50 protein-coding genes (2 of these 50 cut by a window edge) are annotated in these 57671 nt (G+C 40.1%); 23 read left to right on the top strand and 27 right to left on the bottom strand.

What is annotated here, in order from left to right; all coding sequences use genetic code 11:
* The 4 genes from AC5RDS_RS15620 to gcvT form a co-directional block, all read right to left on the bottom strand.
* Positions 1 to 643: the 5' portion of a DUF1015 domain-containing protein gene (locus AC5RDS_RS15620; RefSeq protein WP_013612005.1), read on the bottom strand. Its footprint begins 608 nt before the window's first position; only the first 643 of its 1251 coding nucleotides appear in the window; the start codon lies at positions 641 to 643; its stop codon lies beyond the left edge, outside the window.
* Between the two features lie 7 nt (positions 644 to 650).
* Positions 651 to 1571 (bottom strand): 3-phosphoglycerate dehydrogenase, encoded by a 921-nt coding sequence (locus AC5RDS_RS15615; protein WP_013612006.1) that lies wholly within the window; start codon positions 1569 to 1571, stop codon positions 651 to 653.
* Positions 1572 to 1661: 90 nt separating this feature from the next.
* Positions 1662 to 2741 (bottom strand): 3-phosphoserine/phosphohydroxythreonine transaminase, encoded by a 1080-nt coding sequence (gene serC, locus AC5RDS_RS15610; protein ID WP_013612007.1) that lies wholly within the window; start codon positions 2739 to 2741, stop codon positions 1662 to 1664.
* Positions 2742 to 2998: 257 nt separating this feature from the next.
* Positions 2999 to 4099, bottom strand: a complete 1101-nt coding sequence (gene gcvT, locus AC5RDS_RS15605; RefSeq protein WP_013612008.1) for a glycine cleavage system aminomethyltransferase GcvT — start codon at positions 4097 to 4099, stop codon at positions 2999 to 3001.
* A gap of 330 nt (positions 4100 to 4429) precedes the next feature.
* On the opposite strand from gcvT, the gene AC5RDS_RS15600 reads away from it, so the two are divergent.
* The 5 genes from AC5RDS_RS15600 (at position 4430) to AC5RDS_RS15580 (ending at position 8328) form a co-directional block, all read left to right on the top strand.
* Complete coding sequence (locus tag AC5RDS_RS15600) at positions 4430 to 4768, top strand: STAS domain-containing protein (RefSeq protein ID WP_013612010.1); 339 nt, start codon at positions 4430 to 4432, stop codon at positions 4766 to 4768.
* A 225-nt stretch (positions 4769 to 4993) separates the two neighbouring features.
* Positions 4994 to 5677 carry a response regulator transcription factor gene (locus AC5RDS_RS15595; RefSeq protein ID WP_013612011.1) on the top strand — a complete coding sequence of 228 codons (684 nt, stop codon included), beginning with the start codon at positions 4994 to 4996 and terminating at the stop codon, positions 5675 to 5677.
* On the top strand, positions 5674 to 6960 hold the full coding sequence (locus tag AC5RDS_RS15590) for a sensor histidine kinase (protein WP_022159442.1): 1287 nt from the start codon (positions 5674 to 5676) through the stop codon (positions 6958 to 6960). Before AC5RDS_RS15595 ends, AC5RDS_RS15590 begins: the two co-directional genes overlap by 4 nt.
* An 80-nt stretch (positions 6961 to 7040) precedes the next feature.
* Positions 7041 to 7478, top strand: coding sequence for a PepSY-like domain-containing protein (locus AC5RDS_RS15585; protein ID WP_494222403.1), 438 nt, complete (start codon positions 7041 to 7043; stop codon positions 7476 to 7478).
* 16 nt (positions 7479 to 7494) lie between these two features.
* Entirely contained in the window at positions 7495 to 8328 is an 834-nt protein-coding gene (locus AC5RDS_RS15580) for a PepSY-like domain-containing protein (RefSeq protein ID WP_118122113.1), read from the top strand.
* A gap of 137 nt (positions 8329 to 8465) precedes the next feature.
* Here the strand turns inward: AC5RDS_RS15580 and AC5RDS_RS15575 are convergent, their stop codons facing one another.
* Genes AC5RDS_RS15575 through aroQ form a run of 3 tightly spaced genes read right to left on the bottom strand, consistent with a single transcriptional unit; the run spans position 8466 to position 11154 of the window.
* Positions 8466 to 9248 carry a Cof-type HAD-IIB family hydrolase gene (locus tag AC5RDS_RS15575; RefSeq protein ID WP_013612015.1) on the bottom strand — a complete coding sequence of 261 codons (783 nt, stop codon included), beginning with the start codon at positions 9246 to 9248 and terminating at the stop codon, positions 8466 to 8468.
* Between the two features lie 25 nt (positions 9249 to 9273).
* Positions 9274 to 10671 carry a pyruvate kinase gene (gene pyk / locus AC5RDS_RS15570; protein WP_013612016.1) on the bottom strand — a complete coding sequence of 466 codons (1398 nt, stop codon included), beginning with the start codon at positions 10669 to 10671 and terminating at the stop codon, positions 9274 to 9276.
* Positions 10672 to 10731: 60 nt separating this feature from the next.
* Positions 10732 to 11154: a type II 3-dehydroquinate dehydratase gene (aroQ, locus tag AC5RDS_RS15565; protein WP_046403185.1), complete on the bottom strand. Its 423-nt coding sequence runs from the start codon at positions 11152 to 11154 to the stop codon at positions 10732 to 10734.
* A gap of 305 nt (positions 11155 to 11459) precedes the next feature.
* On the opposite strand from aroQ, the gene xerD reads away from it, so the two are divergent.
* Both xerD and AC5RDS_RS15555 read left to right on the top strand, forming a co-directional pair.
* On the top strand, positions 11460 to 12383 hold the full coding sequence (gene xerD, locus AC5RDS_RS15560) for a site-specific tyrosine recombinase XerD (protein WP_022159438.1): 924 nt from the start codon (positions 11460 to 11462) through the stop codon (positions 12381 to 12383).
* A gap of 61 nt (positions 12384 to 12444) precedes the next feature.
* Positions 12445 to 12939: a hypothetical protein gene (locus tag AC5RDS_RS15555; protein ID WP_013612019.1), complete on the top strand. Its 495-nt coding sequence runs from the start codon at positions 12445 to 12447 to the stop codon at positions 12937 to 12939.
* On the opposite strand, the gene miaA is transcribed toward AC5RDS_RS15555, so the two are convergent.
* Complete coding sequence (miaA, locus tag AC5RDS_RS15550; protein WP_195457833.1) at positions 12923 to 13843, bottom strand: tRNA (adenosine(37)-N6)-dimethylallyltransferase MiaA; 921 nt, start codon at positions 13841 to 13843, stop codon at positions 12923 to 12925. The genes AC5RDS_RS15555 and miaA overlap by 17 nt on opposite strands.
* Positions 13844 to 14080: 237 nt before the next feature.
* Between miaA and AC5RDS_RS15545 the strand changes: the two genes are divergently transcribed.
* The 8 genes from AC5RDS_RS15545 (at position 14081) to AC5RDS_RS15510 (ending at position 24501) form a co-directional block, all read left to right on the top strand.
* Positions 14081 to 14461, top strand: a complete 381-nt coding sequence (locus AC5RDS_RS15545) for a hypothetical protein (RefSeq protein ID WP_140398549.1) — start codon at positions 14081 to 14083, stop codon at positions 14459 to 14461.
* Positions 14448 to 14984: a GNAT family N-acetyltransferase gene (locus AC5RDS_RS15540; RefSeq protein WP_013612022.1), complete on the top strand. Its 537-nt coding sequence runs from the start codon at positions 14448 to 14450 to the stop codon at positions 14982 to 14984. Before AC5RDS_RS15545 ends, AC5RDS_RS15540 begins: the two co-directional genes overlap by 14 nt.
* 100 nt (positions 14985 to 15084) lie before the next feature.
* Positions 15085 to 15486 (top strand): DUF4890 domain-containing protein, encoded by a 402-nt coding sequence (locus tag AC5RDS_RS15535; RefSeq protein ID WP_118104216.1) that lies wholly within the window; start codon positions 15085 to 15087, stop codon positions 15484 to 15486.
* A 1487-nt stretch (positions 15487 to 16973) separates the two neighbouring features.
* Entirely contained in the window at positions 16974 to 18080 is a 1107-nt protein-coding gene (locus tag AC5RDS_RS15530) for an AAA family ATPase (RefSeq protein ID WP_195203783.1), read from the top strand.
* 2 nt (positions 18081 to 18082) lie between these two features.
* Complete coding sequence (locus AC5RDS_RS15525; RefSeq protein WP_195360218.1) at positions 18083 to 20428, top strand: S8 family peptidase; 2346 nt, start codon at positions 18083 to 18085, stop codon at positions 20426 to 20428.
* 859 nt (positions 20429 to 21287) lie between these two features.
* The gene (locus tag AC5RDS_RS15520) at positions 21288 to 21875 is read left to right on the top strand and encodes a metallophosphoesterase (protein WP_195360217.1); all 588 of its coding nucleotides are present in this window, start codon (positions 21288 to 21290) and stop codon (positions 21873 to 21875) included.
* Positions 21876 to 21922: 47 nt separating this feature from the next.
* Complete coding sequence (locus AC5RDS_RS15515) at positions 21923 to 23236, top strand: hypothetical protein (RefSeq protein WP_195360216.1); 1314 nt, start codon at positions 21923 to 21925, stop codon at positions 23234 to 23236.
* 335 nt (positions 23237 to 23571) lie between these two features.
* Positions 23572 to 24501: a GNAT family N-acetyltransferase gene (locus AC5RDS_RS15510; protein WP_195360215.1), complete on the top strand. Its 930-nt coding sequence runs from the start codon at positions 23572 to 23574 to the stop codon at positions 24499 to 24501.
* Between the two features lie 934 nt (positions 24502 to 25435).
* On the opposite strand, the gene AC5RDS_RS15505 is transcribed toward AC5RDS_RS15510, so the two are convergent.
* On the bottom strand, positions 25436 to 26767 hold the full coding sequence (locus AC5RDS_RS15505) for a hypothetical protein (RefSeq protein WP_195360214.1): 1332 nt from the start codon (positions 26765 to 26767) through the stop codon (positions 25436 to 25438).
* On the bottom strand, positions 26757 to 27794 hold the full coding sequence (locus AC5RDS_RS15500) for a hypothetical protein (protein ID WP_195360213.1): 1038 nt from the start codon (positions 27792 to 27794) through the stop codon (positions 26757 to 26759). The genes AC5RDS_RS15505 and AC5RDS_RS15500 overlap by 11 nt, the downstream gene beginning before the upstream one ends.
* 671 nt (positions 27795 to 28465) lie before the next feature.
* Here AC5RDS_RS15500 and AC5RDS_RS15495 point away from each other — a divergent pair.
* From AC5RDS_RS15495 to AC5RDS_RS15485, 3 genes are all read left to right on the top strand, one after another.
* Positions 28466 to 29590 (top strand): AAA family ATPase, encoded by a 1125-nt coding sequence (locus tag AC5RDS_RS15495; RefSeq protein WP_195360212.1) that lies wholly within the window; start codon positions 28466 to 28468, stop codon positions 29588 to 29590.
* A 39-nt stretch (positions 29591 to 29629) separates the two neighbouring features.
* A complete protein-coding gene (locus tag AC5RDS_RS15490) occupies positions 29630 to 32938 on the top strand; it encodes a UvrD-helicase domain-containing protein (protein WP_195360211.1) in 3309 nt (1102 codons plus the stop codon).
* A gap of 120 nt (positions 32939 to 33058) precedes the next feature.
* Entirely contained in the window at positions 33059 to 35140 is a 2082-nt protein-coding gene (locus tag AC5RDS_RS15485; RefSeq protein WP_195360210.1) for a DUF262 domain-containing protein, read from the top strand.
* Between the two features lie 453 nt (positions 35141 to 35593).
* Here AC5RDS_RS15485 and AC5RDS_RS15480 read toward each other — a convergent pair whose 3' ends face one another.
* The 13 genes from AC5RDS_RS15480 to AC5RDS_RS15420 form a co-directional block, all read right to left on the bottom strand.
* Positions 35594 to 37405 (bottom strand): hypothetical protein, encoded by a 1812-nt coding sequence (locus AC5RDS_RS15480; protein WP_195360119.1) that lies wholly within the window; start codon positions 37403 to 37405, stop codon positions 35594 to 35596.
* A 1-nt stretch (position 37406) separates the two neighbouring features.
* Positions 37407 to 37997, bottom strand: coding sequence for a hypothetical protein (locus AC5RDS_RS15475; RefSeq protein ID WP_195360120.1), 591 nt, complete (start codon positions 37995 to 37997; stop codon positions 37407 to 37409).
* A gap of 1 nt (position 37998) precedes the next feature.
* Positions 37999 to 39396 (bottom strand): restriction endonuclease subunit S, encoded by a 1398-nt coding sequence (locus AC5RDS_RS15470; protein WP_195360121.1) that lies wholly within the window; start codon positions 39394 to 39396, stop codon positions 37999 to 38001.
* Positions 39397 to 39409: 13 nt separating this feature from the next.
* Positions 39410 to 41413, bottom strand: coding sequence for a type I restriction-modification system subunit M (locus AC5RDS_RS15465; protein WP_195360122.1), 2004 nt, complete (start codon positions 41411 to 41413; stop codon positions 39410 to 39412).
* A 13-nt stretch (positions 41414 to 41426) separates the two neighbouring features.
* Complete coding sequence (locus tag AC5RDS_RS15460) at positions 41427 to 41630, bottom strand: helix-turn-helix domain-containing protein (protein ID WP_195360123.1); 204 nt, start codon at positions 41628 to 41630, stop codon at positions 41427 to 41429.
* A gap of 282 nt (positions 41631 to 41912) precedes the next feature.
* Positions 41913 to 43121: a relaxase family protein gene (locus tag AC5RDS_RS15455; RefSeq protein ID WP_195360124.1), complete on the bottom strand. Its 1209-nt coding sequence runs from the start codon at positions 43119 to 43121 to the stop codon at positions 41913 to 41915.
* Positions 43118 to 43537: a plasmid mobilization protein gene (locus tag AC5RDS_RS15450; protein ID WP_195360125.1), complete on the bottom strand. Its 420-nt coding sequence runs from the start codon at positions 43535 to 43537 to the stop codon at positions 43118 to 43120. Before AC5RDS_RS15450 ends, AC5RDS_RS15455 begins: the two co-directional genes overlap by 4 nt.
* 316 nt (positions 43538 to 43853) lie before the next feature.
* A complete protein-coding gene (locus AC5RDS_RS15445) occupies positions 43854 to 44924 on the bottom strand; it encodes an AAA family ATPase (protein ID WP_195360126.1) in 1071 nt (356 codons plus the stop codon).
* A gap of 3 nt (positions 44925 to 44927) precedes the next feature.
* Complete coding sequence (locus AC5RDS_RS15440; RefSeq protein ID WP_195360127.1) at positions 44928 to 45302, bottom strand: helix-turn-helix domain-containing protein; 375 nt, start codon at positions 45300 to 45302, stop codon at positions 44928 to 44930.
* Between the two features lie 87 nt (positions 45303 to 45389).
* Positions 45390 to 46238, bottom strand: a complete 849-nt coding sequence (locus AC5RDS_RS15435) for a hypothetical protein (protein ID WP_195360128.1) — start codon at positions 46236 to 46238, stop codon at positions 45390 to 45392.
* Positions 46239 to 46406: 168 nt separating this feature from the next.
* Positions 46407 to 47522: a tyrosine-type recombinase/integrase gene (locus AC5RDS_RS15430; protein WP_195360129.1), complete on the bottom strand. Its 1116-nt coding sequence runs from the start codon at positions 47520 to 47522 to the stop codon at positions 46407 to 46409.
* 116 nt (positions 47523 to 47638) lie between these two features.
* The gene (locus AC5RDS_RS15425; RefSeq protein WP_494222402.1) at positions 47639 to 48517 is read right to left on the bottom strand and encodes a helix-turn-helix domain-containing protein; all 879 of its coding nucleotides are present in this window, start codon (positions 48515 to 48517) and stop codon (positions 47639 to 47641) included.
* A 562-nt stretch (positions 48518 to 49079) separates the two neighbouring features.
* Positions 49080 to 49262 (bottom strand): hypothetical protein, encoded by a 183-nt coding sequence (locus tag AC5RDS_RS15420; RefSeq protein ID WP_233526493.1) that lies wholly within the window; start codon positions 49260 to 49262, stop codon positions 49080 to 49082.
* 150 nt (positions 49263 to 49412) lie between these two features.
* Between AC5RDS_RS15420 and AC5RDS_RS15415 the strand changes: the two genes are divergently transcribed.
* The 5 genes from AC5RDS_RS15415 (at position 49413) to AC5RDS_RS15395 (ending at position 54843) form a co-directional block, all read left to right on the top strand.
* A complete protein-coding gene (locus tag AC5RDS_RS15415; RefSeq protein WP_122103768.1) occupies positions 49413 to 50039 on the top strand; it encodes a type IV toxin-antitoxin system AbiEi family antitoxin domain-containing protein in 627 nt (208 codons plus the stop codon).
* A complete protein-coding gene (locus tag AC5RDS_RS15410; RefSeq protein ID WP_270667113.1) occupies positions 50036 to 50863 on the top strand; it encodes a nucleotidyl transferase AbiEii/AbiGii toxin family protein in 828 nt (275 codons plus the stop codon). The genes AC5RDS_RS15415 and AC5RDS_RS15410 overlap by 4 nt, the downstream gene beginning before the upstream one ends.
* Positions 50864 to 51083: 220 nt before the next feature.
* Entirely contained in the window at positions 51084 to 51401 is a 318-nt protein-coding gene (locus AC5RDS_RS15405; protein ID WP_122103766.1) for a helix-turn-helix domain-containing protein, read from the top strand.
* Positions 51394 to 52482, top strand: coding sequence for a type II toxin-antitoxin system HipA family toxin (locus AC5RDS_RS15400; RefSeq protein WP_122103765.1), 1089 nt, complete (start codon positions 51394 to 51396; stop codon positions 52480 to 52482). The genes AC5RDS_RS15405 and AC5RDS_RS15400 overlap by 8 nt, the downstream gene beginning before the upstream one ends.
* 69 nt (positions 52483 to 52551) lie before the next feature.
* The gene (locus AC5RDS_RS15395; RefSeq protein WP_122103764.1) at positions 52552 to 54843 is read left to right on the top strand and encodes a protein kinase domain-containing protein; all 2292 of its coding nucleotides are present in this window, start codon (positions 52552 to 52554) and stop codon (positions 54841 to 54843) included.
* Positions 54844 to 55321: 478 nt separating this feature from the next.
* Here the strand turns inward: AC5RDS_RS15395 and AC5RDS_RS15390 are convergent, their stop codons facing one another.
* The 4 genes from AC5RDS_RS15390 to AC5RDS_RS15375 all read right to left on the bottom strand — a co-directional run.
* Positions 55322 to 56092: an agmatine deiminase family protein gene (locus AC5RDS_RS15390; protein ID WP_494222401.1), complete on the bottom strand. Its 771-nt coding sequence runs from the start codon at positions 56090 to 56092 to the stop codon at positions 55322 to 55324.
* A gap of 114 nt (positions 56093 to 56206) precedes the next feature.
* Positions 56207 to 56596 carry a hypothetical protein gene (locus AC5RDS_RS15385; RefSeq protein WP_122103762.1) on the bottom strand — a complete coding sequence of 130 codons (390 nt, stop codon included), beginning with the start codon at positions 56594 to 56596 and terminating at the stop codon, positions 56207 to 56209.
* A gap of 172 nt (positions 56597 to 56768) precedes the next feature.
* Positions 56769 to 57320: a hypothetical protein gene (locus tag AC5RDS_RS15380; protein WP_122103761.1), complete on the bottom strand. Its 552-nt coding sequence runs from the start codon at positions 57318 to 57320 to the stop codon at positions 56769 to 56771.
* Between the two features lie 5 nt (positions 57321 to 57325).
* Positions 57326 to 57671, bottom strand: the 3' portion of a protein-coding gene (locus AC5RDS_RS15375) for a hypothetical protein (RefSeq protein WP_122103760.1). It continues 287 nt past the right edge of the window; only the last 346 of its 633 coding nucleotides appear in the window; its start codon lies off the right edge, out of view; the stop codon is at positions 57326 to 57328.

Below are 57671 nucleotides of genomic sequence, written 5' to 3'. Positions count from 1 at the left end.
GGTGTCCGTCGGCCACATAGGTGTTCGGCACTTTCGTTGCGAACAACTCTTCCAACCGTTTATTGGTTTCCGGACAGTTGATCGCCCAAAAATGGTGTCCGAACCCGTCTTCTGCCACAAAATCGTAGTCTGCTTTCTGATTCTTCACAATATCTTCAACGATAGCGTCAATTTCAGGCACGGCACGATAGGCAAAAAATACCGGTTCCAGGTTAGCATTCACATAACGGGTCAGCACCATCCGGTCCTCTTCTTTATCGGGACGGGTGAGTTCATGTTTTTTAATCACCCCGTTCATATAATCCTCACAGGCAGCACAACCGACAATACCGTATTGGGTACGGCCTTCCATGGTCTGAGCATAAATATAAAATTTCGCTTCCGGATCCTGTACCAACCATCCCTTGTCCTGAAACATTTTGAAATTTTCGACACTCTTATTGTAAACTTCTTCCGAGTGGATATCCGTTCCGGCAGGGCAATCGATTTCGGCCCGGGTAACATGCAGCAATGATTTCGGTTTTCCTGCAGCCATCTGTGCAGCTTCTTCCGAATTCATCACGTCATACGGGAGGCAAGCCAATTCCTCGCATACTTCCTGGTTAGGAGTACGTAAGCCTTTGAATGGTTTTACTATAGCCATAAAAATATTATTTATTTACTTTAAATTTAGCATCTCCATGTTCCAGGAAAGCCACAATTTGACGGGCAGCAGCCAAGCCTGCATTTACATTCGCTTCTTCAGTCTGAGCACCCATTTTCTTCGGAGTAAAGAAATAACGGCCTTCGAACTGGGCATATTCAGCGGCATTGTCCGGAGCGATATCGGAAATATATTTGAAATCGGGACGATCGGCCATCAATTTCACCAATTCTTCTTCATTGATCACTTCCTTACGGGCAGTGTTGATCAATACAGCTCCTTTCGGCATGCGATTCAACAATTCATAATTGATCGATTTCTTTGTCTTCTCGGTAGCCGGGATATGCAGAGATACATAATCACACATCGCATACATTTCTTCGGCAGAATGCAACGGAGTAGCCCCCGCAGCCTTGATTTGTTCATCGGTCATGAACGGGTCGAAAGCATACACTTCCATTCCGAAGCCTTTGGCAATACGTCCCACGTTTTGTCCCACGTTTCCGTAAGCATGTACACCGATTTTCTTTCCTTTCAGTTCATGCCCGGATTTACCGTTATAGAAATTACGAGCCAGATAAACAGCCATACCGAATACCAATTCAGCCACAGCATTCGAGTTCTGTCCCGGAGTATTCATAGCCACTACGCCATGATCGGTACAAGCCTGCAGGTCGATATTATCATAACCGGCTCCGGCACGTACAATTACTTTCAGTTTTTTAGCAGCATCGATCACTTCTTTTGTCGCTTTATCCGAACGGATGATCATAGCATCTACGTCGGCAACAGCAGCGATCAATTCTTCCGGAGAAGTATATTTTTCCAATAAAGCCAATTCATAACCCTGAGCTTCCACGATTTCGCGGATACCTTTTACTGCCACCGGAGCAAAAGGTTTATCGGTTGCAATCAGAACCTTTGTCATAACTACCAAAATTTACGATTAAGATTTACAATTTACGAGAGGCCTCAGCACGGTCGTAAATCGTAAATCTTTCATCTGAATTAATATTATTTATTTTTTATGTGCTTTTTCAAATTCCTGCATGGCAGCAATCAAAGCATTTACATCTTCCATCGTACAAGCATTGTAGGTAGAAGCACGGAAACCACCCACCAAACGGTGACCTTTCACGCCTACGATGTTTTTAGATTTACAGAAATCCAAAAATTCTTTCTCCAGTTCTTCATATCCTTCGGCTAACAAGAACGGAATATTCATACGAGAACGTGAACCTTCTTCAACAACAGCACGGAATACCGTATTGCGGTCGAATTCGCTGTACAATGCATTGCATCTTTCGATAGCACGTCTTTCCATAGCTTCAACACCGCCCATTTGTTTGATCCATTTCAGGGTCTGACCAACGGCAAAGATATTGATACAAGGAGGGGTATTGAACATAGATCCGTTATCGACATGAGTCTGATATTTCAGCATGGTCGGGATCTTGCGGTCAGCCACTACTTTATCCAGATAGTCGTTACGGATAATCACGAAAGTAGCACCGGCAGGTCCTAAGTTCTTCTGGCATCCGCCATAGATCATCATATATTTTTTTACGTCGATCGGACGACTACAAATATCGGACGACATATCGGCAATCAAGGGCACAGGGCTATCCAGATCTTCGAAAATCTCGGTACCACGGATCGTATTATTCGATGTAATATGCAGATAATCGACATCGGCAGGAATCTGGAATCCTTTCGGATAATAAGTAAAATTCCGGTCCTCAGAAGAAGCGATCACTTCAACTTCACCCCAAAGTTTAGCCTCAGCGATTGCTTTTTTAGACCAAACGCCGGTATTCACATAAGCCGCTTTTTTACCCAGGAAATTGTAAGGAATCATGCAGAACTGCATACTGGCACCACCACCCAAGAAAATAACAGAATAATTATCGGGGATATTCAACACTTCTTTGAACAGGGCGACAGTCTCATCATAAACAGCCTGAAAATCAGCTGAACGGTGAGATACTTCCAGAATAGACTGGCCACAATTCCCTAATTCCATCACAGCTTTTGCCGTATTTTCCAATGTCATATCCGGCAACTTACAAGGACCTGCGTTAAAAATATGTTTTCTCATTTTGTATAATAATTAAAGGTTTTAAATTTTAATTCAATTTTTCTTCAAACGTTACAAATATGCAAAATATACTGCGCAAAATATCATTTTATAAGAGAAATATTCGGATTTACTTATAATTTAAAATCACCTTAACAAATCGGTGCCGAATATACCTCAAAAAAGAAATCATTTAATCACTCTCTCTAAGAGAGACACTAATCCCAAAGTCAAAATAATGACTTTGGGATAGTTTTTCGGTATTTGAATTTCCGGTATCAGAAAAAAGGAGTTTTTACAATTTTTGCTTTCAACGCCTTATTTCTCACCCGGATAAATATTTCACTATCTAATTTATGGAAACCGCTTTTAACATATCCCGTACCGATAGATTTTCCGGTTAAAGGAGATACCGTTCCCGAACATACTACACCGATTTCATTTCCTTCGGCATCTTCGATAGGATATCCTTGCCGTGCAATTCCCCGGTCGATGATTTCAAAAGGTTTCATATAACGGGTCGGTTTATCTGCTTTCAATTTTTCATGGTATTCCCGCATGATAAAATCATTTCCGGGCACGAATTTAGTAATCCATCCCAAACCGGCTTCGATAGGCGAATGATCATCGTCGATTTCATGCCCATAGAGACAGAAACCGGCTTCCAGTCTCAAGGTATCGCGGGCACCCAATCCGATCGGTTGTATCCCGAATTCCGCTCCGGCTTCGAAAACGGCATTCCACAATTTCTCAGCATCTTTATTATAAGCATAAACTTCACAACCACCAGAACCGGTATAACCTGTCGTGGAGAAAATAACTTTATCGATCCCCGCAAACGGTATTTCTTTAAAAGTATAATACTCCATATCGACAACATTTTCCGAGGTCAGCTTCTGCATGGCTTTCAATGCCAAAGGCCCCTGGATAGCCAGCTGGCAAATATTGTCGGAAGCATTTTCCAGTTCGACGCCCGGTTTCATACCCAGTTCTGCGCCGTATTTTACCACCCAGTTCCAGTCTTTTTCGATATTAGCAGCATTAACTACCAGCAGGTATTTTTCAGCACTGAAACGATACACCAGCAAGTCGTCTACAATACCACCCTTATCATTGGGGAAACAACTATATTGTACTTTTCCGTCTATCAAAGCGGCCACATCATTTGTGGTTAATTTCTGAACCAATTCAAAAGCTTTCGGTCCTTTAATCCAAAATTCTCCCATATGGGAAACATCAAAAACTCCAAGTTTATTACGGACATTCAGATGCTCTTCTTTAATTCCTGTCGGATATTCGATGGGCATATTATATCCTGCAAACGGAGCCATACGTGCTCCCAAAGCTTCATGAAAATGGGTAAAAGGTGTTGTTTTCATTTTATTTTATTTATATCGTAAATTTAGTCGATTCACATTCATCCCGATCCGTCACCGCTTCCACACAAATCCACCTGTCATCTTCCCCGTCATAATTGCAAACGTTAGCATTTAAAAACATCACAAAGATATAATTTATATCTGTTCAGACTTCCTCTTTCGTCAAATTTTTATCCGGCCGGAATATGATTTTCTTATAAAAAAGATTTGGTTATTTATACTTTTTGTCCTATTTTCGACATTCTATAGGCAACCTAAGGAAACATAATTTATTTACATTCAAGAAAAACAACTAATCTAAACCAAAACGCATTATTAAAAATCAAAAAAATGATTACAAAATTAACTGAGCAGAAAGGATGCATCATTGCAGAATTTATCGATTTAAAGAGATTTACATTAGCAGTGACAGAAGAAGTTAAATCAGAATTAAAACCTATACTTTCGCAAGAAGGTAATAAAATGATTTTCGATTTTAAAAACATTGAATTTATAGACAGCAGTGGTATCGGCTGTATTATCTCATTAGTAAAAACAGCCAAAAGCAATCATTCTGAAATCAAATTGTGCAATATATCGTCAGAAGTCATGGACGTTCTGGAATTATTACACTTACCCATGATTCTCGATATCGAACCCGACTTGGCCAGTGCACTGACCAGTTTCTAAAAAAGCTCCCTACCCGGGGGCTTTTTTATCAGATTGAACTTTTTAACCCGAGAATTGCCTGTCAGGCAAATTTTCGATTGGCGAATCCAGAGTCCGACACCATAATAAACAGGGACTCCCGGTTCGCCAATTTATTTCTCCCCTCCAAAACGGAGCAGATTTCCAACCAGGCGATTTCAGTTGTATTTCAGAATTACTATATTTGTTTGTAGAAAAAATGAGTTTATGAAAGTTCTTGTTATAGAAGACGATCCGTCATTACGCGAAATTATTTGCCGTAGCCTCGAGAAAGAAAGGTATGTTACGGAGGAAGCTCCTGATTTTCAAACAGCGTTGGAAAAAACGGCCGATTATACTTACGATTGTATTCTGCTCGACATCATGTTACCGGACGGAAACGGGCTGGATCTGCTGGAAGAATTAAAAAAGGAAAATAAGAAAGAAAATATCATCATCATTTCGGCCAAAGATTCACTGGAGGACAAGGTCACCGGCCTGGATCTGGGTGCCGACGACTATTTACCCAAACCTTTCCATCTGGCCGAACTCATTGCCCGGGTCAAAAGTGTTATCCGTAGAAATCATCACGCCGGTGCCACTTATATCGAATACGGTAATATCCGGATCGACCCGGACCATTTCCAGGTATTTGTTGCAGGTACCCCCATCGAACTGAACCGAAAAGAATACGATATACTACTTTATTTTATCCAGCGTCCCGAAAGAGTAATCAATAAAATGACTCTGGCAGAATCGGTATGGGGAGATCACATCGATCAGGTGGATAATTTCGATTTTATTTATGCCCAGGTGAAAAACCTCCGCAAAAAACTGACCGAAGCGGGTGCAAACGCGGAGGTCAAAGCAGTCTATGGTTTTGGATATAAAATGTCACTTCAAGCCCTATGAAATTAATCTACCGCATCCTGATTCATCTGTCCCTGGCCCTACCGATCATTTTAGCGGCTTGGGGCATACTATTTTATATGGCTATTATAGATGAAGTCAACGATGAAGTAGACGATTCTCTGGAAGATTATTCAGAGGTACTGATCACCCGGGCCTTGGCAGGAGAACAATTACCTTCCCAATCTGACGGTAGTAATAATAGTTATTATCTGATTACAGTAACTGCAGATTATGCCGAGAAACAGAAACGGATCCGGTATTCCGACGAAATGGTCCACATCGAAGCCAAGGGAGAAACCGAGCCGGCACGGGTCCTAAGAACCATTTTCAAAGACAAAGACCGACAATATTACGAACTCACGGTCAGTACTCCGACGATCGAAAAGCAAGACTTACAGGAAGCTATTCTGAATTGGATGCTTCTCCTCTATTTTTCGCTTCTCCTGCTTATTCTTTTGGTGAATACCTGGGTTTACTACCGGAGTATGCGTCCCCTTTATGTGCTACTCAAATGGATGGACCAATATACGATCGGTAAAAGCCAGAGTCCTCCGGATTTGCAAACCAACATCACAGAGTTCCGGAAATTAAATGAAGCAGCCATTCAAACTCACCGACGTAACCAGGCGATCTATGAACAACAAAAACAATTCATCGGTAATGCTTCGCATGAATTGCAGACTCCTCTGGCAATCTGCCAAAACCGTCTGGAAATGATGGCAGAAAGCGAGTCACTTACAGAAGACCAACTGACCGAAATAGCCAAGATCCAACAGACCCTTACCTATATTATCCGACTGAATAAGTCTTTGCTTTTCCTCTCCAAAATAGAAAACGGCCAATTCCAGGAGAGTCAGGAAATTTGTCTGAACGATCTGATCAGCTCACAGCTCGAAGATTACCAGGAGATCTACGACTATAAAAACATCCAAGTCGAAGTGCATCAATCAGCCACTTTAACGGTGAATATGAACGAAACACTGGCAACCGCCCTAATCACAAACCTGCTCAAAAATGCTTTTATCCACAATAAATCACAAGGAAAAATCGACATCGAAATTCAGTCCGATCACCTTACCATTTGCAATACCGGTCACCCGGAAGCACTGGATGCCTCCCGTATATTCCATCGTTTCTATCAAGGCAAACATACCGGTGAAGGCTCCAGCGGCCTGGGCCTGTCTATTGCCGAATCGATCTGCAAATTATATCAGCTTCACATCCGATATTATTATACAGGAAAGCATTGTTTCCAGATCGATTTTCTCAATAAGTCGAAATAAAATTCATTTTTTTCCCGATTTCAAAATCTTTTCAGTTTTGGGTTCTACTTTTGAATTGTAAAACTTAAAATTTGAAAGCTATGAAACAAATCATTTTATTATTTGCCTGCCTGTTCGCTTTGCAGGGCTTAGCGAAAGCCGACGACGATAGAGCAATTACAGTCGATCAACTACCTCAAAAAGCTCAGGAATTTATCCAAAAGTATTTCCCTAAGAATGAAATTTCCCTGGCCAAAATGGAAAAAGACTTTTGGGAAAAGAAATATGAAGTTGTATTTGTCAACGGAGAAAAAGCTGAATTTCTGAAAGACGGCTCATTGGAAAAAGTCGACTGTAAATATTCTACAGTACCGACAGGAATCGTACCTCAAGCCATTAAAGACTACGTAAGCAAACACTACCCGGAAGCTAAAATTTTGAAAATTGAACGGGACAGTAAAACTTATGAAGTAAAATTGAACAATCAGCTTGAACTCGAATTCAACAAAGCATTTCAACTCATCGATATCGATAATTAATTAAAAATAAATAACTATGAACTTATACGCATTATTTTTCGGATTAGCCCTATTCGGCTTTTGCAGTTGCGACAACGACGATTCGGTAACCCCTGATCCTCAAGCCCGCCAAGCTTTTGAAAGTAAATATCCCAACGCCACACAAGTGGAATGGGAAAAGAAAAACAATTACCTGATAGCAGAATTCATCGACAATCAACTCGACGGGAAAGCCTGGTTCGATGCTACAGGCCGATGGTATATGACCGAAACCGAGTTGACCCACACCAGCCAACTGCCTGAGGACGTACAAAAAGCTTTGGCAAACAGTGAATATGCACAATGGTATATCGACGATATCGATCGTTTGGAGCGTAACGAAACCGAAACGATTTATGTCATCGAAGTGAAAAAAGACAAACAAGAATACGATCTCTATTATTCAGCCGACGGAATTTTGGTCAAAGTTCAGGCCGACCTAACCGATGACGATTACGAAAACTATCTTCCCGACGCCTCGGAATTACCGGCTTCGCTCCAGCAATTCATCAATGACAAATATCCGGCTTGCCGTATCATCGAAACTGAAACCGAACATAACCGTACAGAGGTAGATATCATACACGAAAACCGCAGCAAAGAAGTGATATTCGATGCCTCCGGCAATTGGCTGAATACCCATTACGATGTCCGCCAAAACGAAGTTGAAACCGCCGTAATGAATGCCTTGAAAACTTCGGCTTATGCCGATTATATCATCGACGATATTGAACGTTACGAAACGCCGGATCAAACCTATTACCTGTTCGAACTCGAAAAAGGAGCCAAAGAAATCGAAATAAAAATAGATCTGTCAGGGAAACTGCTTTAAACAGTGACAACGGGCAAAACGGACAAGGGTTTGAGATAGTTTCTGAAACCCTTGTAATCGTTTAAACCTATACCGCCGCAGCATAACAGATAAACTCCGGGGACGTATCGATGTGAAATCGGAATTCACCCACACTTTTAAAGTCCGCCGATATGAAAATGTTTCAAGGCATGTACAATACCTTCGTCGTCGACACCGGATGTAACGAAATCGGCGTGCCGCTGCACTTCTTCGGAAGCATTTCCCATAGCCACCCCTATTCCGGCATATTCCAACATAGGAATGTCATTTCCTCCATCCCCGAAAGCCATCGTCTCTTCGCGGGAAATTCCGAAATAAGCCAATATTTTTTCCATTCCGATACTCTTGTTTCCCCCAACCGGCACGACATCGGTAAACAACGGATTCCAGCGGGTAGCCTCACATTCCGGTAAGGCCTGCATAATCCGGTCTTCCTGTTGCTCTGAGAAAAACGCAATCAACTGAAAAACCCCTTCCCGGGTAGCCTCATGAATATCTTTCACTACCGGTTCCGGAAAATCCAGCATCCGGAATACCTCCCGGGTATGCTGATTATTATAGTTGATAAACATATCCTTCTCCCGGACAAAAATACAGGGGAAGGTCTCCTTCTCTTCCTGATACTTTATCAGATGTTCCAAGGCGATCTCCGGAATCATCCTCCGGTAAATGACCCGATCCCGTCCGATATAACAACAACTGCCATTCAGGGTCACATACCCGTCGAACTCCAGATCACCCAGATTATTAATTACTTGTAAATGCCGCCCGGTAGCTATAAATACTTTTATTCCCTGAGTCCTTAACTGCCGGATAGCTTGCCGGGTAGCTTCGGAAACCCGGTGAGTGTGAAAACTCACCAATGTTCCGTCTATATCAAAAAAAACTGCTTTTATCATCCTACACTCCTCTGCCTGTTCCCTGTTATTTTATATCACTGATTTTACAAACTTCAAGGAAAGATGCCCCGCGGACATGTCCGAAACTTCCTCCGATCACCAGGATCTGATCTTCAGGCTGGTAACCGTTCTGCAATAATACCTGTGGAATGTCCCGCATAAACTCATCCCTTGAATGGGGTTTTACGGAAAAATAAGGTCTCACCCCGAAAGAAAGAGCTAATTCGCGCATCACATGTTCGTCGTAACAACGGGCATATACAGGCAAACCGCCCCGAAAAGCCGACAGATAACGGGCTGTACGTCCGGAATTCGTATCTACCACAATCGCCTTGATGGGCAACATGGTAGTCATCCGGACGGCCACTCTGGCCAAAGCTGCTGTAATCTCATTATTAATACGAACTAAATTCCGGTTGGCATCGGGCGGTAAAATCGACTCATTGGCCTCAGCAACACGGCTCATCACTTTAACGGCTTCCAAAGGATAATCTCCATAAGCCGTCTCCCCACTCAGCATAATGGCATCCGTTCCACTGAAAACAGCATTGGCAATATCGCTCACCTCGGCCCGGGTCGGACGCGGATGGTCGATCATCGTGTGCAACATCTGGGTTGCGATGATCACCGGCTTTTTACTCTCGATACATTTATTGACGATATAGCGCTGAATCAGGGGTATCTTTTCAGCATCGATCTCGATAGCTAAATCCCCTCTGGCCACCATCACGCCATATACATGATCGAGAATCTCATCGATATGATTCACCCCTTCCTGATTTTCTATTTTTGCAATAATTTTGATGTTGCTATGCTGTTCATCCAAAATTTGCTGGATTTCCATCACATCCTGCTTATTTCTGACAAAAGAATGGGCGATGAAATCCAATTTATTATCCATAGCGAACTGAATAAATTTCCGGTCTTTATCACTTAACGACTCGAGATGCATGTTCACTCCCGGCACATTGATACTCTTCTTATCTTTTATCTCTCCCGGATTCGAAGCTTCCAATTCGAGACAGTTTTCTTTTTTATCCCGTACGATCAGCTCGACATCCCCGTCATCTACCAGAATTTTATCGCCGATCTGAACATCACGGACAAAATGTTCATAAGACACATGGATCAACTTTTCAGCCACCAAAGTCCGGTCACCCGTCATAAAAATAATTTCCCCCTTCCCGACACGGACAGGCACGACAATATCACAAGTTCTGACTTCGGGGCCTTTGGTATCGATCAACAAGGCGATCTGATCTGAGACAGCACGTACATTCCGTACCACTTTCATCGCTTCGTCGAGCGTCTGGTGAGCAGTATTCAACCGAACCACATTCATCCCGGCTTCATACAACTCTCTTAAAAAGCCTATTTCGCATCTTTTATCCGAAATGGTTGCGACAATCTTTGTTCTTTTCATTTAGTAATTTATTTATCCCGTTATATTTTTATATACGCAATCCGTCCTTTTCCGTATACATTATTTTTCATTAATCAAAGCCAATAAGGCTAATTCATAAGATTTCAGTCCGAACCCCATGATCACGCCCCGGCAAACAGCTGTCAGATAAGAAACATGCCGGAAAGCCTCCCGCCGGGCTGTATTGGAAATATGTACCTCGACCACCGGAGCTTTAACCGCAGCAATCGCATCGGCTAAAGCGATCGAAGTATGGGTATAGGCACCTGCATTCAAAATAATCCCGTCGTAACTGAAACCTACCTCGTGGATCTTATCGATCAGTTCCCCCTCTACATTGGATTGAAAACAGGAAATATCCACCGACGGATATTTATTTTTTAACTGACGAAAATAATCTGTAAATGTTTCTTTTCCATACACCTCCGGTTCCCGCACTCCCAGTAAATTCAAATTGGGGCCATTAAGTAATAATATCTGCATTTTCTCCGTATTTGTGATCTAAACTTATTCTACAAAATTACTCATTTTTCTAACTTTTACGTCGGTATTTCAAAATTTCTAATATCAAATTCCTACTTTTTTACTATATTTGTTCAAAATCTCAAATCCATAATAATCAACTTTTTACACAAATGTATTTGTTAATTATTTTACTTTACATAGTTAAATTCAGAAAAATATAAATCGAATAAAAAAAAAGATATACCTTTAGGCATTAATTAAAAATATACTGTGTGATAAGGTGGACTTTTGTTTAATTATTAATACATATAAATTTGACAACAATGACTTGGGAAGATGCTATTGAAAGTTACAAAACTTATCTGATTTTAGAAAAATCACTTTCATCGAATTCAGTAGAAGCTTACTTAAACGACATTAAGAAGCTGGCAAAGTATTGCGCTGACAAACATCACGTTACAACGCCTGATGCGATATCCTACGACCATCTGAAAGATTATTTGATGTTTATAAACGAAGTTGGAGTTACCAATCGTACACAAGCGAGATGTATTTCCAGTATTCGTTCATTTTATAAATTTTTAGTATTCGACGGACAGTTGGAAAACAATCCGACCAAATTACTCGAAGCTCCGAAAATCGGACGGAAATTACCGAACATCCTGACAACCGAAGAAATCGACGCCATGTTGAATTCTGTAGAGATGTACAAACCGGAAGCCCAGCGTAATAAAGCCATTATCGAAATGCTTTATTCCTGCGGATTACGCGTTTCAGAGCTGATCAGTATAAAATTATCCAACATCAATTTCCGTCAGGGAGTTGTGAAAATCGAAGGGAAAGGGAACAAAGAACGGATGATTCCACTGAGCAAAAATGCAAAACAGGAAATCAAACAATATATGAAAGTATACCGCGATTACCTGGAAATTGAAAAAGGATACGAAGATGTTTTATTCCTGAACAAACGGGGAACTGCTCTTTCGAGAGTAATGGTGTTCAATATTATCAAACACCTGGCTACCCGTGCCGGAATCAAGAAAAATGTGTCTCCTCATACTTTCCGTCATTCTTTTGCTTCTCATTTGGTGAGTGGAGGAGCAGACCTGAGAGCGGTACAAGATATGTTGGGACATGAATCCATCCTGACAACAGAAATTTATACCCATCTCGACGATCATTATCTGAAAGATACAATTAATAAATTTCACCCGCGTTCCAAAGGGAATGAGGAAGAAACGAAATAATAAATAAAAAAAGAGCGTGAACAACGCTCTTTTTTTTATCTTCGCGGCAAAATAAAATACGATGGAAAATAACGAGGAAATACTAAAGAAAATCAGCAGCGGAGATCCCGAAGCAATCGCAGAAGCTGTCGATACCGTAAAGGAAAACGGCGACCTGGTTATTGCCGGTAAATTACTGGACATCCTGTCCCAGCCTCTCGCACCGTCGACAATCACTATCATCGCCAATTTGCTGGCCGATATTAAAGATAATCAGTTCAAAGACCTGTTAATCCAAAAACTGGAACAGACTTCCGAAGGAACGCTCAAGAAGGAATTACTTCGGATTGTCTGGGAATCTTCATTGGACTACTCCTCCTATTTAGATCATTTTTTACAAATCTTGCAGGAGGACGATTTTACTGTAGCTTTCGAAGCTTCCACAGTGATTGAAAATCTGGTTCCTCACCTGATGCCAGAACAACGGACAAAATTAACCGACATACTGCAAATATTTCCCGAAGACAAAAAGTTTTTAGCTGAAAATATACTGGAAGAACTCAGTTATCAGGAGTGAGCCACCACCTTTTTACGACCTCTACTTTTTCTTCCATAGGCATCCCGGATTCCAACCAATGGATATCGAATCCATCGCGTTCCATTTTCCGGAACCAGGTCATTTGCCGTTTAGCAAACTGATGAATGGCCACGTTCAATTGTTGCACCATTTCCTCATAGCCCAACTGTCCGGTCAGGTACAGCGTCAGGTATTTATATTCCAAACCGTAATAAATCAAATCTTCGGGCTTCACACCACTTTGCAAAATCCGTTCCACCTCCTCCACCATGCCCTGCTGCAAACGGGCATGTAATCGCTGCGTGATACGCTCCCGCCTCACCTCCCGGCTCACGTCTACCCCGACAACCAAAGGATGGATCTGAGGAAAGTCTTTTTCCTCATAAGGATGTGTCTTATAATATTCTTCAATTTCTATCGCCCGGATGGCCCGTTTAGGTGTATCTATCTCTGTCGTATTATGCAATTTCTTATATGTCGCCAAACGAGCGGCCAATTCCGGCAAAGACAGTCCGGCCAATGAAGCCCGTAAATCCTCGTTGACCGGTACAGCCAATAACTTATACCCTTTCAACACAGCCTCCACATACAAGCCACTTCCACCGCATAACACAGGCAAAACACCCCGCTGCCTGCAATCTTCCCAAACCTTCACAAAGTCCGCCTGATATTCAAAGACATTATATTTATACCCAGCCTCCACAATATCGATCAAATGGTAAGGAATTTTTTTCCCCTCCCATACATACTCATCCAGATCCTTACCGGTCCCGATATCCATCCCCCGATATACTTGCCGGGAATCGGCACTGATGATCTCTCCGCCGAATGCAGCAGCCAAACGAACAGCCAAATTCGTCTTTCCACTCGCAGTCGGTCCGACGATACACAACAAATCAAACATTTTATCTTCGATTACGTATTACCCAGGCAAAGGTAGTGAAAATATAAATGATAAATTAATTACAAGCCAAAAGGAGTTAAATACGGAGTAAAAAAACTATATTTGTAAAAGATGGAAATTTCCATTCGGATAAGGGAAAAGTTAAGAAAAGGATTGATTACAGTATGTCTGTTTTACTGCGGTTTTCATTCCGCTCTCTTAGGTCAATCTTTATCCAGAAGCAAACAAAACAATAATATGGTAACGAGTCGGCACTATTCTTCGGCCTTTGCAGGTCCGCAAAATAAAGTCGTATCCTCCTTTTCTTTCGGAGAATACGACTTCCGGGATACTCTCCCGGGTAAAAACTATACCATACAATTATTCACGTCGTTCGATACACCGGCAGATCCGATTCTAACAGAAAGCAACAAAATAAAGATCATCCGGATGGGTGAATTATACCGGTATATTTTCTCTCAATACCATGCACTGGACACTGCCCGTCAAGCGTTAATCCCTATTCGCCGATTATACCCACAAGCCTGCATCCGGGAATACCAGGAAGGAAAATTAGGCCCTATTATAGATATGAATATTGACCATAGAATAAATGACAAAACTTATGATGCAAGATGAAAACATTCTGATCCGGGCACTCGAACCCGAAGATTTGGAGTACCTCTACAAGTGGGAAAACGATATGGACCTTTGGGATGTCAGTGACACCCTGACCCCATTCTCTCATTTCACACTGAAAAAATACATTGAAAATGCCCATGTAGACATTTATACCAGCAAGCAATTGCGGCTGATGATTACACGTGTCGATACCCAAGAGCCCATCGGACTGATCGACCTGTACGATTTCGACCCTTATCACCAGCGGGCCGGCCTGGGAATCATGATTCACAATATGGAAAACCGCAAACAAGGCTATGCCAGCTCGGCGATTAAGCTCATGCTGGATTATTGTTTCGAAACCCTGGGCTTGAATCAGGTATACAGTAGTGTGCCCAGTTGTAACGTGGCCAGTCTGAAACTCTTCGAAGCCACGGGCTTTACCCAAACCGGTTACCGGAAACAATGGTTAAAAAGGGGTAATGAATGGGAAGATGTCATTTACTTCCAGCAACTTGCCTCTACCTGGAATAACAACTAAATAATCTCTCATACGCTATAAACCTTTGTTCGGATAGATTGTCTTATATAATATAAAACCAATTTTTATAGAAAACATTTATTGAACTAAAAAAGCGATTATGAAAAAGTTAGTATTCTTAGCCACCACATTATTGATGTTCCTGGCCATAACAGTAAATGCCCAACAAAGGGGCCCGCGTGAACGAATGACTCCGGAACAGCAAGCGACCCGGACGGTCGAACGCCTGACCACCGAATTAAAGTTGACAGACAAACAACAGGCAGACCTGAAAAAATGGTATACCGAATCGTTCAAAAAGCGTGAAGAAGCCATGCAGCAAAACCGGGATAACCGTGAAGCCATGCGTGATCAAATGAAAAAAGACCGTGAAGCTGCAGACGCCGAACTAAAAAAAGTATTGACCGAAGAGCAATATAAAACCTACAAGGCCAACGAAGAAAAACGCATGAAAGAGTGGCAACAAAGAGGTCGTCAAGGTGGCGGACACCCTCAACGATAAAATAATTGATAACCTGAAAGCAACAACTTTCAGGTTATTTTTTATCCTAGCCCTATCCCCTGTTCATTCCAGCCCGAATTGACAAGCTCTTCATCCATACACACGCATAGACTTTGTTCCATCCAATCGACCATTACAACATAAAGAATATCTTAATTAAAGCCTTTATAGTTTACTTTCGTCCTGCCTCCCGACCTAAGTTCCTACTTCTGGTTATATCATCAAATCTTTCACACTCCCCACGATACATAATCCAACAACTTACCACAATTTCCTACAACAGCTCCAAGAGAGTATTCCGACTTTCTGCATCGAACAATTCCAAAGGGAAATTCTCCATACGAGCATATTAACAATCAATGTATTGTACGTGTCATAAGCCATCACTTACCGATGCATCATCATATTCTCATTGATTATCAATGGTTTACATCTTAAAAGGTAGACTACTCAAAAATTTACTTGTTTTTTTTGCGAAAAATCGAAGATTTAACGTTTTTTTTCATCGACTCTCTCCGAACAGAGGGGAAAGAGGCAAAAACAGCCTTTTTGGACCCCGACAGACCCCGTCTGCAAAGATAGGGCATGTCGGGGTTTATTTCGCCAAAATGGGCTGTAAAATTGAGTATGGATTCATGGATATTTTCGGGCTCCAATCGTGGAATCTTGTCTTTGGTCAGAGTGTCATTTTGCTCGGCCTTAATAACACCAGGAGCACAAATAAATTTTGCAGCCAAAAGAGAAAAATGGCTTCAGCCATCTCTTTTCTTCCCTTATTTTGACTTTGCTTTAATGAACGTATATATGAATACGGGGATAAAGTAAAGTTGCTGATATCATGGAAAAGTGTAGATTTCAAGCCTCAATTTTGATAGAAAAGTGTGTAAATGGGGTCTGATTCGTTGGGAAAAGTGTGAGATTAGGGATTTACTGTTTAAAAAATGTTCAATCCTAAACCATAACTAAATTTAGGAAAAATCCCCAGAACTTCTAATCTTGTAATTTTTACTTATTACATACTTAATCTTCCATCAAATACTAAATGCGATGTAACAATAGAACCTCTTTCTAGAATCAGAATCCACCTTGATGGTCATGGAAATACTAAACTGGCATTTGGATTGATACATAAATTATACGGCCATGTTCTGTCTGAATGGTACAATGCGCTATTTTTTCTGTATTCCAGCAAGACCGACATGCAAAGGAATTAACTTACTGAAAAAAGAGAGGAATATTACATATATATTCCACTTTGCACACGATAGAGGTGTTTGAAATATTGAAAGGAAGTCTGTGTTGAGAAGTGAAGTGTTAGCGGAACGGAGAATTAGTATTTCCCACTCATATAGATTATATCCTATTATAGTATTAAGAAAATAGCACGCTTTATAATAATTATAGCACGAAATATTGAAATAATAGCACGAAATATTTGTCAATTAGCACACTTATTGTATATTTGCAAAAAAATCAAACTAAACATCATGTACACAGAGATACTACGAATTATCGAAGGAGGTCTGTCGAAAGACTCTCAAAAAGTATATAATTACGCAAAGATACTGGCAGATAAAATGTCACGCGACGGAGAAACCAAGATGTCAAAAATGATTCTTGATTCTTTGGAAAGACGCTACACATCGATGCTTTCTCTTGACGAGTTGTCATCTACTCCCGTTGATGCAGAAAGTCGCATGAGCATTGTGGATGTATATTGTCCGACCGAAAATGAAATCAAACCGATTTTGCCCGAATTGACAGCCCATAAAGTCGATGACTTCATCAATATGATTAAACACCAGGGAGACCTTTATAAAAATGGTGTTGAGTTCAGCAACACTCTTATGTTGTATGGTGTGCCTGGTTGCGGTAAGAGTACTGTTGCGAAGTATATTGCTCAGCAGATAGGGTTACCATTAGTTATCGCAAGATTAGATGCGCTTGTGTCATCATTGCTCGGTAGTACTTCAAAGAATATTCGTAAAGTATTTGATTTTGCAGATTCTCGCCCGTGCATTTTATTTCTTGATGAATTTGATGCAATTGCAAAAGCAAGAGATGATCAGCACGAACTAGGAGAATTGAAGAGGGTAATTAACAGTTTACTTCAAAACATTGACTCCCTTTCAAGCAGCAGCATACTTATCGCTGCCACAAACCATGCGGATTTGCTCGACAAAGCTATTTGGAGACGTTTCCACACTATTCTCGAAATTGGTCTCCCAGGGGAAAAAGAGATTCAAGAAATGCTCAATTTTTTCATTGGTGATTTCAAGACAACCTTACCAATTGAAGATGACAGGAAAATGTCCAAACTTATACTTGCATTTGCTGAATATGGCAACTTGTCTCCGTCAGATATTCAGACCATAGTAAACAATGCGAAGGTTCAAGCTGTAATAAAGGCCGGTTCAACTCTCTCCCAAGAAGAATTACTCATACAACTGTTTGACTTTAAGAATCACGACAACAGCAGAGTCGAAAGCCTTGTTAAATACCTGAACGAAAAAGGAATATCCCAATCATCAATTTCTGAAAAATTGGGAATATCCATAAGACAGATTAAGAACATTCTAAATAAGGAGGACTAAATATGGATGAAAAGAATTTGCCTATTCGTTTTTTCTCTATGAGAGATAACGACGAAAGAAAGACTGAAGGTGCCGGAGATTCTGATATACCCAATTGGGTAGATAGGGATGCTATTCCTCAAAAGCAGACATTATTTATCTCAGCTATGAATGGAATGGCGGCAAAGCTTTCCGAAAAAAACAAACAAAGTAATTTTCTCCCTTCTGTGCTAACTCTACATTTGAATGGAAATGCATTGGCAAAAGGACATAGAGAGAATATTGCTCATATCTTTAACGATAAAGGTGCTATCAACCTTATCGGTGTTACTGGCAAAGACAAAGTAATGGTTAAAATAAACACTCCTATTGAGGCAAATCGCATTGCAAAAAGGATTTCTTCGCTGCGGACTGGTGACAAAACCTATCTTGGTGTTGCTGCTATTGATGAAATTGACGAATTCACACCGATTGTAGAAGAAGACCTGAATCTTGACGGCGTGATAAAGATCAAGCTGATTAATTATTTCGATAGAGAACTCAACGGATTACTTATCAAATCTTTTGAGAAAAGTTGCGATGACAATGGCATCAATTGTACCAGATGCAAATATTCCAGCGAGTTAATAGCATACAGAGGCCAGGGAATTACCACAGATCAACTGACTTTCTTGAGAAACTTTGAAGGTGTGCAATCCATTTCTGATATGCCTGTACTCGAGTTTGATGAAGACTCTATCCAATACGCAGAAGATGTTGCTATAAAGAAGCCGCAAGATGGCATTAATTACCCTGTAGTCGGAATACTTGATTCAGGCATCGCACGAATACCACATCTTGCTCCGTGGTTATGTGAAGATAAAGCTACTTCTTTTACAGATGAAGACACAGATCAGAAGCACGGAACGTTCGTATCAGGAATAGTTGAATATGGTGATGAACTTATTGACAAAGAGTGTGCTGGTGGGCAGGGATGCAAATTGTATGATGCCACAGTTATCAGCAAGTATTACAAGACCATGTATGAAGATGAGGTCATTTCGAATATTCGTGAAGCCATAAGCCATAAACCTGACATCAAAATTTGGAATATGTCTATTGGCACTAACTTAACAGCTGATGAGCAGGAATTCTCGGATTATGCGAAGGAACTAGACAGCATACAGGATGAATTCGATGTTCTGATTGTAAAGTCTGCCGGAAACTGCGAAAACTTACCAGTACCCGTATCACGTATTGCTATACCAGCAGATTCAGTTAGAAGTCTTGTGGTTGGCTCAATAGCACATAAGAAGAGAGAATTTGATCGGGCAGACGAAAATTGTCCGTCTCCTTTCTCCAGGAAAGGCCGTGGCCCAGCCCACATCATCAAGCCGGAAGTCGTAAGTTATGGCGGCAACGCTGGGGTCACAGATGATGGTGAAATAACAGAGACTCCAGTGCTATCTTTCACTCCTGACGGTAGTATTACCGGCAAGGCTGGAACAAGTTTTTCAACGCCGCGTGTTACCGCTATAGTAGCTGGTTTGCAGATGAAGATAGGAGAGGCGTTCAGTCCTCTTCTGGCGAAAGCCCTGATTATTCATTCAGCTCACTATCCGGCAGAAATGAAAATGGAGATTGGCGACAAGCTAAAATACGCAGGGTTTGGCCTTCCAGCTTCAAGCAATAAGATTCTGTATAATGACAAGTACGAGACCACACTAATACTCCAGGATACGCTTGAGAAAGGACATTTCATTGAAATCCTCGATTTTCCTTATCCTCAATCTATGGTTGACGAAAACGGATATTTATACGGCAATATCCAAGTAACTCTTGTTAGCAAGCCCATGCTTAATGCAAGCCAAGGCGCTGAATACTGCCAATCAAATATCAAGGTTATGTTCGGAACATACGACAGCAAGACACTGCGTGACACATCCAAGAGGAATATCAAGAATCCAATCGGTGCTGAAGGACGCAAAAATCTGCTCGGATCATCTCTATATGGAACAAAAGCACATAGAGATACCGACACGCCATATGCATCCGAACGAATGCTGGTAGACTACGGCGACAAGTTCCAGCCAATCAAGAAATGGAATGTTGACCTTAGTGAGCTGACACAAGGTAAGAAAGACGATTTTCTCAAGACTCCTAAATCATGGTATCTAAAAATTGAAGGCTTGTACCGTCAGTTCATCGAGGATTTGAAAGGCTCCAATGACGAGGCTATTAGCCAGGAGTTCTGCCTGATTATTACAATCCGCGATAATAAGCGCCAGCACGAGGTATACGATGAGGTTACTAAGCAGCTTGATCTCAATGGATTTGTTTACTCGCCTGTAAGGGTTGAGCAACAGGTATCTGTAACTACAGAAGCATAGTCAGAACCAATAATACTTAAGAATTGGCCAGGGAAATATACTCTGGCCGCTTTTATTTGCGATTTCATATCATTTCAAAAATCTCCTTATAACAGTTGCTGATTTCATGGAAAAGTGTTGGGTTTAAGCTTCATTTTGATGGAAAAGTGTATAAAGGGAGTTTGATTCGTTGGAAAAAGTGTGAGATAACAGGTATTATTCGCCTGAAAAAATGTAAAACTCTAAACCATCACCGAAGTTAGTACTCAAGGCCGATACTTTGAACTTTCTCTGTAAAGGGCCAAAGTACAAACTGAATATTCGTTTGCACTTGCACTTTTGCATTTTTGGGTCAGCAGTTTGCTTCATATCGGCTTTTCTCTAAAGAAATTTGCTGGTCCTCAAGAAAATCCGTAATTTTGCGCCTTCAATTGAATAAAAACATAGGGTTTACAATGCTGCAAAGAAGAATGAACAATTGGAACACTGTATCGGCTCGAGGCATAAAATGCCTTGAGAGATTGTCGTGTGTCCATACTTTGCGCATTGGAGCATTCTATACTTTTGGAAACATTTTCCGACAAACGTCTGATAAACCATCGGGGATATGATGATGCTGGTATCCCGCTGAAACGATAAATGAAAACCGTCGGAGAGTTCTTACCAAACTTTTCGACGGTTTTTGTTTTAGATCTTTGATCTACAATAAACGCTGCGCCTCAGCATATTCCGGTCAATGACTGGATCTGCATTCGGCTTGCAGTTTATTTGATGCCTGTTGGTGACGTTCGCACGATGTGCTCTTCTCCGTCAATTCCGTCCACGGGCTGAATTGTAACGTATTATTAACCGCGCAGTGATGCGCATGAATGGAAAGATTATGAATTATAAATTTGACGGAAGCAGGGTGTTCTTTACATCCGACACCCACTTCAACCACACCAATATCATCAGGTTCTGCAACAGGCCATTCAAGGATGTATCGCACATGAATGAAACGATTATTTCCAACTGGAATCGAGTAGTCAGTCCGGAGGATATCGTGTTCCACCTGGGTGATTTCTGTCTGGGCGGTTCTGGCGAATGGGTAAACGTACTGAACAGGCTGAACGGGAAAATATACCTTATTTCCGGCAACCACGACATCAAGAACCTGAGGCAGAATTACACGAAATACTTCGAGCAGATAACAATGCAGATGTATATCGAGGTGGATAAACAGAAGATTTATCTGAATCACTGTCCATTCCTTTGCTATGGCGGCTCATACGATGACACCTGGCAGCTTTTCGGACACGTGCATACCCGAAGGAACAATACCGGAAAGGATGCTTATCGGCTGAGTATGCTTCTTCCGACACAATATGATGTCGGAGTGGACAACAACGATTTCACTCCGGTTTCATTTGCGCAGGTGAAGGCAATCATAGGGAAACAAATTGAGCAATCAAAGAAAGGAGAACAGTAAGATGAAGATACAATACAGGTTTATTGCTATTTAATGGACATATAGAAATGAACGAAAGAAAGATTATAGATAGAACGCTCCTTACCGACTTGGCAAAGGATGTCGGCTTGAATGCCTCGCATTTGGAAGCATTGGGTGAAAGCCGTCAATGGGAAATTGTCGTTGGTGGCGATATGCTTGGACGGCTGGTTGAGATACAGCATCGGTTCGAGCGGCTGGCCGTAATGGGTGACGATGAGTACCGGGGATTCTATATAGAAGTGCCACGGCCTGCACCGGAAGAGTGGGGGAATGCCGAGAATTTGATTGCTTCAGGGGAATATGACAGTCGGGAAGCCTTCCTTGCGGATTGGCTTGCATTCAACCCGGTGGAGACTAGATGGTTTCATGTCGCTTCAAGTCGATACGGGGATTCCCGGTCAATCCGTGTTACGGACCGGAAGCATACCCGTTTTATCATTACGAATTGTCCCAAGTGTACGGATGCAGAACCAGATGATACGTGGTGCAGGGAGAACCTGATCCGCCTCTTTGACTATCTGGAACGGATAATTGATGTCATTGTCGCAAATCCCGACAGGTTCAACGATTACGTGGCGCATAACCTTCCGTACCAACAGCGTACAGGACGGATTGCACAGAAGGATTTTAATCGCATAGTGCCGAATTTCAAAATTGAGGTGGAAGATCGGGAAACGGCCATCAAGGCATTGGAGGACTCGGTGTACGGGCATTCTGCCCCTCTTTTTGAAACCATGACCATACGAAAGTATTGCACATATTACCGCATTGCCAACGAGGTGTATGAGGCTTATCACCGGAAGTTGGGATTCAGAGGGCGCATCCATACAGACCAGCAGGATGTTCCAGAAGAACTGCGTGATGTGGTCTATTACAAGCGGAAGAAGTTTGTGGATGTAATGGAAATGTATGACATTGACAGTCCGGAGGATTTCATGCGATTCGCAACTGACCACTATGGTGAACTGGGCCTTTCACGTCTAAATATCTTTGCCTCACACGACCGGCAACAGGGGTGGAAAATTGTTGTTTCCAACAGTTATTCTGCCAATGCCGGATTGGCCATTGAAGTAGCGACAGCCTTATATAAGGCCGGGGCACCGCTGCTGATATATGATGCAGAGAAGCTCCTAAGGATTCTGAGGGAAGAGGATTATGTACGACTGGTTCCCAATTCCTATCATAACTATATGGGCTATCAGGAAGAAGGCTCCGTCTACGAACTGCCGTGGGAATATGAATGTTCGGATGATACTGATTCGGTTCTGACCAAGGAGCAATATCAGGCGATTGTCTCTATTGCAGAATGGCAGCAAGAAGAAAGGATAAGCCTACATTAAAAAGAGTATGACAGAAAAAACAACACGTAAATTATATCCGATACAACCTTGATACTATTGAAAGAAAGCGTTGCTTTTGCTTCAAAAATCAACTATAATCAGCCAAATCTCCAGAATTTCATGAGATTTGGCTAATTATGTGATTAATTTGTTCTCGTCTACGAACTGCCGTGGAAATACGAGTGCTCGGACGATACTAATTCGGTGCTGACCAAGGAGCAATATCAGGCGCTTGTCTCTAATGCAGAATGGCAGGATATAGAGCGGATTTTCCTATAAAACTATCCGACTGACCAGATGAATTAATATTACCTTTGTAAAAATTATCACTCAAAATGCAGACAGTCATAAAGAAAATACTATCGGAAAGGAAACGTTTTTTGTCGCTTCTTTTATTGGCAGACGAACAGGAAAGTATGATTGACAAATATATCGGGAGAGGAGATATGTTTGTTATGTACAACCAAGATGGCGTCGCGATATGTTCTGCAATAGTTACGGATGAGGGGAACGGTATATGCGAGATAAAAAGTCTGGCTGTAGCTCCGGAGTATCAGCGAAAAGGCTATGGCAAAGAAATGACTGATTTTCTGAGCCGACATTATGCGGACAAGTTCAACCTTATGACTGTAGGAACCGGAGACAGTATGCGTACAATATCATTTTATCGGAAATGCGGATTTCATTATTCCCATACTGTGTCGGATTTCTTTACCTTCAACTATGATCATCCTATAGAAGAGGACGGAAAAATACTGAAGGATATGCTCTATTTTCGCAAATATCTGACTCTGCCACAAGCGATATGCAAGAATGCCCGTACGGAAGAGCTGATTTTGTCCTTACTCAACCTTTGGAAAGAATCAGTAAAGGCAAGCCATCACTTCCTGACGGAATCTGATATCCATGATTTGATTCCGGATGTATGTCTTGCACTCAAATCAGTGGAAGACCTTGTTGTCCTGCATTATAAAAATGCGCCTTCAGGGTTCATCGGTATTGAAGACAAAAAGGTAGAGATGCTTTTCGTCTTGCCGGATTATTTCGGTTGTGGTCTAGGGAAAAGACTTATGGATATAGCAATCAGGGATTACGGCTGCATCTATGTCGATGTAAACGAACAGAATCCGAAGGCCAGAAACTTTTACCGGCATTTGGGCTTCCAAGAATATGAACGGACCGAGTATGATGAGCAAGGACGTCCTTTCCCTATAATTAAAATGAAATTGCACATTCATCAGTTGCCGCACATTGCTGGGAAGTGAAAAAGAGTTAGAAAACTTCAAGACAGAGACTGGAGCCAAGAGTATATCCGGTTATACAAAATCTGTTGATGGCATTTAAAACACGATAAACGATATTGCATATTTTGACCGGATATTTAACTATGCGACAAGGTCTAACATCTGCGATAAATAAATTATATTCAGGGCTTAACTATGAATTAGGCTTCAAGATATACTAATGACCACAAAACAGATACTTGAGCAACAAATAAAGGTGCCTTGTATGCAAAAAATAAAACCCGGATTCATCACCAGTAACTGAAAGCTGGGAGAGGAACGACCGGGACTGCACTGCAAATATAATACAACTTCCTCAAATATGAATAGATTAGGGACTGTTTATCTGGAAAGAAGCTGCATAAAAAGAGCAAATCATATTCAGATAGCTTTGCCATGTTATTGCAAAATTGAATTCGGAACACTAAGCAAAGATTCAATTACCGAGAAAAACTCGGTAATTGCGCTGATGGGAAAATTGTCAAACAATGTTCTATAATCTTGGGAAATATTTCATATGGTAAAATTTTGAAAACTGAAGTGGGCGTTGCTAAAAACTATTTGAAAGTAGCAGAAACTGGAAGGTATGGAGCGTTTTGGCAATGTAGTCTTGAATATGCCAGAAAGAATGGCTAAAGGCCATATTACTATGACAATGGAGGATTGGGCAAAGCAAATAGACATTATATTGGAAGCCAGAAAGAGGTGCAGTTTTGGTGATATGGAAAAATAACAGCTAAATTTTCCAAATACATACTTTACGGAAGGTTTACTGTGTGAAAAAGTACAGAATAACGATGGCATAAGAAGTGATTTTGCTCTGTCATCTTCATATGCCATCTTATTCTTTATCCTAAGCAACAATAAACAGAAATTTATAATTTAGTCTATTTATGTCTTTTCATGTTTATTTCTTTTATTTTGAATACCCAATAGATGAGTATATATCACTGGCTATTTTATTAACTTTTTCTTGATTCCTTTCTTGTGTAGCCTTTAGTAATGACACTATTTTTCGGTTTGCTATTTCAGGCAATATACTATCTATTATATCAATAGAAGAAAAATATTGAATCCATCGGCGAGAAGGAGCATATTGCATTAATTTAAATAGCACTCGGTCATTGGATAATAAACATTCTTTAAAGAAATAAACCCAACGATCATGTGTAATTCCTTTTAATAAGGAATTTGCTCCATCTTGAGCTGCGTTTGATACCCCATAGGCATTTCCTAGTTTTACAGAAAGAATAGCTGTCATACAGATTGAAAAAGCTGGAATAGGAATAACACTACCCATCTTGGATAGAGTATTCATATGAATAGGCTCATTGTAAAAATTATTCATACCATCATGAGCCTTAAGTATTTCATTTGCAACTTTAACAAATGAAGTTGAACGTAAATCTTCAGGAACAAAATCAAATCCTCTAACTTTTAATAAAACTTGCTTTAATCCGCTTGCGGCCTTAGTTTGACCATCAGCGAATAACTCAGAATAACATCTTCCTATCTGATATTTTTCAGGGTGTTGTAATCCTGTCCAAATTTTTGGAATAATTAAATTAGAATTTGCTAATGAGTTTTCCAATTGGGCACCAGAAGAAGTTTTTATTAATGATAATAAAATGCGAATAGTTGTTCTATGAAAGAAATATGGACTACTCATTAACTTGTGAACATATAAATTATCCTCAGTAAGAGTAGTTTCTTCCAAATCTCTTCGGAAATTTTTAAAATCAATCGGAGCTTCAATTTTGCTATACTTTAAAACTCCTTGAATACATGATCGAATTATAGTTTTTGTTTCTTCTTCCGATAGGTCATTATCAGCATCATTACTATCTAAATCTGGTTTATTAAAATGAATAACGGTTTCCATCGCTTGTCTTAATCTAAAAGCACTAGTACCATTAATAACCCCTAATTCTTCAGCTAATCTTATAGCTTCAAAATCAGAAATAGCTTGTTGTAAGTCTGTATGTTCATTAATATCAGGCCTATCCAACATTTCTGCGATAAAAGATAAGCCCATTTTACTGAGTTGATTCTTTAATGAATTTATCGTTTTAGTCCAAATGAAAGTAGATACCATTTCATATGACCCATTTTCAAATGCCGTTATTATTTGCCTTTGATCTTTTGCTGATAATTGCACACCACAATGAACTAATTCCGGTGTTGATATTTTGGTTGGCAAAGCAATATTCTCATTATTTTGCCAAAGTATTATAGTATTATTTTCCATCTTTAAATTCAATTTTACCGTCTTGTGATTGTATGTAAGCTGATTCAATACCTTTCTTTATCATTTCACATAATGTCAAAAAAGTTCGACTTCTTGCTCCTCCTGTTGTGGAAGTTAATTTAGGAGGGTGTTTTACAAAAACGTTGTATGCCGCGATTTCTCCGTTATTTGTAAATACTGTTATTCCATCACTTTCCATCATACCTGTTATGAGCGAAAAATACCCTTCAAGAACTGAATTAGCTTGTAAATCTTTCTTATCTAATAGATCCGCTATTGCTTCTGTGATATTGATACGTTCTCGCAATTCAATCCCATCTTGGAGTTTGATTGGGAGAGTCTTTTTTTTTGAGTCAATAACACAGGCTAAAGTCCCATGCCCTTTTTGAAGCACTTCAAGAAAAACTTTTTTTAAAAAATTTGTTACGGGATCTCTTAGCTCGTCTTTGACATTCTTGACTATCGTTTTAATAAAGTCTATTTGATTTTTGAGTGGAGAATCAGATACAGCATCGTTGCTACCATAACTTACTAATAGTGTATCTGCTTTAATTCCCTTTACTTCAATTAATTTTTCAGCTATTTGATGTACTAGTATAGCTTTAACATCTGTACTGCCGCTTTCAATTAACGCTTCAGATACAGATGTTGAAACTATTGATTCACCAGCCTTTAAAACGCCATATTCAAATTCGTCTTCGCGCCTTAAAATATAGATGACCCATCCTCCTTCCGTTAATGGGGCACACTTTTTCAATGCTTTAAGCATTGTATCTTTGGTTTTCTGCCCTTTGCCAATATGACAAATCTGAGGGTTATTCAATATTTTCTTTATCAGTTCTAAATCATCAAATATATATATTTCCGGGTATAATGCCTTACCCTCTTCTTTATAATAAAGTAATTGGCTTATCAACTCAGGAAGTCCATCTTGAGTTGCTAAACACTGCATCTCTTCTTGCCTTAAAAAATCGACAGAGGAGCCTGTTAAAAGCTGTTTTAGAGATATTGGTTTAGTATTTTTCATAAATTACAGTTACTATTAATTCTTGGTAGAGGATTCATTCTATCTGATACTTTACCTTTTCACAAAGGTAATTATAAAAGAATGCCCAACAAAAGAATGCGCGTTTTTCTTAATATTTTCATTCATATAAAATTATTCATCTTTCCTGCAGATATCATTTTAAACAAAATGTTAGCTGCTGCTTTTGTTAGACATTGTCAATAATCTGCTGTTCGGTAGATGTCGCAAAGTAATAAAATAGGAGTTTCTTTTTCGGCAAGTAAGGGACATTTAGCTGGAACACCCATATCGGTATTCATTTCAAATTTTCTTTTGCCGTTCTGCTGTAATAGTATATAATAAGTAGCTGTTCTTCTCGTTCTCCAAGAAGTCATGATGAAGGGTTTCCTGAAGGTAATGAAACATAAATGAGACAATGATTTTGAACAATGATCATAAATGTAATGATAAAGCTTATGCAAAAGAAAGTCTATGAGTTATATAAAAAGTTTTTAGTTACCATTACTTTTCCTCATTATTTAACTGTTTTTATTAAATATAGGTATGAATAAGGAGATAAAGTAAAGTTGTCTTTTATATGGCTATAAATTCTTTAGTAAATTATTTGGCTGTTTTGCAGTTAATTGCGATATTCGCGTTACGATAATTGTGTAATGATTGGATAGCATAATATGAAGCCGAACAATCCTTTCCTCATAGCAGGTTATCACGGCCCCGAATTCTTTTGCGACCGTGAGACGGAAACAGCAACTATTCTCGACGCACTTCACAATGGGCGTAATGTGACGCTGATTGCTCCCCGCCGCATAGGCAAAACAGGTCTGATCCGCAATGCCTTTTATCGCCTGAAAGAGCAGGAGTCCGATATTGTCACTCTCTATATGGATATCTATTCCACGCAATCAATGGGTGATTTTGTGCGGTTGTTTGCCAATACTGTATTGGGGCGGTTGGATACTGTACCTCAGAAAACACTAAGCCAAATCGGACAGTTTATCCGCAGTTGCCGTCGTGTATTTACCATTGACGAACTGACAGGAGTTCCAAAAGTGACTATTGATGTGGCACCTCAGGAGGAGGAGAGCACATTGAAAGAGATATTTGATTATCTGGCTTCTTCAGAAAAACGGTGTTATATTGCCATTGACGAGTTCCAGCAGATAGCAGAATACCCCGAGAAAGGAATTGAAGCTCTGTTGCGCTCATATATCCAGTTCCTGCCAAATGTGAACTTCATCTTTGCTGGCAGTAAGCAACATTTGATGCAGGAGATTTTCACATCGTCGAAAAGGCCGTTTTATCAGAGCACTCAATTGCTAACTATAGGTCCAATTGACCGTGAGGCGTATGCTTGTTTTGCTGTCAAGCTCTTTGCTAAGCATGGCGTGCAGCTTCCCCGAGAAGTCTTCAATGCAATTTACGATAAATTTGACGGACACACATGGTATATCCAGTGTGTCCTCAATCGCCTGTATGGTTATAATCTGGATGTAGATATGGAGTTGGTGGCATATGCGATGAAGCAGATTATTTCAGAACAAAGTTTTTCGTATGCAGATCTGTTGAAGGCCTATTCAGCTGGTCATGTGCGCTTGTTAAAGGCCATTGCTCAAGAAGGTTGCGTCAAAGAAGTACTTGCCGGAGATTTTATCAGTAGGCATCGACTTCGTGCAGCAAGTAGCGTAAGTGCTTCATTGAAAAAGTTGATTGATAAAGAATTGGTCTATCAGACATCTTGCGGGTATATCATTTACGACCGTTTTATGGGTGAATGGTTGCGGCAACAGCCGTTTTAATTAATCTCCACTTTTTTGTTATAAAAAGATTAGACTATTATGGGATTTATTAACTTTCTGAAACGTCTGGGGCGCTCAAAGATTCAACATTCTTCGGAGGGTAATACCACCGAGAAGGTTCGAACAACGTCAGAATATATGAAAGCTCTGGCATTCAATAATGCCTTTGCAAACCTTCTAGCCCAGGATAAATTTATTGCTCGTAGTGATTATAAAGCGCTCATCGAAACCTATGATAAAGTTGAGCAATTCTTCGAGACTTTAGCACAATCAGCAGTGTTGGATGAATATGCAGTAAAGCATGGGCTTGATAGTACACAAATAAATGCATTCTGCAAGGCATATGCTGAAATCAAAGACCTTGCGACTACATCTCCAACTATTAAGAAACATAATGATATTTATGTCGATCGACATATGGAAGAAGAGAAAGCATATCTTGATAATATCCTAAAGGCATGTGATCAGGCCATATTACTTGATCGGGAACAACGCGAGGTTGTATTATCGGAAGAAGACAACACATTGGTTATTGCGGGAGCTGGAGCCGGCAAAACCACAACCGTGGCTGCTAAGGTTCGTTATCTAGTAGAGAAACGAGGTCTTGATCCCAGCAAAATTCTGGTCATCTCATTTACCAACAAAGCTGTCGAAGAATTACGCGAACGAATCAATCATAATTTGCGCATAGCTTGTCCAATTACTACATTTCACTCTATCGGATATGCTATTTTGAGACAAGGAGAAGAAAATCGAAAGAAAATTGTGGATGGCGGATTTTTGTATACAGTCATCAATACTTATCTCAAATCAGTCGTACTTCAAGATCCCGTAATGGTTGATAAACTAATTCTCTTTTTTGGATCCTATTTTACGGCTCCTTATGAAGGAGATAAAGTCAATGAATATTTTCAGTTTATAGCTAAAGCAGATTTGTCAACTTTAAAGAGCAATCTTCATGAATATGTCAAGCAGATTGTCGATCGAAAGACGCAAAAAGCCCAGACACTCAACACTGAATTTGTACGGTCTATAGAAGAAGTGCGGATTGCTAATTATTTGTATATGCATCAAATTGAGTACGAATACGAACCAATCTATCAATACCCAATTTTAGATGCCAACAAACCCTATACTCCCGACTTCAAAATCATACAACAGGATAAAACAACCTATATAGAGCATTTTGGCATCACTGAGGATGGACAAAGTAGCCGATATACAAAGGAGGAACTTGATCGTTACATCACTCGGATTCAGGACAAGAAACGTTTGCACGAAATGCATCATACAGACCTGATCTGCACTTATTCGCGACATAATGACGGTCTGGATTATCTAGATCATCTGGAGAAAGAATTGCTGCGGAGAGGGTATAAATTAAATAAACGCCCCACTGAAGAGGTCTACAAAAAGTTAGTAGATTCAGAAGAGAACAAATATATTACACGGTTGACACTGCTGATTTGTACCTTTATCAATAATTTCAAAACACAAGGATATTCAGCTGAAAAGTTCGACGATTTTAAGGTTGCAAGCAAAAACGTACGGACAAAATTGTTCTTAGATGTCTGTAAGGTCTGTTATTATGAATATCAAAAACGACTACAAGAGGAACATAGTATTGACTTTCAGGATATGATTAATGAATCGGCTGAGTTAATCCGCAAAAAGCGAATCGACAAAGAACATCTCGATTATCAATACATCATTGTTGATGAATATCAAGATATTTCTCGACAACGTTATAATCTGGTGAGGGAACTTTCTCAGTTGTGCAATGCCAAAATCATGGCAGTCGGTGATGACTGGCAATCCATTTATGCTTTTAGTGGTTCGATACTTCCGCTTTTTACCCGTTTCTGTGAAGAAGTAGGATATGGTCAGGAGTTGAAAATAACCCGTACCTATCGCAATGCGCAAGAGATTATCAATATTGCTGGGACATTTATTCAAAAGAATGCAGCACAGATTCGTAAGGAATTGATTTCTCCAAAACGGATAACTAATCCGGTAATCATTCATACCTATTCTGAGACGACAGAGAAAAAAGAGGAGAAACAGAAAGGAGGTAAATATTATAATCTCGGAGTTGCTATTAACCGGGCAATTGAAGAAGTTTTGGAGTTCAATGCAGCGGAAGGGAAATCCAATGTAGCATCGATCCTATTAATTGGGCGATATGGATTTGATGCCCGTAATATGTGTTATTCAAAGGATTTTAATTTCGACGAAAAAAGCGGAAAGGTCTATTCTTCGAAATACGGATCGAAAGTAAAACTTCAATTTCTGACTGCTCACAGCTCAAAAGGATTAAGCGCCGACAACGTGATTATCATCAATGCAAAGGATGAAACCTATGGGTTCCCGTCGAAGGTGGATGATGATCCAGTGTTGAACTTAGTGGTTTCGAATGATGTTTCCTACAACTATGCCGAAGAACGACGTCTCTTCTATGTAGCTCTAACCAGAACAAAAAATCGTGTTTTCATCGTTACTCCCGAAAAACGTCCATCAGATTTCATTAAAGAACTATTGAGTGAGCCCCAAAATTATCCGAATGTTACCTTGAAGGGTGAACTGAAAACAGATTTTACATTGTCATCTACTGTTCGTGACCGTTGTCCTATTTGTGGCTATCCAATGCAATTTCGCTGGAATAAAAACTATGGCCTTAAATTGTGGATTTGTACGAATGATCAAGAGATCTGCGGTTTTATGACCAACGATAAACGAGGAGGTGAGCTCTCTATTCAGAAATGTGATTGGTGCAAAGATGGATATTTAATTGTTAAGCAAGGACGCTCTGGGTATATTTTGGGATGTACCAATTACAAACAGGATAAATCGGGATGTGGAAGGCTGTTAAATCAGACTCACTATTTTGCATGGAGAAATAACGATTTTGGACAGCTTGACCACTCGTCAGTTCGTCCCAGTTTTATGGATCAACAGGCATCTGCTCCTCAAAAAGAAGTTGTTCCTGAGATGATTCCTATAAAACAGACATTAACCTCTGACACTGAACACAGGAAGTCACTGATTTATACTGTAGGCAACGCTGTTCAGACTATCGAAAAAGATGGTTTCCGTGTGTTTGTTGATTACGAGGGAAAAGTTCTGACCGATATGGTTCTCCTTGCAAAACTTCGAAAATTGAGGCTAGAGATAGCACGAAAGAATGAATTACCGGCATTTCGTGTTCTGCAAAATGATGTTTTGGTTCGATTGGCTACAGATATGCCAGTGTCACGTGAAGAATTTGTCGCAATTAAAGGACTTGGAGACCGTAAATATGAACAATATGGAGATGAATTTATTCAAGCGATTCGAGAGTATTTGAAGTAAGTACTGGTGTCTAACATCTCACTTAAGAAATATTAGAAGAAATCATAATCTATTTTCTAATTCATTTTTATTCCATATGTTTGATTGCGTTTATCTTTGTAATTTACTAAATGAAAATATATGAAAGGAGATGCCCAACCATTAATAAAATTTTTTGATGGATCTGATAAAAGATTCATTATTCCGCTTTACCAGCGTAATTATGATTGGAAAGAAGAAAATTGTGAACAGCTTTTCCATGATTTAATTAAACTTCATAACAGCGACAGAAAAAGCCATTTCTTTGGGAGTATTGTTTCTAGTATCCAGAGTGGTACTGAAGATCGATATATAATAGATGGACAACAGCGTATTACAACGGTTTCCCTACTCTTAATCGCCATGGTCAATGCAAGTAAGGAGAATAAAATTTCTGTTGAAGACCCAAAACTCGTTGAGAAGATATTCAAACGCTATCTGGTTGATGAATATCAGGAAGACGAGCGTAAGGTAAAATTAAAGCCCATAAAGAAAGATATGCAGGCATTTGATGCGTTATTGTATAAGCCAGTAGACAACTACATTATTGATTCAAATGTAACGCGAAATTATAAATGCCTTTATAATAATGTTGTCGGTTGTGGCTTGACTGTGGACGTGCTTTTTGATGCAATAAAAAAACTTGAAGTCATAAATATTCGTCTAGACGAAGATGATGATCCACAGTTGATATTTGAAAGCCTCAATTCTACAGGTCTAGATCTTAGTGAGGCTGATAAGATTCGCAATTATTTATTGATGTCATTGTCTCCAGCAGAACAGGAATCATTATATACAGCATACTGGAATCCGATTGAAGAGGCTACAAAGTATGATCCATCATCTTTTGTCAGGGATTATCTTACAATGAAGCAAGGCAAAATCGGTAAAATCGACAAAATCTACTTTATATTCAAGGAGTATGCTGAATCTCTACGATGTGACAGAACAACATTGTTATCTGATATGTATCATTACGCCCAAATATACAGAAAAATAGATAGGGCTGATTTTGATAATGATAAAATAAATCAAAAAATAAATCAGGTCCGTACGTTGGACTCAACCGTGGCATATCCGTTTTATATGGCATTCTTTGATTATGCCAACTCTTCGGGAATGGGGATTGATGAACAACTTAAGGTACTTGATATAATAGAGTCTTATTGGGCAAGAAGAATAATATGTAATCTACCATCAAATGCCTTAAACAAGGTATTCTCCACATTGCATAAAGAAGCATTAAATATTATTACAAAAGCACAAGAAGGAGTAAAACCTTCATATATTGAAGTCTTAACGTATCAACTATTGAAGAAGGGCCGGTCTTCGGTATTTCCAACCGACGATGAAGTCAAAGAAGATTTTTGTACGCGTCAAGTATATAAAATGCCAGTCAATGCCCGAATGTTTATTCTAGAGCGTTTGGAAAATAGGGATAGTAAGGAAAGACACGACGTTGTCAAATCGCTGTCCGAGAAAGAGATTACGATTGAGCATATAATGCCTCAAACTTTGTCTGAAAAATGGAAACAGGCATTGGGACAGGATTGGGAGCGTATCCACCAACAGTATCTGCATACTATGGCCAATTTGACGTTGACAGGTTATAATTCGCAGTATAGCAATTTGACGTTTGCAGAAAAAAGAGATATGGAGAAGGGGTTCAATGATAGTGCTTTCCGTTTGAACAACTTTGTTAAATCTTGCACAAAATGGACTGAAGATGAGATGAAACAACGTCAATCAGAATTGCTAAACGTATTTATGCAATTATGGCCGATGCCGACAACATCTTTTGTCCCTGTTCATATAGAAGCCGAGTCTGCATCCTTAGATGATGAAGATTTTGAATTTACTGGTAAAAAATTGCAGGCATATATTTATCGAGGTGTAAAATACAATGTAGCCACTTGGAAAGAAATGCTTATACAGTTGTGCGGTCATGTATTGTTAGAGAAAAGATCTACCTTGGAATGGCTATGTGCTAATGAAAAAAATGGTTTCTCAAATACACCGGAATCAGGACGGATGGAGTTTTCGGACGGCTTATATGTTTGGACCGATAACAGCACATCTTCAAAGATTTGGGTTATCCATGGCATGTTCTCTGAGTGCAATATTCCGTATTCAGAATTGGCTTTTGAATTTAGAGCAAGTTCTGAAGAAGAACTCGAAGAATAGAGAGTGTACTATCCTGTATTATTTTATGGAGTAGTACATTAAGAGCAATTCTCGATTATATATTAGGATAATACAGATGCCCCATGTACCTTCATCCATTAGTAGATACATGGGGTATCTTATATGTTGTAACATCTTCATGGATTCGTAAATACATACAGACTAATCCAGAAATTTAAATATGACAAATATACAGTAATTAGATAGACATATGAGCGACTGAACATAGTATCGTTTCCGTATATTTTGAAAAGAATATTCTATGCAGAATCACAAAATCTGTCAAGTCTTGTGCTGATGAATTGAATATGACGTGAGACTGTAAACTAAAGTGTGCATGTAAAGTTAATATTTTCTTTTTCCTTTACTTGACACAGTTTAGTTTACACTACCATATTAGGTTCCTTTTAGATTGCTATCTATAAGATATGTGATTACTATTTCTCCCAATAATTATACTCCATAATGTTTTTCTAATCGGTCAACTAAGCCATCCACAAGTTGTTTGTAGTCCTTAAACCTTAACTGAGATAGATTTCTCAAATTGAACCCTACAAATTTATCAACATCTTTCTTCTCCTTATTGTGATCAGTGTCTTCTTTGTACAATAATATCATATTAGGTATCATGTTATGGGATTCTGCAACGCCCATTGCATAACCAATTTCATGATACACATTTATATTTGAGCTACTTAAATCGGCAATAATCAAGCTACAAGACTTGATAGCCTCCAATATTTTGTCTTGTATTGAGAAAGTACTTGACTCAACTGTCCTATCAATGCGAATTGGCGTTGCATTTAAATGAATACTTTTATGTTTTTCATTAAATTTCTCTATAGCCCGTGTTATTTTTTCATATATTAATTCGCTTTGAGAATCGCCAAACTGCATAGATATAAATATCTCATTTTTCTTTGCTTGATATATTTGTTCAAACATATTAATGAGATTAACCGCTGAATCTTTTGACAAATCATCAGGCTCGGTAATTTTATTTATGCCATTGCGTTCTGCCCAATCAATAAATGATTGCATTTGCATCTTATCTAAAATCGCATAATACACAAGAGCACATAAAAATGCAATATTCCCCAATTTTTTTTGATCAAAGGATCTATACACTCCTATTAAAGACGTAAGAGCTTCTGATATTACAGATGTATTCTCACACCTTCTTCGATAACGTCGAAGATTAGTCGCTTTATATTCTAAATGAGCTAATCTATACTCCAAATCTCTTTTATCATTTTGCTTAATTTTTAATTCCTCCTGAAGCTGGTTTATTTCTATTTTTAGTTTTTTGTATGATGACATCTTTTCAAAATCCCCTTGATTTAATTCGAAGTTTCGAATTTCATCCCATTTTGCATCTACATCCTTCTCTATGATATTTATCTCATTTTCGCTCTTTAAAAGCTCCTCTCTTGTTTGCTTTAATTCACATACGCATTCTTTCCTTTGTGGATAAAGAATTTCCTTTTGGAAGAGAAGTAATCTGGCAATAAATAAACACGTTGTCCTATAATAGGATTTTGAGATGTCATCTACAACAGATAACCATGGAATGGAATTAAACTGTCCTGTCTTAACAACCTCTATTAGGCCTAAGGCTAAAGGATATTCACTTCCTAATGATTCTTTATTATCGAAAGCGTTAATACCATGAATAATTCTCAGACTTGCTTCTTGTCGTAATGGGAGTTGCTTGAAGTTGATATTGTGAAATATACCTGCTTCAAACTTATCTCCAAATTCTTTTTCCGAGAATATAACAGTAAAAGGAACTATCAATTTTTTAAGCTCTTCTTTATCCGCTTTTGTTTCTTTCCAAAGATCTTCATTATTTTCATCAAATATCTCAAGTCGATGGTTCCCGTCAACTCTGACAAGATCAGCATTCGTATTTTTTGTCAAATTAGCATGACGAGCCCTATATCCATCATACGGGAGCCGTTCGCTTAAAACTTTCAATCCGGGAACAAATTGGGCATCATCCCGATCTACGGCGTTGTCTATGCCAATATTTTTAGCGAATTCAGTATAATTTTCAACACGACAAGCTAATGTTATCTCTGGAAAATATTTATACTCACCAGATGCCAAGAACTGAATGATGCTTTTTTTGTGTTCCTTGTCTGCGTTTCTCTGGTAGGATTCAGGTCTGTGAGATATTTGGGCTAAATCTTTTATAGCTGCAAACCCCCTTAATACGACATAGTGATCGAATGTCTTATATATGATTCCTTCTAATTTTGCCATACTACAAACTTATTTTATAGCCATTCCGTAAAATGGCTTGAATTTCCAAGATAACATTTATTTGACTGTTGAAACTGTCTGCAAGTGATAATAAAAGCTTTTTTAACTTCTGTTTCGAATCTCCAGTGTTTTCTCTATCAGACTCTGCTGATTGTATTTTGATTATGAGAATAGCTATTTTATTTATACGGTCATTTATCTCGTCTATCGACTCAGAAGATTTATACTTTTGTTCAACCTTTGAAAAATCATAATATAAATAAATCGGGTTTAGCCGAGATGGAGCTTCTTTGAACAACTTATCGGAATGTTGACATGCAATATACAATCTGGCCATAGCATAGTCCTCACGACCTTCTTGAAAGGCTGTACAACTCATTTGTAGCATCCTGTAATTGTCTAGAGCTTCTTGATACCAGCTCATGGCATTCTCTACTACACTGGTCTTGCGCTCAAAAATCAACTTGAATAGTTCTCTCTTAAATTTCTTTTTTTCTTGGCTGATGTCTATTATCTTAGTGATAATCAGAGTTATTAAAGAACTACCCAATCCAACAGCCGCCGTTACACCAATTATAGCAAGATCGTCCATATTATCCTAAAATCATTTTTTCTATTGTTTTTTGGGCATTCTCTAAGATTGAAAAACCTTCGTTCTCAATAGCCTCGGCTTTAATTCGTATATTTTGAATTTCATTGGCAATAGCAGCTTGTGTCTCTACCCTTTCGGGAATAGGAATCGATATCGATGCAATTTCTTCCAAATTAATATTTGCTCGAGCAACGGGTCGTTTGAGTCTATCTAAATTCAATTGTCCAATTGATGATTTAATCAATTCCTTTACATATTCGGGATTATAACCATCTTTTAGGCGCACTAAAGCAATTGCTTGATTTATATTTGCTTCTTTTTCGGAGTGATAGATACCTACTTGACCAATCGTAGCTCCAACAATGGCAATCATAATGTCATTGTCATAAACTTTAGAGGATTTCATTTGCTTATTATGAACCTCTGGTTTAATATAGAGCAACTCTTCGAAATTGATATTCCCATTAATATCAATATCGCCGCTTCTAATAAATGCTATTCCATTTTGTGAATCAGTATATGCATCACCTCCTGCTTTAGGAGTGATACCACTTGTGATCAAGATCGAGATATCACCAAGTTTCTTTAATGGATATTTTGATTGGGTTAATTCTGCATATGCTCTCTCAAAATATGGGTTATGAAAATATGGATCATATCTTTGACCTATCAATTTTGATATAGGGGTAAAATATTTTGTTTCCGAGAAATCACTTCTTTCGGGTAGTTTTATTCCTAAATGTTGAGTTACAATATTATCAATGCTTTCTAATAATTCTTTTGCCTCTTTATCCTTTTGTAATTTTGCATTTTGGGCAGCAGTATAGATATCAACTAATTTTTGTTGAATTTCAATTGGAGGAAGAGGTATTCTAATTGTTTTCAAGTATGAGGAAGAAACCCTCTGCTGCCCAGCCGATCCTCCAAAAGAATTCTGAGCGGACTTTAGAACTCTATAATCTCGCAGAATAAAATGTATGTATTTAATTAATACATTACTACTCTTTGGTCTTAATACAAAAAACTCAGTAGAGCCACAACCAACTCCTTTAAGTAGATTTTGAGCAATAGCAGACTTCCCATTCTGCATGCAAGGCGTTATTTTTGCCCACAACAAATCACCTTCCTTAAATTTTGTATAACCTTTTGTATTGGCGACTGTAATATTTTTAGCCAAAGAGATTATTCCATACTTTTCATCAATGGCTTCCATCGGAACATATGAGATTACATCATTATCCCTCAGTTCCGAAAAAGTTACTGATGGGTTTATGTATAAAATGTCTCCTAATTCATATGTAGGATATATTTGGGAAGAATAGTCAAAACGCTCTTGGTAAAATGAAACATCATACCGCATTCCAACTAATTTTGATATTTCGACTCTTCTGATTATCATAAATCTATAATATTCACAATGAAGAAAAAAATGAATTTAATTTATTTGCAATTTCTGGCAATTCATTGCCTTCAATTTTTTTCCCGGTAGCGTCATATCCAACATTCTCAACTTCTACCATTAGGACCTCATAGTTGTCGAAATACTTAAAGATGCGTTCTTTATATAATTCAAGCATTCGCTCTGCCCGTTGCTCCTTATCCAGCCCTTTCTCTTCGCGGACAAGTGCCTTAACATCACTTAATGTCTGTTCAAACTGTTGAGTCAATTTTTGGGGATGTTTTTTCAAGAACAGAACAGATGATTTTACGCCGGCTTTGACATGGGCAAAGGTGTGTTGCGGCAATGATACAACCGCCAAGATTCGGAACTTTTCAATCAACCAGTCTCGCACGTATTGGCTCGACGAATTGGTCAAGATTCCATCTGGAACAACAATTGCAAGATAGCCGTTCTCCTCGTTCAAATATTTATAGCATCGTTCCAAAAACAGCACTTCAGTACTTTGCGAGGCCCGCCACTTGTTTTTGTTATTATCATCAGCGATTCGATCCTTAATCTCCGTAAACCCAAGATTTTTCTCGAACAGTTCATACTCTTTGTAATATCCGACCTCATCCGCTTTTATCGTCGAACCGAAGGGGGGATTAGTCATTATCAGATCAAAAGTCCCATCCTGGAAACTGAGATTGCGATTCTCAATTTCCAAAGTACGGTTGTTTTTCAATCCATCATTGGTGATGATGTTGGTATGACCATCGTCATGAATAATCATGTTCATCTTCGCTACGCGCGAAATTTGCTCATTGATTTCAATACCGAACAAATGCTTCTCGGCAAATACATGCCAATAGTCTCGCCATGAGGCACTGCCAATTTCATCACTAAAAATTTCATTGGCATCGTCCCGTACGGCTTTTAATGCATGCAACAGGAATCCTCCACTTCCGCATGACGTATCGAGTATTTTCCAGTCTTTATTAACCCCGATGGCTGATACAATAAACTCAACAATCGGCTTGGGTGTAAAAAACTGGCCGAAATCACCGCGGAAAAATTCTCCCATAAAACTCTGGAATGCCAAACCTTTGGCATCGAGGTCTGTTTTGGAAAGATTTATATCCTGAAGGTATTGAACAACCGTATAAATTTTATGCTTGTCCAATTTAATATCATCCTTAAACACTTCGGGATCTTTCTTTCGCCCATGCTCGTAAAGATCGCGTATGCGAGCTTCAAGCTCGACTTTTGCTTTGTTGTTTTGGGGATCCTCCGGATAATGTATTATCTGAAAGTTATACGGTTGCCCTTTACTTTTAGGATCGTTATCTCGCCAGCGTTCATCCCATATTTTACAAAAGATGAGTTTATCCAACTCGTCAAAAGCCGTCGTTGGGGCCAATGCACCACCTCCCCATAATGCATCATGAGCCGACTTAAATTTTTGAATCAATTCACTCTGCGTTCCTTGAGGAGGCTCGGTTACTCCCTTGACATATTTAAAGCGCTTGACTTCTCCGTCTCGCTTGGGAATATCACTGATGCTAATGCGGGAAACCGGAGATATATTTGTTATTTCATAATACTCATCTTTGATTCCGGATGTAACCCAGACGTATCGAGCAGCTGATGCGTGGGCATAACTATATGCCTGATCTACGGCAACCTGAAATTGTCGCTCATTAATATTCTCCTCCTTGCATTCAACAACGACCAAGATTTTACTATGAGAGTCATTATATACAAGTATATCTGCTTCTCGAGTTTCGGAACCGATCTGCACAGATTCATTAACCGAAATATTTGAAGCCGGGTAATCGTAATCGTAGATTAATTTCAGATATGTTTCCGCCTGGACAAACTCCTCGGGGTTCTGCAGGCGGCGTTTTGTCTGATTTTTACAATTATAACGAATTATTGAGTTCCCTTCATTGATAATAATATACTTATCCTTAATCCCTTTTTGAAAGAGATCCGAAGCCAGCAACTCGTTTATTTCGTCTTGCGTCTTAGCCATATACTTATGATATTTAATTTTTGCTATCTATTAAATCTTTGGGATCTACTTGAAGAATCTTAGCAATCTCAAACAGCACTTCTAAGCTTGGCTGCCGTCGATTACAGACGTAGGAATTGACAATACAGAAACTTTTTCCAAGCTTCTCTGCCAGCCAGGTCTGTTTGATGCCTTTCTCTTCAAGCACCTCCTTGATTCGGTTCATGGGTTTATCCATACTATGTATAGTATTGATTCAATTGAAATACGAAGATATAAAATATTATGCAATAAAAAGATAAAAGCGGGAGAGTTTTTCCCGCTCACTATATATTTCTATGATTAAGTCCTCATGAATACCGATGAAAGTTTTAAATAGATTCTTTTAGTTCGTTTTTCGGTTAATTTAGTCTAATAAATTTTCCAGATTTATAAAATAAATTTCCCCATATCCAGCAAGACAGTCATACAAAAAGCGGTCGCACGAGGCGGCTGCTTTTTGTATGACTGTTCCATGACTTTATCGTCTTAATCCTGTTCTTGGTTTCTTACCCAATAGGAGGGTAGCAGCACGGGCACAGCGGCGGGCCCATTGCAGGTCGTCATCGTCCTTGTCCCGCCAGGGGAGATCGCTCTGCGAACCTCCGCCACCACCTCCGGCAGATACGGCTGGCGTATCAAGCATACCAACAAAGATAGCTACGGCTATGTCGGTCAGCTCACTGCTGTTGGCAACCTCCCGGGAGTCGAACTCTTCGTTGAAATAGTCAAGTACCCGCTCCGGGATATAGAAACGCTGTTCCCTTCCGCTATGGGAAGAAAGCGTGTAGGACACCGAGCCGGAACGATAGTGGGTATAGTCCATATCTGCTGTCGGTCTTTTAACAGGTTCCGGCCTATGGATTTGAGAGGTATTGACCTGAGCGGCAAGTCTCTCCCGGTAGTGTAGCTTTTGCCAGGTTCGGGGAAGTTTCGAAATCATCAGGTTACGTGCTACTCCCAGTTCGGAGGACTTGTATTTGGTATTTCCTTTGAGGAGCGCATATCCACGGAGAATATCTTTCTTATCTTTCCGTTCATATACGGAATAGCCTCTCCGGGCAAGTGCCTTCTTGTATTCTTCCCATGACCATGATGGCATGGTTCTCAATACCTCCATGCACTCTCTGCTTACCTCCGGAATGTTGCGACTTCGGATGTCTTCCGCAGTCACCCAGCCACGTTTCACTGCAACTCGCTCGGCTGCACGTTGTGCCCGAAGATGAATGTTATGGTCATTGTTAATGTTGCCGTTTTCATCAAAACGGCAAATTGCAGCATGGAGATGGGGAACTTTCCCTTTGGATTCCATGTGCAGGTAAACCGTGTATTTGCTGTTGGCCAGATTGGTCGGGCAGGAACGGACTTTCCCGTCCTTGCCGATAATCGTTTGTTTGTCGAACTCTTCAGCGAACTCGTGCCATAGCTTTTGCCAGTCCTCAATGTCGTAGAAACTGGTATGCTCAGGCGATGGACTCAACTCTATTCTGATTATGGAATTCTTTATCGGCCGATGCTGGGCAAGGGTCAACTGCATGGAGTTCCATATTCCCATAGCGTCCAGATCCGAGGGCAACAGATTGTCCAATACCCGATATATTTTTTCCGGATGCTTCTTGTGTTTTGATTCGCCAGTAATATAACGAAGGTCATTGATACCGTAAGATATGGCTTTGGCTTTTGCAATCATTTTTCTTCGGATTGAGGGTTGGACGGAATTCTGTTTTTCTCCTTTACGGCTTCCAGGAATTGGCAGACGCCTTCGGCAACATTGGAAAGTTCTCCGAGCCAGCCGACCATGAACGGAATCTGATTGAACATTACCATCCGCTGCTTTGTGGACATTCCGTGAAGTGCGGAGGTATATTTTACAAGATCAGACCGACAATTGTCCAGATTCTGCAGCAGTGCCGTCTCTTCTTTCGTGAGCCTCGCTTTGGGCTTGAAGTTATACGCACATGACAATATGTAGTCGCTTACGGTCATGCCGCATTGTTCGGCCAGTGATTTTATATGGTCTCTCTGGCTGGGTGTGACTTTTGCCCCGACAAAGACGCTTCTTGTTTCTTTCGGGGAAGTTGATGTATTGACAATATTTTCTTTCATTTGATTCGTTGTTATAATGGTTGAAAAGGTGCGAGCTTGCGAGTACCGTACTGGCGAAGGAACTGAGCAGTCAAGAGCGCCAATGTACAACCGTAACGCAGTGAGGTTATACCTTGGCATATCTCGAAACAGTTACCTGTTTATCCTTCCCCGCAAGCTATATCGGATGCGTATAATGAATTGGCACTTGGACAAGGAAATGCAGGATATTATTGTCCACTAAAAGAGGGGAGAAAATGAGTATCCCACATGATGATTTCCTGCCGACTTTGCTTTATTCTAATATATACGCCCATACAATAAAGTAAAGTTGTACTCAGTAATGGCATTCTGGATTGAGAATATAATTTTTTCCCTCCTTTATTACCATCTGCTTGTTGCCAAGAAAGGTGGCTACCTTGACTGCCTTGTTGTAGCCTAGCTTTACATTGTGCAATCCGTAAGCTTCCTTCAGACGTTCCAGGTAGTCATCATAACTGCCGATATTGCCATTGGCAAAAGCGGCATCCACTGCAGCACGATGTACATCCTCCGGAATCTCCCTCTCCGGATCGAACGGTTCTTTGGTTGGTCGCCCGCTCTTCTTCTCTTTGGACAGATATGGTTCTACCAGTTCGGGCAGGACATCTTCGTTTATGCGGAAAGCGAAAGGTTCAAAGTCCCGGTCCCGGATGTGCACGGCTTCGACCACACTTATGGCTTTGTCCTCTTTGTCCACTTCTACCTGCAGGATGGTTTCCGCCTTGTTGTTGAGTTCCGTGCCGATGTGGCCGCGTGCGTTTTCATCATTCTTGTTCTGGTGCAGGATGGTGTGGATGTGGATTTGCCGGTCGTCGGTCCACTGCATGAACCGGGAGATGATGTCGGTCGCCTCCTTGGGCGAGTTGATATCGTAGAGCAGGTCGCGGATGCCATCTATAATCACCAGACCGAGGTGGGGGATAGTGCCGATGGCATGGTCGACAATGGCCAGCCGCAAGTCGGGCGGAAATTTGCGCAGCGTCAGCATCACCAGGTTGTCGTGATCCCGCTCCTCGGGCAGTCCTGCCAACCGCAGGATGCGCCGCAGTACCTGCTGGCAGTGGGGACGTCCCTGCTCGGTGTCGATGTAGAGGATGCCCCGCTTCTCCTCGGGGAAGGAGGCTCGGTAGTGGAGCACCGTGCCGTTCGTCAGGGCCGCCGCGGTGAGGGCCGCGACGTTGAATGTCTTCTTGCTCTTGGCCTTCCCGATCGAGGCGCTGAAGTTGCCCAGCGTCCCGATCACGGAGCCGTCCACCCGCAGCACGGCGGGCGACTGCTCACAAGCGTCTGCTGCCCGCACGGCCGACTCCTCGATGCAGAGGGCCAATTCCTCTGGTGTTGGCTTATGGTTGTCTGTCGTTTCCATCGCCTACCAGTTTTTGGGGGTGGGTTTGCGGCGGTGCGAGGCGATTAGGGCCTCGTTCTCCTCCTCGAAACTTTGTGCGGGCGGGGTTTTGCGGGACGATTCCAGCCACTTGTCCAGCTCGTCCCGATAGATGTATAGGTGCTTGCCCTGTTTGATGACGGGGATGTTGTCCTTCTTGACTTTGTAGTAGAAGGTCGAAAGGGGCATCCGGAGGTATTCGCACGCCTCCTGCACCGTCATCGGGACGTGCGTGTTCTCCTGAGGTGCGCTCTGCCGCGAGATGTTCTCCGAGAGCAGGTTCTCCATGCTTGCGATTCGGTCGCACAGCTCGCCGACCACCGTCGGCAGGTCGTTGAATGTGAGTTGGTCCTTTGCCATGTCTTCATTGTTTTTATGGGGTTCAACATGGTGCAAACCAACGGAATGAATTCACGCAGACCAACGCTGACGGGAATCATTTTTTCATCAGCAGGGGTTCATTTTTTTCCGATGGACGCCGATCAGCTCCAGATGGAAACGGAAATCGTCCTCGTCGGGGATGTCGATTGGAATATGGCTCGGGACTGCGACACGCAGGTTGCGCTGCAGGTATTCGACGGTGGCGTTGTTGAGTTCGTGGGGGAACGACAGCTTGATGAACCGGGCCCGCTCTTCGAGCGAGATGTGGAGCCGCTCGCCGATGTTCCATGCCAGGTGGCGCAGTTCCGGCGATCGCAACGGGCGATCCGGGTTGGAGCGCAGCGGCAGGCAGGAGTCCGTCCGGCCGCAGGCCATCTGCTCGATGTTAGTGAGGAGCGTGTCGAGGGCCTTCTGCGACAGGAAGGGCGCGGTTGCAACGGTCACATATTCGCGGATGGCCTCCATGAGTTCGGCGTGGCGTCGGGCCTCCTGCTGTTTCATCTCCTCCAGCAACTGGTTGTATCTTTCCATGTAGGGATCGCGGTGCGGCCCGACGGTGATTCCCGCTTCTACATCGGTAGCTTCCTTGACGGGCTCGATTTCTATTGTCTCAGCGCGGTTCTCGGCCTGCTCGGTGATGACAGCCCGGGTGCGTTCTGTTTTGTCAGTCTCCAACTTTTGCCGATTGGCGGAAGGAAAGAGCGAGTATTTTATAAGCCAACGGTAGAAGTACCGTTGCAACACACCGCACAAAACGATTGATACCACAAGTATAATGATGACGGGCGTTGTCACGGGCGTGATGTTGATGCCGTGGCATAGGTAAAGATAGTTGTCGACAGCGGTAAAGAGGACCGCCGCGAGGGTCAGAACCAGACTTATTCTTTTGGCCCGTTTTTGGAGTGTATTAGCCATATCCGCAACTGTTTGTAATCGTTACGGAGGTGAAGTTATAATCGTAATTCCGAATAGTCACAAAAAAAAGAGTGATAGTTACAGCTGTCACGCTAACTATCACTCTTTTTGTGCGATTTTCAAACAAAAATCGTACTTTATCCGTCAAACCTGGCCGAAAACCGCCCGTCATTTCTTCCGCATCAGGGTGATTTTTTTGCTGGCTTCCCGTTTGTTGGCATCCACTACCTTGATATACCGCTGTGTGGTCGTAATACTCTTGTGCGCCATGATGCTCTGGATGGTGCGGATGTCTGTCCCGGCCGCCGCCTGCAGCGTCGCAAATGTTCTGCGAAAGCAGTGGAAGGAGATGTTCTTGGTGATACCCGCCGAGCGGATCCACTCCTTCATGTAGGTCTGGGTCCAGCAGCGCTGCAATCCCTTGAAGACCATTCCCCGCTTGTCGGGGCAGTAGCCGATCAGATCCAGCGCCTCCTCGCTGATGGGGATGATGTCCTCGGCGCGGTTCTTCTGGGTGACGATGTGCACGCACTTGCCACCGGCTGAGTAGTCCACGATGTCCTCCCAGCAGAGGGCGAGGATGTCGCTGATGCGCAGGCTGGTCATGCAGGAGAAGAGCGATGCCGTCTTCAGTACGGGCTTCTTGCAAGGCGTTTCGGCCAGTTTGTAGAGCTCTTCCACAGAAAGATAATCTTTGACTACGTCCTCGGTCTCGATCTTTTCGAGGAAGTCGTTGACGTTGTTGCGGATCAGTCCGTTACGGTAGAGGATTTTCAGAAGCCCTCTGAATGTAGACCAATATCCCGATGCGGAGTTGCGCGTGATGCGTCCCTTGCGCTTGAGCTTGTTGGCCGTCAGCAGGTATTCGCGAAACTTGTTGCAGAGGTCGATGTCGATCTCCTCGAAGGTGCACTTGCCGTGTACGAAGTTACGGAAGTGGAGGTAGACGAACTCCCATTTTGGGTCATGTTTACGGAGCTGACTGCGGAAATACTCCAGAAAATCGGCCTTGAGCTTGTACTTGTCGAAGAAGTCGTAGCGCTCGTTGACCACCGACTCGAAGCGGCGGCAGCGGATTGCCTCGGCCTTCTCGGTCATCACCTCGTTGAAGTTCTGCTCCCGCTTGTTCTTTGGGTCGGCATAGAGGTAGATTCCCAGCGTTTCGTGGCGGATCACCTTCATGGTCTCCTTGTCCCGGTAGCCGGGATAATAATCTAGGTAGAAGGACAACATCCGGCCCTTGAGCGGGCGGGTTCTCAGTGTTACGGTTTTACATTCGTGCATAACATGAAAATTTTATGGTTAATACTGATTTTACGGCAAATGTTGGGAATGAGAACATGCAGACCAGCGTCAGCGGCAAATCATTTTGCATCATTTCCCGCGGACTGGAATCCGGGCTACTTTTTGACCCCCATCACGCGGTCGAACTCCACTTTCAGGAAGCGGACGAAGCGCCCGTTCTTCTCGCGGGGGATCTGGTGGAACTGCAACACGCCGTACACCGCGTCGCGCGAGAGGTGGAACCGCTCCATTGCCTCCTTCACGGTGTAGTATTCGGCCTTACTTTCCTCAGCGCTGCTCTTCGAGAGGTCGAAGTGGAGTTTGGAGTAGTAGATCTGCCCGTGCTCCTTCTTCGAGGGGATGTTGTTGCGGTAGACGTGCGAACGGATGGCGACACGTGTCATGCCGTATTTATCCTGAATATCTTCGGGCGTGTACCACTCCGTGAGGTCGGAATCAACCTCATACTTGGCAAAGGCGGCGTCGATATGCTTCTTGCTGTAATAGTTGAATTGGCGGATACGCACCTTCGGCACCTTGTGCCGCCGGGTGTAGGTCCATACCCATTTGGCGTTAACCTTGTACTTTTGGGCAATCTCCTCGGCGGTGTAGTATTCCGTTATCTTGAAGTCCTCCTTCGGGACCATCCGTTCATAGGGCTTGCTTTTGAGCATGAGCTCGATGTCGGCCCGCCGTATCAACGACATCTTCCCGCTGAGCCGCGATGCGCGGAGCTTCTCCTCCTTGACCAGTTTGTAGATGTACTGGCGGCTTACGCCCATCAAACGTGCCGCCTGCGAAAAAGTGAAGTATTCCTGCTTCTCCAGCGACGAGCGTAGTTCCAGCATCTCCTGCATGTGGCGCAGCTCCATTTTTCGCTCCATCATGCGGTGTTTGTAGCCCCGTTTCGAGCATTGCGGGCTGCAATAACAGGTTGTCGTTTTCTTGGCGATGAAGGGTTTTCCGCACCATTGACAAATCCTTTTTACTTCCATATTTTCCCTCTATTTTCCGTCGTTTTTCATAAATACTAATTTCCCCAACTGTCCACACATGTAAACCACTGTCAACACACGTCAACTACTGCGTCAATGTGATATTTCGGCTTGCGTGGAATTTGCTCCGTGGTAGAAATATGGTAGGAAAATATGGAGAAAATCCGTGATCTCCAAACGGCAACTGGAAAGTATGTAAAAACAAAAGTCGCTGATATACAGCGGCTTTATTCTAAATGGTTATGATTGGTTACGGTTGTTTACAAGCCGTCATTTGCCGATGCAGTATGTGTACATCTTTGATTATCAATAGTATAGCACTCTAAAAGGTACAACCAGCAGGTTGGCAAGTATCTGAGAATGTGTAAGTTAGTGATTTTTAGCACCATTCTCGGCTTGTACCTCCATTTTGGAAAGTAAAAGTAAGTGTAATTTCTTGAATATCAAAATGTGCGGTACAAAAACTTGTGAAAAATGCCGTTTTTTGATGAGAAAAGGTACAAAAATGGCTCTGAAACCGAGCGGGACATTATGATTATTTTGCGAAGTATTCAGTCTTCATTTAATAGGCATAAATCGGGTCCTGAAACGAGATTTCATCAGCCTTATTATCCAATATGTCATTCTTGATAAGGGTAGCCTTTGAGCGGGATATTGAGGTTGTTGAAGAGATTTGATAGCGATGCATCACTTCGGTCGAACTGATGGCCTTTTCTCCGGCTATAAGGGCATTGAGATAGTTCATTTGCTGCGTGGTCAGTGTTTCGGTAATTGTTACAAACAACAGACTTATGTGACAGTGGTCGCTATTTTAAGATTGCCTTAGTAGTAATAATTTGAACAGAAAAAGAAGTATTATTTCTTTTATTGTTCAAAATATCGCTATATTTGCAGTATGGACAGGCAATTAAATGAAATAGGAACTATTCCAGTAACGACTTCAATCATTGAATCGTTATATCCGGAACTTAAGTCTGCTAATAAGAAAGTAACCTGGCTCGAAAAGCAAGGGGTTATCATCAGACTTAAGCGAGGACTTTATGTGATAAATCCCGAATATTCAGGAAAGACTCTATCGAGTGAGTTGATTGCTAATCATCTCTATACACCTTCGTATATCTCCATGTCTACTGCATTGCGATATTATGGACTTATCCCCGAGGCTGTATATGTTCATCAATCAATGACTGTAAAACATCCCCGAAGCTTTCAAACTCCAGTCGGCAATTATGACTACAAATATATTTCAAGAAAGGCATTTCCAATAGGAGTAAGGAGTATAAATAAAGGTGACTATGCATTTCTTATTGCATCACCGGAAAAGGCTTTGTGTGATTTGATTGCCAATTCCTCAAAAGTCATTCTTCGTTATATGAAGGATGTAGAGATATATCTTGAGCAGGATATTCGTATGGATATGGATGAGTTTTATAATATGGACGCAACCATATTTGAAGATTATATAAAGGTTGGCAAAAAGGCTGATTCAATTTCAACACTATTAAAATTCTTAAGACGATGAAAAATGAAATATTCGACAATATGCTCTCCCGTTATGATCTAACAACGGAGCAGCATAAGAGAAACGCTATATTTGAAGTGAACCAACAAATGATACTTGCAGGTTTGTATGCCGGAGGCTTCTTTGAGTCGGCTGCGTTTTATGGCGGAACTTGTTTGAGAATCTTTCATGGCTTGCAGCGTTTCAGTGAGGATATGGATTTTTCATTGCTTGCGCAAGATGACAAGTTCGATTTTACGAAATATTTTCCTGCTGTCATTGATGCCTTTGCAATGGTAGGTCGTGAGGTTGAAATAAAGAAAAAAGACAAGAAGAATTTCGGAAAGGTCGAATCAGCATTCCTTAAGGATAATACCGATGTGTATGATGTGACTTTCCAGATGGAGAAGTCAATAAAGATAAAGATTGAAGTAGATACTTGTCCGCCGTTGAACTTCAAGACGGAACAAAAGCTATTGCTTCAGCCACATTCATTTATGACCCGTTGTTTCACACTTCCGGACCTGTTTGCAGGCAAGATGCACGCACTGGTCTATCGTGCATGGAAGAATAGGGTTAAAGGCCGTGATTGGTATGACTTTGAATGGTATGTACGCCATAATGTTCCGTTGGATTTTACTCATTTGGCAGAACGGTGCAAGCAGTTTAACAATGAGGATATTACTTCAGAGTTATTCAAGGAGAAACTTATTGAACGTCTCTCTACAGCTGATATAAAACAAGTGAAAGAAGATGTATTGCCTTTCGTTCGCAATCCAAAAGAACTTGATATTTGGTCAAATGATTATTTCGTACAGTTGGCAGGGATGGTAAGAATTGAATAATACAACATTAGGATTTACCCAAGAAATAAACTCTAAAGTACTTATAGCATCAGCATGCCCACACCTTATTCTTATTGACGAAAGCAATCCAAGTACGGTTATACTTATTCATAGTCTTATTATTTTGCAAAGTATTGTGGCAAAAGTTGGATAATCACAAGGAGTTTCACTATCTTTGTATGAATAATATTTTATTTGTTATACAAACAATTATTAGTTTATGAATAATATAATATCGTTTAATTTATCACCCCCGGATGATGTAGCGAAGCAAATTGCCGCTAGAGTAAAAGCACGGAGATTGGAGTTAAATCTAACTCAAGAAGGCATAGCTACAAGATCCGGCCTTAAGTTTGCTACTTACCGTAGGTTTGAGCAGACTGGAGAGATATCTTTAAAAGGTTTGCTTCAAATAGGATTTGCCTTAAATGCGTTATCCGAATTTGACGCTCTTTTTGCGCAAAAGCAATATCAATCCCTAGACGATGTATTAAACGAACAAAATGTTATCCGTAAAAGAGGTAAGAAAAATGAATAATATTAAGCAAATTGAAGTTATATATGATAATCGACCAGTCGGGCGCTTGGCATTGACTAAAGAGGGGTTATGCGCATTCGAGTATTCGGCAGAATGGCTTGGCTCAGGTTTTTCCATATCACCATTCGAATTACCCTTGCGAAGTGGTGTCTTTATAGCCAAACCTCGTCCATTTGAAGGAGGATTTGGTGTTTTCGATGACTGTTTACCTGATGGATGGGGCTTGCTTATTTTGGACAGGTATTTGCAACAAAAAGGTATCAATCCACGGACTTTAACTTTATTGGACCGCCTTGCATTGGTAGGCTCAACAGGACGTGGAGCATTGGAGTTCCGTCCAGATAATAGTGTTATTACAAGAAAGGATTATGTCGATTTCGAGAAGTTGGCACTGGAAGCAGAACAAATATTGGATAGTGATGATTATAGGGGCGAAGGTATTGAGGAGTTTCAAGATCGCGGTGGTTCACCTGGAGGTGCACGACCTAAAATCTTCGTTCGTTATGATAACAAGGAATGGCTGGTTAAGTTCCGTGCCAAGCGAGATCCGCACAATATAGGTATAGATGAATACAGTTATTCGCTTCTTGCCAAGCAATGCGGAATTGAAATGCCGGAAACAAAACTGTTTGAGGATAAATATTTTGGTGTGGAACGATTTGACCGGACACCAAATGGCAAGTTGCATGTAGTAAGCATGGCTGGCCTTATCGGAGCCGATTATCGTTTACCTAGTATTGATTATACACATATATTTCAGGTTTGCTCCATGCTGACGCATAGCGTAGCCGAATTGTGGAAGGTTTACCGACTGATGGTATTCAATTATCTGATAGGCAACAAGGATGATCATGCCAAGAATTTTGCCTTCATTTATCGTAAAGGGGATTGGCATTTTGCTCCAGCTTATGACTTGCTGCCTAGCGATGGCATCAATGGCTTTCGTACTACTTCAATTAATGATAAAATCGAGCCAACAAAAGAAGATCTGTTTGCTGTAGCGGTAAAAGCAGGCTTGAATGAGAAAGAAATATCATCTGATTTTGAAAAGATTAGAAATTTTATAGTATATAAATATTGAGGCTATTATCCAATATACAAATTATATAAATGATAATCTATAATTTAAACTATATTCAAATAAAATTAAATGAGTTCAAAAGGAAAAACAAATAAACAAAAAGAAAGCATTGAAACGAAATATAAGCTTGGCGAAATGATAGGTGAAGGCGGAAATGCAAAAGTATTTGCTGTTATTCCTTTAAATTCGCAAGAATTGCTAGCTTTAAAGTATTTGTCTGTACGAAGCGAAGAAAAAGAACAACGATTTCATGATGAGGTAAAGATAATGAAAGATAATGCTAGTATATCTGGAATAATGCCGATTCTTGATTTCAATTTAGATAATTATTGGTACGTTATGCCTATTGCTACTCCAATAATGAAATGGTCAAATGATATGCGGACTAAATGTACAGAAGATCCGTACAAAATAAATAAAATCGACTATTCTTCTTGGATAACTACTGTCATAAAAGGATTCATAGATCTAACAGAAACTTTAGGGAAACTTCATGATCTTGGAATACATCATCGTGATATTAAACCAGATAACATATATTATTATAAGGAACGACTTTGTTTTGGTGATTTTGGACTTGTGGAATTTCCTGACAATAATAATAATTTTACTCGTAATGATAAAGGATTAGGGGCAATCTTTACAATTGCTCCAGAAATGAAGCGCAATCCTAAGGGTGCAGATGGTTCTAAAGCAGATGTTTATTCATTGGCTAAAACGCTTTGGATGATTCTCTCCGATGATGAAAAAGGATTTGATGGGCAGTATTCATCAATAGATCATACTCATGGATTACGATTTTATGATCATTTAAAGAATGAATATCTTGTAGAAATCGAAGAATTACTTTACCAAGGAACAACAAATGACCCGAAAGCACGTCCTAATATAAAACAATTCGGGAACTACCTTTCACAATGGCTAAGTTCTTATAGTGATAGATTAAAAAAGGAATTGAATGAATGGAGGTTTGTCGCTAATCGTATTTTTAGAGATGATGTTCCAGTTAGAACAGAATACCAAGATCCTACAACAATTGTTAGAGTACTTAATGTCTTAGCATCTTCTTCTGCAATGAATCATATGCTATTGCCAGAAAGTGGAGGATTGGATTTTTCTTATGCAGATATTGCTCCAGAAGCAGGGTTTATATATATTTATACAAAAGGAGGTATTAATGTCATAAAGCCTAAAGCATTATATTTTGAATCATTCCAAGATTCGCGTTGGAATTATTTCTTCATTGAAGCAGAAAATGTAGAGCCAATTGATGGAGTTCCTGTATCAAGATTTGGTGATCAACTTCTTGTAGAAGATACTCCTGGACATTATGTTAAAGCTGATGATGCTGTATATGGTGTATATGATTATGATTCAGGGTTACCACTTCCTATAGATTACAAAATTGTAAACAGATTTACACAAGGAAAGTTCCTTATTGTAATGAAAATCAGTCCATACAATCATATACCTTCTACTTATGATGGGCGTCATGCTATGATGAGTAACGAAGAGTTGCGTAATTATTTTGAACGAATGCAAAAAGAAATAGCGTATGGTGTTTCAAAAGGTTACAAGGAGGAAGAAATATTGAATATGCATGAATTTGGTGATCATCCATATCCGGAAAGGCAACCAAATTTATGTTTACAGATAAATGTTGATGAGAAAAAATTACCTAAACCTGACGATTTTATAAAAGAGTCTTTTAAATTATGGGATTTTTCAGAATTTATACAAGAACAAAAAGAAAATGGAAATATTGCTTTCTGTTTTAAATTCAAATTTGGCTCTTATATTTCTTGGCTATATAATTTAGGATGGTATCTTTGCTCAGATGGAATGATTCGTGAAGGAAATGATGAGAGTATTGAAAAGTATCAGGTTTATGATAGAGATGTAGCTATTAGCATCGTTAATGACCTTAATGATTCAATTCAAAATAAATGTAAAGGATTTGACATATCGAATCTTAATATAAAATGTCATTTTGACATAGAGTTTTGTCTGATAGGTAAGCCGCATCATCTTTTTACGAAAGAAGAGATTGAAAATGAAATGAGGAATGCTGATGATAGACGAGGTAACCAACTCGTGATTGATGAAGATGGATATGCGCATGTCCTTCCTACCGATATTCGACATAATGGATCTCTTTATCCTGTATCTAACGAATCATGGGGGGCCTATAATAACTATGTAGGGAAATATTCTTCTCTCGATACTTTAGATGAAACTTATCGTGATATGTTGGCCTGTTGGCTTAAATATCTTAAGTCTGGTCATCACATACATTGTGATACCAATCAATGTGATAATAATATAGAAGATTTATTGTCTGAAATTATAAAATTGTATTAGAATCTTTAAATACATTTGTGTGTATAGCCGAGTAACCCAGCCATAAATGAAATTGGCCTATAGTGATTCTTTTTATTAAATAAAAACATTAGTGTCCGATAAACATATTCAATAGGCTGATTATCAGTATTGTTCTTATAGATAAGCCTCTTTATTAAAATTACTGATTAATTTTATGTATATCAATAAGTTATTGAGGGTTTGAAAAGTTTTATCGGACAGCAATAAAATAAAAATAAGTAATTAAACGCCATAAAATGAATTGGAAATGACAGACATTCCAATTATTAGCTTGTCCAAGACACTGTCAAAATTGTATTAAATCTCTTCGATACAATAAATGATATAACCGATAGCTCGTCATAAATGAAGACTGTTTATGGCGAGCTACTTTATTTATAAAAGGACGAAAGATAATTTTTGTGCTTAAATGGCACTATAAAATATTCTGGTAAATAATACTTTTTCCGTTTATTGTCTAAGATTTCTTTATATTCCATGTTATGCAATGTAATGCCCCACCATCTTTAGCAATAGCATTACAGTCTATTTGCCGTACTCGACAATAGGGGAACGCTGTTTGTACAAAACGTTTCGCCTGCTCATCTTCATTGATACCAAACTTCGGTAATATAATATTGTTACCGACTTGAAGGAAATTGATATATGCCCAATTTAAGTCATATCTGGGTTCTTGTACTGTAAATAACATCTCCGTTACTACATATCCGTTTTCTTCAAGAACCTTACGAATCAAAATGGCTTCCTCTTCATCAGAATCACGATGATTACCCATGAGAATATGATTCCCTCCACAATATTTTATAAAACCATCAGCATGTCCATAACCATCAGCTTCTTCATCATCTAACTCTCCAGTAGCGTGCCATGGTATAATAATTACCTTATGTCCGAAAATGTCTTCTAATTGTTTGTGAAAGTCTACATCATGTTTATCCGTGTTATTTTCTGCAAAAACTTTATCGGTCATAATCACATTATCCCCACATAGTACAACATTACCTCCATCAATTACTATGTCAGTCTCTTGATATTGTATGCCTAATTTTCGACACGCTTCCGCACAATCTGTTATGTATGACTTTCTCTTTTCAATTCGGACTAGGTAATCTGGAGCATATTGGTATTTTAAAAAAATATTTTCTTCTAATTGAATAGGCATGAAATCTCTTGCCCAAACATCTTTTGCATCATAGATTTTTCCATAAGGAATTTTCAATTCATCCATGACTGACATCAATTCATTGCAAAACGTACTATAGTTTTTCCAGAGACTCAACTTGTTCGATATGTAAACGAAATTAGTATCTTTATCTTGTATCATAATGTACATGTAATTGGTTTACAGCATATTAATACTATTTTTGAAGCATATATCATTGTAATGCGCTACTAATGATTCTTGGAGCATGGCAGCTAATTGGGTTTCTGAAAATTCGTCTAATCCATGGAATCCAGTAGAATATGGATCTTCACCTCTAAGGTACAAGAAATAGTATGCTAATGTATCCTTTAAGGATGTTATGGTGACAGGTGAACGATTTTCCATATATTTTTCAATTTCTGAAACAAGATCCAGACCATTAATAACTAATTCTGATAGAATTTCTAATTTCTCATCTACAGTCTTTTCGGCATATTCAAAACACAAATTGTCAAAGTACACTTTAGGCCGATAAACGAATATACTTCCGTCAGAGTCTCTAAAATTATCTAAATTGATTTTAACCATAATTTTAAGTGTGAAAGATGAAACGTTTTATAAGTCTTTCATAATTTTTGCATCTTCCTTTAAGAAACAGCAAAAGATGATGCTTCCTTTATATTTGCCCACTACTTGTTTTTTCAACGCATCTGTCATAACTCGTTATTTTTTCTTTTCCTCACTTGACAAGAAATAATACCTACTCTTTAATAACTTCCATCTCCAAAATTTCACCATTAGTACGATAGTTACCTATTTTGTCTCCTCTGTAGACAACTTTTGATTCGAGAATTTCTCCTCTTCTTAAATGTTCTACAAATAGAATGTCATCTGCTTTCAAACTACTGTTGGTTGCTTCAATTACTTTAAGAGCCTGAATCCCTTTAAATGTGATAACTTGAAATATAATCGTGCGATTCAAGTACTTAATCTTAATAGTAGAGCCTAAATGTAAATCTTGAACATATACTGTATCATCAGAATAATTCCACTCACTATCTAAACGAAAGGCTCCATACATGTCATTCCAACACTGAAACCCCATATACATTGCTATAGTATTCAATGTATATTCATTCGTTTTTCGGTCATCTACTATATATCCCATTAGCCGCTTAATAGTATTAACGCCTATGGTTCTATTTGTTGATGAAAATATTTTATCACATAAGATATCATAGTCCTTTGCCTTGTCAAAACATAGTCCTGACTTTTTCTTTATTGCATCAATTATCAGACTGTTTAGAATCATAATATCTACTTGATTTTAACTAATTTCTTTGTAAAATCTATTCGTTTCATATCTACTTCCATACTTGAACCGTAAACAAGATAAACGTTTTCTTCATCGATATCTTGTTTGATTAAATAGGCGTTTCTTACAAGATTACATGCAGGGAATTTATCAATGCTTGATAGTCCATATGAGCAGTCACCTTTTTTGATAAGCACTGCACCATTATGTATAGATTCTATACTTTCCCACATTGGCCATGTGTATCGTTCATCAATAGGCATCAAATTGCTTGTGTCAATTATTGTCAATCCAATAACTTGTTTGTGAAGATCGACATTCCTATAGCTGCGTTTAACGACTGCGAAA

This window comes from Odoribacter sp., from assembly GCF_985060555.1.
The sequence above is the reverse complement of the archived record's forward strand: the minus strand, read 5'-3'. Positions and strand labels throughout refer to the sequence as shown.

Coding starts and splice junctions, on each gene's coding strand:
- AC5RDS_RS15615 (WP_013612006.1), bottom strand. CDS start 1,571: ATGACAAAGGTTCTGATTGCAACCGATAAACCTTTTGCTCCGGTGGCA.
- serC (WP_013612007.1), bottom strand. CDS start 2,741: ATGAGAAAACATATTTTTAACGCAGGTCCTTGTAAGTTGCCGGATATG.
- gcvT (WP_013612008.1), bottom strand. CDS start 4,099: ATGAAAACAACACCTTTTACCCATTTTCATGAAGCTTTGGGAGCACGT.
- AC5RDS_RS15600 (WP_013612010.1), top strand. CDS start 4,430: ATGATTACAAAATTAACTGAGCAGAAAGGATGCATCATTGCAGAATTT.
- AC5RDS_RS15595 (WP_013612011.1), top strand. CDS start 4,994: ATGAAAGTTCTTGTTATAGAAGACGATCCGTCATTACGCGAAATTATT.
- AC5RDS_RS15590 (WP_022159442.1), top strand. CDS start 5,674: ATGAAATTAATCTACCGCATCCTGATTCATCTGTCCCTGGCCCTACCG.
- AC5RDS_RS15585 (WP_494222403.1), top strand. CDS start 7,041: ATGAAACAAATCATTTTATTATTTGCCTGCCTGTTCGCTTTGCAGGGC.
- AC5RDS_RS15580 (WP_118122113.1), top strand. CDS start 7,495: ATGAACTTATACGCATTATTTTTCGGATTAGCCCTATTCGGCTTTTGC.
- AC5RDS_RS15575 (WP_013612015.1), bottom strand. CDS start 9,248: ATGATAAAAGCAGTTTTTTTTGATATAGACGGAACATTGGTGAGTTTT.
- pyk (WP_013612016.1), bottom strand. CDS start 10,671: ATGAAAAGAACAAAGATTGTCGCAACCATTTCGGATAAAAGATGCGAA.
- aroQ (WP_046403185.1), bottom strand. CDS start 11,154: ATGCAGATATTATTACTTAATGGCCCCAATTTGAATTTACTGGGAGTG.
- xerD (WP_022159438.1), top strand. CDS start 11,460: ATGACTTGGGAAGATGCTATTGAAAGTTACAAAACTTATCTGATTTTA.
- AC5RDS_RS15555 (WP_013612019.1), top strand. CDS start 12,445: ATGGAAAATAACGAGGAAATACTAAAGAAAATCAGCAGCGGAGATCCC.
- miaA (WP_195457833.1), bottom strand. CDS start 13,843: ATGTTTGATTTGTTGTGTATCGTCGGACCGACTGCGAGTGGAAAGACG.
- AC5RDS_RS15545 (WP_140398549.1), top strand. CDS start 14,081: ATGGTAACGAGTCGGCACTATTCTTCGGCCTTTGCAGGTCCGCAAAAT.
- AC5RDS_RS15540 (WP_013612022.1), top strand. CDS start 14,448: ATGATGCAAGATGAAAACATTCTGATCCGGGCACTCGAACCCGAAGAT.
- AC5RDS_RS15535 (WP_118104216.1), top strand. CDS start 15,085: ATGAAAAAGTTAGTATTCTTAGCCACCACATTATTGATGTTCCTGGCC.
- AC5RDS_RS15530 (WP_195203783.1), top strand. CDS start 16,974: ATGTACACAGAGATACTACGAATTATCGAAGGAGGTCTGTCGAAAGAC.
- AC5RDS_RS15525 (WP_195360218.1), top strand. CDS start 18,083: ATGGATGAAAAGAATTTGCCTATTCGTTTTTTCTCTATGAGAGATAAC.
- AC5RDS_RS15520 (WP_195360217.1), top strand. CDS start 21,288: ATGAATTATAAATTTGACGGAAGCAGGGTGTTCTTTACATCCGACACC.
- AC5RDS_RS15515 (WP_195360216.1), top strand. CDS start 21,923: ATGAACGAAAGAAAGATTATAGATAGAACGCTCCTTACCGACTTGGCA.
- AC5RDS_RS15510 (WP_195360215.1), top strand. CDS start 23,572: ATGCAGACAGTCATAAAGAAAATACTATCGGAAAGGAAACGTTTTTTG.
- AC5RDS_RS15505 (WP_195360214.1), bottom strand. CDS start 26,767: ATGGAAAATAATACTATAATACTTTGGCAAAATAATGAGAATATTGCT.
- AC5RDS_RS15500 (WP_195360213.1), bottom strand. CDS start 27,794: ATGAAAAATACTAAACCAATATCTCTAAAACAGCTTTTAACAGGCTCC.
- AC5RDS_RS15495 (WP_195360212.1), top strand. CDS start 28,466: ATGAAGCCGAACAATCCTTTCCTCATAGCAGGTTATCACGGCCCCGAA.
- AC5RDS_RS15490 (WP_195360211.1), top strand. CDS start 29,630: ATGGGATTTATTAACTTTCTGAAACGTCTGGGGCGCTCAAAGATTCAA.
- AC5RDS_RS15485 (WP_195360210.1), top strand. CDS start 33,059: ATGAAAGGAGATGCCCAACCATTAATAAAATTTTTTGATGGATCTGAT.
- AC5RDS_RS15480 (WP_195360119.1), bottom strand. CDS start 37,405: ATGGCAAAATTAGAAGGAATCATATATAAGACATTCGATCACTATGTC.
- AC5RDS_RS15475 (WP_195360120.1), bottom strand. CDS start 37,997: ATGGACGATCTTGCTATAATTGGTGTAACGGCGGCTGTTGGATTGGGT.
- AC5RDS_RS15470 (WP_195360121.1), bottom strand. CDS start 39,396: ATGATAATCAGAAGAGTCGAAATATCAAAATTAGTTGGAATGCGGTAT.
- AC5RDS_RS15465 (WP_195360122.1), bottom strand. CDS start 41,413: ATGGCTAAGACGCAAGACGAAATAAACGAGTTGCTGGCTTCGGATCTC.
- AC5RDS_RS15460 (WP_195360123.1), bottom strand. CDS start 41,630: ATGGATAAACCCATGAACCGAATCAAGGAGGTGCTTGAAGAGAAAGGC.
- AC5RDS_RS15455 (WP_195360124.1), bottom strand. CDS start 43,121: ATGATTGCAAAAGCCAAAGCCATATCTTACGGTATCAATGACCTTCGT.
- AC5RDS_RS15450 (WP_195360125.1), bottom strand. CDS start 43,537: ATGAAAGAAAATATTGTCAATACATCAACTTCCCCGAAAGAAACAAGA.
- AC5RDS_RS15445 (WP_195360126.1), bottom strand. CDS start 44,924: ATGGAAACGACAGACAACCATAAGCCAACACCAGAGGAATTGGCCCTC.
- AC5RDS_RS15440 (WP_195360127.1), bottom strand. CDS start 45,302: ATGGCAAAGGACCAACTCACATTCAACGACCTGCCGACGGTGGTCGGC.
- AC5RDS_RS15435 (WP_195360128.1), bottom strand. CDS start 46,238: ATGGCTAATACACTCCAAAAACGGGCCAAAAGAATAAGTCTGGTTCTG.
- AC5RDS_RS15430 (WP_195360129.1), bottom strand. CDS start 47,522: ATGCACGAATGTAAAACCGTAACACTGAGAACCCGCCCGCTCAAGGGC.
- AC5RDS_RS15425 (WP_494222402.1), bottom strand. CDS start 48,517: ATGGAAGTAAAAAGGATTTGTCAATGGTGCGGAAAACCCTTCATCGCC.
- AC5RDS_RS15420 (WP_233526493.1), bottom strand. CDS start 49,262: ATGAACTATCTCAATGCCCTTATAGCCGGAGAAAAGGCCATCAGTTCG.
- AC5RDS_RS15415 (WP_122103768.1), top strand. CDS start 49,413: ATGGACAGGCAATTAAATGAAATAGGAACTATTCCAGTAACGACTTCA.
- AC5RDS_RS15410 (WP_270667113.1), top strand. CDS start 50,036: ATGAAAAATGAAATATTCGACAATATGCTCTCCCGTTATGATCTAACA.
- AC5RDS_RS15405 (WP_122103766.1), top strand. CDS start 51,084: ATGAATAATATAATATCGTTTAATTTATCACCCCCGGATGATGTAGCG.
- AC5RDS_RS15400 (WP_122103765.1), top strand. CDS start 51,394: ATGAATAATATTAAGCAAATTGAAGTTATATATGATAATCGACCAGTC.
- AC5RDS_RS15395 (WP_122103764.1), top strand. CDS start 52,552: ATGAGTTCAAAAGGAAAAACAAATAAACAAAAAGAAAGCATTGAAACG.
- AC5RDS_RS15390 (WP_494222401.1), bottom strand. CDS start 56,092: ATGGATGAATTGAAAATTCCTTATGGAAAAATCTATGATGCAAAAGAT.
- AC5RDS_RS15385 (WP_122103762.1), bottom strand. CDS start 56,596: ATGGTTAAAATCAATTTAGATAATTTTAGAGACTCTGACGGAAGTATA.
- AC5RDS_RS15380 (WP_122103761.1), bottom strand. CDS start 57,320: ATGATTCTAAACAGTCTGATAATTGATGCAATAAAGAAAAAGTCAGGA.